Origin of the sequence: Collinsella sp. wc0583 (assembly GCF_046116915.1) — a bacterium.
Lineage (GTDB): Bacteria > Actinomycetota > Coriobacteriia > Coriobacteriales > Coriobacteriaceae > Collinsella.
On the sequence record NZ_JBJXBN010000006.1, the window covers coordinates 1 to 57,671 of the forward strand.

38 protein-coding genes (1 of these 38 running past the window's edge) are annotated in these 57,671 nt (G+C 61.3%); 13 read left to right on the forward strand and 25 right to left on the reverse strand.

All coding sequences use genetic code 11. The features are described 5' to 3' along the window. Window positions 1-214: 214 nt before the first annotated feature. The 3 genes from queA to ACKUUJ_RS06290 all read right to left on the reverse strand — a co-directional run bounded on the left by queA (window position 215) and on the right by ACKUUJ_RS06290 (window position 2,703). A complete protein-coding gene (gene queA / locus ACKUUJ_RS06280) occupies window positions 215-1,426 on the reverse strand; it encodes a tRNA preQ1(34) S-adenosylmethionine ribosyltransferase-isomerase QueA (protein ID WP_409065136.1) in 1,212 nt (403 codons plus the stop codon). 70 nt (window positions 1,427-1,496) lie between these two features. Next, window positions 1,497-2,072, reverse strand: coding sequence for an epoxyqueuosine reductase QueH (locus ACKUUJ_RS06285; RefSeq protein WP_409065031.1), 576 nt, complete (start codon window positions 2,070-2,072; stop codon window positions 1,497-1,499). A 61-nt stretch (window positions 2,073-2,133) separates the two neighbouring features. Continuing rightward, window positions 2,134-2,703: a DUF3267 domain-containing protein gene (locus tag ACKUUJ_RS06290; RefSeq protein ID WP_409065032.1), complete on the reverse strand. Its 570-nt coding sequence runs from the start codon at window positions 2,701-2,703 to the stop codon at window positions 2,134-2,136. 132 nt (window positions 2,704-2,835) lie between these two features. On the opposite strand from ACKUUJ_RS06290, the gene ACKUUJ_RS06295 reads away from it, so the two are divergent. Next, complete coding sequence (locus tag ACKUUJ_RS06295; protein WP_409065033.1) at window positions 2,836-4,986, forward strand: class I tRNA ligase family protein; 2,151 nt, start codon at window positions 2,836-2,838, stop codon at window positions 4,984-4,986. Window positions 4,987-5,137: 151 nt separating this feature from the next. Continuing rightward, window positions 5,138-6,241, forward strand: coding sequence for an RsmB/NOP family class I SAM-dependent RNA methyltransferase (locus ACKUUJ_RS06300; RefSeq protein ID WP_409065034.1), 1,104 nt, complete (start codon window positions 5,138-5,140; stop codon window positions 6,239-6,241). A gap of 24 nt (window positions 6,242-6,265) precedes the next feature. On the opposite strand, the gene ACKUUJ_RS06305 is transcribed toward ACKUUJ_RS06300, so the two are convergent. Then, a complete protein-coding gene (locus ACKUUJ_RS06305; RefSeq protein WP_409065035.1) occupies window positions 6,266-6,436 on the reverse strand; it encodes a hypothetical protein in 171 nt (56 codons plus the stop codon). Window positions 6,437-6,628: 192 nt separating this feature from the next. On the opposite strand from ACKUUJ_RS06305, the gene ACKUUJ_RS06310 reads away from it, so the two are divergent. Beyond that, window positions 6,629-7,720, forward strand: a complete 1,092-nt coding sequence (locus ACKUUJ_RS06310) for a hypothetical protein (RefSeq protein ID WP_409065036.1) — start codon at window positions 6,629-6,631, stop codon at window positions 7,718-7,720. Between the two features lie 107 nt (window positions 7,721-7,827). Here the strand turns inward: ACKUUJ_RS06310 and ACKUUJ_RS06315 are convergent, their stop codons facing one another. Then, window positions 7,828-8,718 carry a DegV family protein gene (locus tag ACKUUJ_RS06315; protein WP_409065037.1) on the reverse strand — a complete coding sequence of 297 codons (891 nt, stop codon included), beginning with the start codon at window positions 8,716-8,718 and terminating at the stop codon, window positions 7,828-7,830. 318 nt (window positions 8,719-9,036) lie between these two features. On the opposite strand from ACKUUJ_RS06315, the gene ACKUUJ_RS06320 reads away from it, so the two are divergent. The 3 genes from ACKUUJ_RS06320 (at window position 9,037) to ACKUUJ_RS06330 (ending at window position 12,055) form a co-directional block, all read left to right on the forward strand. Next, window positions 9,037-10,953, forward strand: coding sequence for a fructose-1,6-bisphosphatase (locus ACKUUJ_RS06320; RefSeq protein WP_409065038.1), 1,917 nt, complete (start codon window positions 9,037-9,039; stop codon window positions 10,951-10,953). A 78-nt stretch (window positions 10,954-11,031) separates the two neighbouring features. Continuing rightward, window positions 11,032-11,427, forward strand: a complete 396-nt coding sequence (locus ACKUUJ_RS06325; RefSeq protein WP_195535654.1) for a GtrA family protein — start codon at window positions 11,032-11,034, stop codon at window positions 11,425-11,427. A gap of 220 nt (window positions 11,428-11,647) precedes the next feature. Continuing rightward, the gene (locus ACKUUJ_RS06330) at window positions 11,648-12,055 is read left to right on the forward strand and encodes a GtrA family protein (RefSeq protein WP_409065039.1); all 408 of its coding nucleotides are present in this window, start codon (window positions 11,648-11,650) and stop codon (window positions 12,053-12,055) included. 178 nt (window positions 12,056-12,233) lie between these two features. Here the strand turns inward: ACKUUJ_RS06330 and ACKUUJ_RS06335 are convergent, their stop codons facing one another. The 7 genes from ACKUUJ_RS06335 to ACKUUJ_RS06365 form a co-directional block, all read right to left on the reverse strand. After that, window positions 12,234-13,094, reverse strand: a complete 861-nt coding sequence (locus ACKUUJ_RS06335; RefSeq protein ID WP_409065040.1) for a DUF4430 domain-containing protein — start codon at window positions 13,092-13,094, stop codon at window positions 12,234-12,236. A 9-nt stretch (window positions 13,095-13,103) separates the two neighbouring features. Further along, a complete protein-coding gene (locus ACKUUJ_RS06340) occupies window positions 13,104-20,243 on the reverse strand; it encodes a DUF4430 domain-containing protein (protein ID WP_409065041.1) in 7,140 nt (2,379 codons plus the stop codon). Between the two features lie 467 nt (window positions 20,244-20,710). Further along, on the reverse strand, window positions 20,711-22,474 hold the full coding sequence (locus ACKUUJ_RS06345) for an AarF/ABC1/UbiB kinase family protein (RefSeq protein WP_270225611.1): 1,764 nt from the start codon (window positions 22,472-22,474) through the stop codon (window positions 20,711-20,713). A gap of 8 nt (window positions 22,475-22,482) precedes the next feature. After that, the gene (locus tag ACKUUJ_RS06350) at window positions 22,483-22,893 is read right to left on the reverse strand and encodes a hypothetical protein (RefSeq protein ID WP_409065042.1); all 411 of its coding nucleotides are present in this window, start codon (window positions 22,891-22,893) and stop codon (window positions 22,483-22,485) included. A gap of 154 nt (window positions 22,894-23,047) precedes the next feature. Beyond that, window positions 23,048-24,571, reverse strand: a complete 1,524-nt coding sequence (locus tag ACKUUJ_RS06355) for a C69 family dipeptidase (protein WP_409065043.1) — start codon at window positions 24,569-24,571, stop codon at window positions 23,048-23,050. 101 nt (window positions 24,572-24,672) lie between these two features. Then, window positions 24,673-25,527 carry a bifunctional 5,10-methylenetetrahydrofolate dehydrogenase/5,10-methenyltetrahydrofolate cyclohydrolase gene (locus ACKUUJ_RS06360; protein ID WP_409065044.1) on the reverse strand — a complete coding sequence of 285 codons (855 nt, stop codon included), beginning with the start codon at window positions 25,525-25,527 and terminating at the stop codon, window positions 24,673-24,675. Between the two features lie 2 nt (window positions 25,528-25,529). Then, on the reverse strand, window positions 25,530-26,162 hold the full coding sequence (locus tag ACKUUJ_RS06365) for a cyclodeaminase/cyclohydrolase family protein (RefSeq protein WP_409065045.1): 633 nt from the start codon (window positions 26,160-26,162) through the stop codon (window positions 25,530-25,532). Window positions 26,163-26,539: 377 nt separating this feature from the next. On the opposite strand from ACKUUJ_RS06365, the gene ACKUUJ_RS06370 reads away from it, so the two are divergent. The 3 genes from ACKUUJ_RS06370 (at window position 26,540) to ACKUUJ_RS06380 (ending at window position 30,760) form a co-directional block, all read left to right on the forward strand. Continuing rightward, on the forward strand, window positions 26,540-27,145 hold the full coding sequence (locus tag ACKUUJ_RS06370; protein ID WP_409065046.1) for a hypothetical protein: 606 nt from the start codon (window positions 26,540-26,542) through the stop codon (window positions 27,143-27,145). 226 nt (window positions 27,146-27,371) lie between these two features. Continuing rightward, entirely contained in the window at window positions 27,372-27,965 is a 594-nt protein-coding gene (locus ACKUUJ_RS06375) for a hypothetical protein (RefSeq protein WP_409065047.1), read from the forward strand. 305 nt (window positions 27,966-28,270) lie between these two features. After that, window positions 28,271-30,760, forward strand: a complete 2,490-nt coding sequence (locus tag ACKUUJ_RS06380) for a phosphatidylinositol-specific phospholipase C (RefSeq protein WP_409065048.1) — start codon at window positions 28,271-28,273, stop codon at window positions 30,758-30,760. A 92-nt stretch (window positions 30,761-30,852) separates the two neighbouring features. Here the strand turns inward: ACKUUJ_RS06380 and ACKUUJ_RS06385 are convergent, their stop codons facing one another. Further along, window positions 30,853-31,122, reverse strand: a complete 270-nt coding sequence (locus tag ACKUUJ_RS06385) for a hypothetical protein (RefSeq protein ID WP_409065049.1) — start codon at window positions 31,120-31,122, stop codon at window positions 30,853-30,855. 378 nt (window positions 31,123-31,500) lie between these two features. Here ACKUUJ_RS06385 and ACKUUJ_RS06390 point away from each other — a divergent pair, with 378 nt between their 5' ends. The 3 genes from ACKUUJ_RS06390 to ACKUUJ_RS06400 all read left to right on the forward strand — a co-directional run bounded on the left by ACKUUJ_RS06390 (window position 31,501) and on the right by ACKUUJ_RS06400 (window position 33,097). Then, on the forward strand, window positions 31,501-31,779 hold the full coding sequence (locus ACKUUJ_RS06390) for a helix-turn-helix domain-containing protein (RefSeq protein WP_409065050.1): 279 nt from the start codon (window positions 31,501-31,503) through the stop codon (window positions 31,777-31,779). Between the two features lie 143 nt (window positions 31,780-31,922). Continuing rightward, the gene (locus tag ACKUUJ_RS06395; protein ID WP_409065051.1) at window positions 31,923-32,840 is read left to right on the forward strand and encodes an ADP-ribosylglycohydrolase family protein; all 918 of its coding nucleotides are present in this window, start codon (window positions 31,923-31,925) and stop codon (window positions 32,838-32,840) included. Between the two features lie 71 nt (window positions 32,841-32,911). Continuing rightward, a complete protein-coding gene (locus tag ACKUUJ_RS06400) occupies window positions 32,912-33,097 on the forward strand; it encodes a hypothetical protein (RefSeq protein WP_270225603.1) in 186 nt (61 codons plus the stop codon). 504 nt (window positions 33,098-33,601) lie between these two features. Here ACKUUJ_RS06400 and ACKUUJ_RS06405 read toward each other — a convergent pair. After that, on the reverse strand, window positions 33,602-34,939 hold the full coding sequence (locus ACKUUJ_RS06405; protein ID WP_409065052.1) for a hypothetical protein: 1,338 nt from the start codon (window positions 34,937-34,939) through the stop codon (window positions 33,602-33,604). 218 nt (window positions 34,940-35,157) lie between these two features. Here ACKUUJ_RS06405 and ACKUUJ_RS06410 point away from each other — a divergent pair, with 218 nt between their 5' ends. Further along, on the forward strand, window positions 35,158-36,339 hold the full coding sequence (locus ACKUUJ_RS06410; RefSeq protein ID WP_409065053.1) for a cation diffusion facilitator family transporter: 1,182 nt from the start codon (window positions 35,158-35,160) through the stop codon (window positions 36,337-36,339). Between the two features lie 110 nt (window positions 36,340-36,449). On the opposite strand, the gene ACKUUJ_RS06415 is transcribed toward ACKUUJ_RS06410, so the two are convergent. From ACKUUJ_RS06415 to ACKUUJ_RS06465, 11 genes are all read right to left on the reverse strand, one after another. After that, window positions 36,450-37,433, reverse strand: a complete 984-nt coding sequence (locus ACKUUJ_RS06415) for a hypothetical protein (RefSeq protein ID WP_409065054.1) — start codon at window positions 37,431-37,433, stop codon at window positions 36,450-36,452. Window positions 37,434-37,613: 180 nt separating this feature from the next. After that, a complete protein-coding gene (locus ACKUUJ_RS06420; RefSeq protein WP_409065055.1) occupies window positions 37,614-39,281 on the reverse strand; it encodes a formate--tetrahydrofolate ligase in 1,668 nt (555 codons plus the stop codon). A gap of 146 nt (window positions 39,282-39,427) precedes the next feature. Then, window positions 39,428-40,495: a Holliday junction branch migration DNA helicase RuvB gene (gene ruvB / locus ACKUUJ_RS06425; protein WP_409065056.1), complete on the reverse strand. Its 1,068-nt coding sequence runs from the start codon at window positions 40,493-40,495 to the stop codon at window positions 39,428-39,430. Beyond that, entirely contained in the window at window positions 40,495-41,115 is a 621-nt protein-coding gene (gene ruvA, locus ACKUUJ_RS06430) for a Holliday junction branch migration protein RuvA (RefSeq protein WP_118079535.1), read from the reverse strand. The genes ruvB and ruvA overlap by 1 nt, the downstream gene beginning before the upstream one ends. Continuing rightward, the gene (gene ruvC / locus ACKUUJ_RS06435; RefSeq protein WP_035137351.1) at window positions 41,115-41,636 is read right to left on the reverse strand and encodes a crossover junction endodeoxyribonuclease RuvC; all 522 of its coding nucleotides are present in this window, start codon (window positions 41,634-41,636) and stop codon (window positions 41,115-41,117) included. The genes ruvA and ruvC overlap by 1 nt, the downstream gene beginning before the upstream one ends. Before the next feature lie 137 nt (window positions 41,637-41,773). Next, window positions 41,774-43,759 (reverse strand): hypothetical protein, encoded by a 1,986-nt coding sequence (locus ACKUUJ_RS06440; protein WP_409065057.1) that lies wholly within the window; start codon window positions 43,757-43,759, stop codon window positions 41,774-41,776. A 117-nt stretch (window positions 43,760-43,876) separates the two neighbouring features. Then, on the reverse strand, window positions 43,877-44,239 hold the full coding sequence (locus tag ACKUUJ_RS06445; protein ID WP_409065058.1) for a desulfoferrodoxin family protein: 363 nt from the start codon (window positions 44,237-44,239) through the stop codon (window positions 43,877-43,879). 152 nt (window positions 44,240-44,391) lie between these two features. Beyond that, window positions 44,392-47,865, reverse strand: coding sequence for an SNF2-related protein (locus ACKUUJ_RS06450; protein WP_409065059.1), 3,474 nt, complete (start codon window positions 47,863-47,865; stop codon window positions 44,392-44,394). A 164-nt stretch (window positions 47,866-48,029) separates the two neighbouring features. Continuing rightward, window positions 48,030-51,833, reverse strand: a complete 3,804-nt coding sequence (dnaE, locus tag ACKUUJ_RS06455) for a DNA polymerase III subunit alpha (RefSeq protein WP_409065060.1) — start codon at window positions 51,831-51,833, stop codon at window positions 48,030-48,032. Between the two features lie 175 nt (window positions 51,834-52,008). Next, entirely contained in the window at window positions 52,009-55,635 is a 3,627-nt protein-coding gene (locus tag ACKUUJ_RS06460) for a UvrD-helicase domain-containing protein (protein ID WP_409065061.1), read from the reverse strand. Between the two features lie 3 nt (window positions 55,636-55,638). Then, a protein-coding gene (locus ACKUUJ_RS06465; RefSeq protein ID WP_409065062.1) for a PD-(D/E)XK nuclease family protein crosses the window boundary here: on the reverse strand, window positions 55,639-57,671 show its 3' portion. It continues 1,120 nt past the right edge of the window; 2,033 of the gene's 3,153 nt are visible here — the last part of the coding sequence; its start codon lies beyond the right edge, outside the window; it ends in the stop codon at window positions 55,639-55,641.

Sequence of the window (57,671 nt, forward strand, 5' to 3'; positions counted from 1 at the left end):
AGGCCCCGCCGACCGATTGCAAGCGGTCGGCGGGGCCATTGTGGCTCTTGACAGCGGATTGGGTCATATGAGCGAAAACCCGCCAGAGCGAGCAAGGTGCCTTGAAACAAGGCGGCATTGACCTTCTGGTCATGCCGCCGAAGTTGAAAGGCAGATTGCCGCTCTGGTGGGTTTGCAGCGTCAAGTGGTTACGCGGTTCGTAGAACCGCGTAACTTAAAGAATGAGCATGGCGTCGCCGAAGCTGAAGAAGCGGTAACGTTCTTCGATAGCAGCGGCGTAGGCATCCATGATCTGGTCGCGGGAGGCAAGCGCGCTCACGAGCATCATGAGCGTAGAGCGCGGCACGTGGAAGTTCGTGATCAGTGCGTCAACCACGTGATAGGTCGAGCCGGGCATGAGGTAGAGCTGCGTCGTGGCGTTCTCGCGCACCACGATGTCACCGCGGCCGAGCGTGTCGGCCCCGTCCTCGCGGCCTTCAAAATAGCGCGCCGTCACGGCCGGATCGGACACCGGGGCATCCACGTCAAACGCGCTCTCGAGCGAGCGCACTGCGGTGGTGCCGACGGCGATCACGCGATGCCCCTCGGCCTTCGCCTTATGCACGGCATCGACAACCTCCTGAGACACGTGGTAGCGCTCGGTGTGCATCACGTGCTGCGTAGGGTCGTCCTCCTCCACCAAGCGGAAGGTATCGATGCCCACCTCGAGCTCGACGGCGGCAAACTTCGCGCCCTTGGCCTCGATAGCGGCCATGAGCTCGGGAGTAAAGTGCAGACCCGCCGTGGGAGCGGCAGCCGAGTGCTCCTCCTTCATGGCGTAGACGGTCTGGTATTTCTCGGGATCGCCCTCGTAATCGGTAATGTAGGGCGGCAGCGGCACGTGGCCGGCAGCGTGGATGGCCTCGTCGAGTGTGCGTGGGTCGCCGGCTGCGTTGCAGCCCGCCGGCTCAAAACGCACCAGGCGGCCGCCGCGGCTATCGGTGACAAAGTCGACAACCTCGGCCGTCAGTACCACAGGAGCCCCCTCGGGCGCATGGGCGCCACCTGCGCGATACTCAATCTGAGCACCGGGCTTCAGACGCTTACCCGGCTTGACCAGGCACTCCCAAACATGGCCCAGCGGATCCACGTCCTCGCGGCGCTTGAGCAGCAGCGTCTCGACCACGCCACCCGAGCCGGCTTTGCGACCGATCAGGCGGGCCGGCATCACGCGCGTCTTGTTGATGACGAGCACATCGCCCGGCTCGATATAGTCGATGATATCGCGGAAGATACGGTGCTCAACGGTACCGCCGTGCTCCAGCGGCGTTCCCGCCTGGGAGCCCTTGCGATCCACCACCAGCAGACGGCAGGAGTCACGCGGCTCGGCAGGCGCCTGGGCGATCAGTTCCTCAGGAAGGTTGTAGTCAAAATCATCGGTACGCATAGACACGTCGGATTCTCCTTATATAGCTAAAGTCCGCTCTACATCCTAGCAGGCTGACGTCCCAAATGAACTACTTTTTGGCGGCTTTGCGCTCGTCGCGGATGCGGGCTCGATCCATGGCCGCCTCGACGGCCGAGAACCGGCAGCCGCAGTAATTCTGTCGATACATGCCAAGCTCGCGCGAACGACGCGTGGCCTCGGGGTAATACGGGCGAAAATCGCGAATGACCGGGGTGAGCCCATGTGCCGCCGCCAAGCGCTCAAGCACGTCATTGCAGGTTTTGAACAACTGATACGGCGAGACGGCGAGCGTCGTGCCCACAAACTCAAACCCACGCTCCTGAGCCACACGGCATGCCTCGGCCAGACGCAAGGCATAGCACGCGCGACAGCGACGGGGTCGATCGGCGCCCAGCGGGGCCACGCCGACCTCCCAGCGCTCACGGTCCTCCCCCGCCTCGATGAGCTCGATGTCGCCATCGGCACACCACCGGCGCAGCTCGTCCAAACGCCGCTGCCATTCATCACGCGGTTGAATATTGGGGTTTGTCCAGCAGATTGTGGGCTCAAACCCTTCCTCGCGCAGCAGGCGAACCGGCTCCAGCGAGCACGGCGCGCAGCAAGCATGCAGCAGCAACGGCTTCATGGACATCTCCTCTCCCACAATGATTTTTTAATCCCCGTCCCAGAAAAATCATCCCAAAAGACTACCTTGCGAAAAAGCGGACGCCAAAGGACGTGTCCTCGCAGGCGACAATGCGGCGGTCGCGCAGGATGGTCCGCACGTAATACCAGTCGCCCACACAGCCCGACAAATGCAAGCCGGCCGCCAGGTAGCACATCAGCGGATAGCCCGAAAACGCAAACCCCAGGGCAAACGCCGCCGTCACAACAACCGTCGGCGCCAGGCAAACTGCCACGTACCGCCGGCGCGAATAGACCACGCCCTCGGCGCAGGCATAGATCATCGCCGTCTCGCGATTCGCCCCAAAGGTCACCTTCGCGCCCGCAGGCGCCAGAAGCTTAAATAACACACCGTGCACCAGCTCGTGCACGGCAAATGACGCCGCCGAAACCGCAGCCAAGCCGACTATCCAGCCCAAAACCGCCGTCCAGCCGCCCGCGTCCGCCACATCCAAGTCTGCGGGCCCGCCCAGCAGCATAAACACCGGCACCAGGCACACGGCAAACACCACAAGCACGGCCATCCCCCACACAAAGCAGGCGTGCAGAAATTCCTCGTCCTCAAACGCATGTATGTTGGAAATCTCATTCATAGCATCTTAGGATAGCGCCCCTGCCACGTACCCGTCCGCATGTGCGATAATGTCGAACGATATGCACGAATTGACCACCGCGTCGTCAGGCCTTGCGCCCGGCCGCGCCATCACCATATGCGAAGGAGTCCCATGGCATCCAAATACTCCATGAACGACCGTCCCAGCTGGCCTCGCCGCGCCATCGTTACCGCCGGCGAGCCCTACGGCAACAAGGGCCTTCACTTTGGCCACGTTGGTGGCGTCTTTGTCCCGGCCGACTTCTTCGCCCGCTTCCTGCGCGACCGTCTGGGCCGCGAAAATGTCATCTTCACCTCGGGCACCGACTGCTATGGCTCGCCCATCATGGAGAGCTACCGCAAGCTCAAGGAGAACGAAGGCTACGACAAGTCCATCGGCGAGTACGTCGAGTCCAATCACTCCCGCCAGGCCGCGACCCTCAACAACTACGACATCAGCTGCGATATCTACGGCGGCTCGGGCCTTGAGCCGGCTGCGCAGATTCACAACGAAGTGACCGCCGAGATTATCGAGCGCCTGCACGAGCAGGGCACCATCTCCAAGCGCTCCACGCTGCAGTTCTACGACGCCAAGGCCGGCACGTTCCTCAACGGCCGTCAGGTGATCGGCCGCTGCCCCATTCAGGGCTGCAAGTCCGAGAAGGCGTACGCGGACGAGTGCGACCTGGGTCACCAGTTTGAGCCCGAGGAGCTCATCGCGCCCAAGAGCCAGCTCACCGGCGAGGTGCCCGAGCTGCGCCCGGTCGACAACCTCTACTTCGACCTGCCGGCCTACCTCGACTTTATGAAGACCTACACCGCCAAGCTCGCCCAGAACCCGCAGGTTCGCTCCGTGGTCTCCAAGACCATGGAAGAGTGGCTGCTGCCGGCTCAGCTCTACATTCAGAACAAGTTCCGCGAGGCCTTCGACGCCGTCGAGGACCAGCTCCCCGAGCACACCGTGCTGGAACCCGAGGGCAACAAGAGCAGCTTTACCGTCACCTTCCCCAGCTGGAAGGAGCGCGACGACGCCCACGCGGTGCTCGCCAACGGCGGTGTGCGCTTCCGCAGCGGCAAGGCGCTCGTGCCCTTCCGCATCACCGGTAACATCGACTGGGGCGTTCCGGTGCCCGAGGTCGACGGCGTGAACGACGTCACCTGCTGGTGCTGGCCCGAGAGCCTGTGGGCGCCCATCAGCTATACGCGCACCGTGCTCGCACGCGATGCCAAGGCCGCCGGCGTAACTGAGGGTGTCGCCGCCCAGGACGCCGCCCTCATGGGCGAGGCCGACGCCGATTCCACGCAGGTCCCCGCGCCCACCTATCAGCACAGCTCACTCGACTGGCGCGACTGGTGGTGCTCGGACGACGCGCAGATCTACCAGTTCATCGGTCAGGACAACATCTACTTCTACTGCATCGCGCAGACCGCCATGTGGGAGGCCCTGGGCTGGGACCTTACGCAGAGCACCGTCAGCGCTTGCTACCACCTGCTCTACATGGGCAAAAAGGCCAGCTCGTCCTCGCAGACGCCTCCCCCGCCGGCAGACGACCTGCTCAACCACTACACCTGCGAGCAGATGCGCGCGCATTGGCTGTCGCTCGGCCTGTCCGAGAAGCCGGTGAGCTTTAGCCCCAAGGCATATGACACGCGTGTGACCGGCAAGGACAAGGACGGCAACGAGGTGCGCGCCTGCGACGACAAGCGCGTCATCGATCCGGCCCTTAAGGAGAGCGCCCTTTTGACCGGCGTGTTCAACCGCCTGGCCCGCAGCTGCTTCTACGGCGTCGCCGTCAAGGAGGGCGACGAGAGCCCGTACCGCAACGGCTGCATTCCGGCCGGCGCAGCCTCTGCCGCCGTGGTCGAGGCTGCCGAGCAGGCCGCCCTTGCCTTTGAACAGGCCATGTACAAGTTCGAGACGCACCGCGCGCTCGCCGTGTGCGACGACTACCTGCGCGCCGCCAACAAGCGTTGGAGCGATGCCTCCAAGGCCGCCAACAAGCTCGAGGGCGAGCCGGCCAACGCCGCCATGAAGCAGGCCCTGGTCGATGCCTTTACCGAGCTGCGCGTAGCGACCGTTCTGATGCACGGCATCGTCCCGGCCGGCTGCGAGCTCATCTGCGAGTACTTCGACGTCGACCCGGTCGCCTTCTTTAGCTGGGACAACATCTTTGCCTCCACGGACGAGTTTGTGGAGAGCCTGGGTGAGAAGCCCGGCGAGCACCGCGTGAAGCCGCTGCCCCCGCGCTTCGACTTCTTTAGCAAGCACGAGAGCCAGTACTAGGCAACCGCAACGCGCCCGGGAATGATTATTCTGGGACGGGGATTAAAAAATCATTCCCGGGCGCCACAGTACAGTCTTTTTGGGACGGGGATCATTAAATGATTTTTTAATCCCCGTCCCAGAATAATCATTTAGGTGGAAGGAAAGACGGATGTCCAAGCCGCGTCGTCGTAACCAGAAAAAGCAGGTTAAGCCCGAGCTCAAGCTTAGGCAGTTTGCCGCCACCGAGCTTTCCGACCAGCTTGCCGCCCAACACTCCGCCGCCGACCTGCCGCGCTTTATGGTCGACACGGTTGCTGGCGCCTATACGCCTGCCGATGCCGAGCTCGTGATCGAAGGCTTTGGCGCCGCGGCCACACGCCCGGTCACGCTGCGCGCCAACACGCTCAAGGCGACCGCCGAGGACATCGCTGCGGCGCTCGATGCCGCCGGCATCGCCCACAACCCCGTTGCCTGGTACCCAGAAGCCTTTATCCTGCCCGAGGCCCAGGTTTCCGATCTGTGGGATCTCGACATCTACCGCGACGGCAAGATCTACTTGCAAAGTCTGTCGTCCATGATGCCTCCTTTGGTGCTGGGCGCGCAGGCCGGCGAGGATATCTTGGACATGTGCGCGGCCCCCGGCGGCAAGACGACGCAGATCGCCGCCCTCACCCAGGGCCAGGCGCACCTCACCGCCTGCGAGATGAGCATTCCCCGCGCCGAAAAGCTCGAGGCCAACTTGGGCCGCCAGGGCGCCAAAAACGTGCCCGTCATGCGTATTGACGCGCGCGAGCTTGACGAGTTCTTCCGCTTTGACCGTATCCTGCTCGACGCCCCCTGTACCGGTACGGGCACCGTCATCAGCGGCAACGAGAAAAGTCTGCGCGGCCTCACCGAGCAGCTGCTCGTCAAGTGCGCCCGCTCGCAGCGAGCACTTCTGGACCGCGCCATGGGGGCCCTCAAACCGGGCGGCACGCTGGTCTATTCGACCTGTTCGATCTTGCCGCAGGAAAACGAGGACGCCCTGCAAGAGGCCCTCGACAAGCATATGGACTGCGAGCTCATCCCCCTCGACGGCACGCCAAGCGAAAGCGAAGCGCGTCGCACACAGGATACCGGCGACAAGCCGCATATCGAGTGCAACGCCCTTACCGAAGCCATTGCCGCGGGTCACGTCTCGGCCATTGCCAACGGCATGCCAGGCACGCTGACCATTCCGCCCAGTCGCGACTTTGAGGGCTTCTATATCGCCCTGGTCCGAAAACGCAGCTAGCGCACGGATTCAAAACTCAACAAGCTATCGCCGTGCGCGGCTGTCCTGCTGGTCCTTATGCCGCGCAAGCGCTTCACGCTCCTTGCGCTCGGCCTTTTTGCCCTTAATGGCCGTGACCGCAAAGTAGATGACCGCGGCGGCAGCGATTGCGCCCACGCATAGGCCAATCGAGCCTAACATTGCCGAAAATTCCATACCGCGTCACCTCTCTTTTGCATACGGGACATTCAAGATAGCACCTCGATTCCCGCCACCACAGCTCCTTCACGTTCGCCGGTCCTTCAGTCTAACGGATGGCGCGGCGGGGAAAAATCAACTCGTCAAACGATTTAGCACTCGCAACGCCGGTCGTACACTGCCGACCGCAGAACATAGAAACGGACCGCCATGGATTCTCTCAACGATTTAAACGAGCGCGTCGACGCCTTTGTCGGCACCAGCTCCTTCGATACGCCTGCCGCGACGAACGACCAAGCCCCCATCGATGTTCCCGCCGAGGTTCACGAGGACATCGTCGCCTCGGTCGACTTCTCCGAGGTAGAGCTTGCAGACGAATTTACCGAGCCCCAGGTGGCCGTAACTCCCAACGGCCTTTTGCCCATGGAGCCGCTGCCCATCGACGGGCGCCTGCGCAAGGCGGCCCTCCGCATGCCCGATGAGATCGAGGAGGCCAGCGGCTTTACGCTCTTTGGCCGCCGCATCAAATCGCTCATCTACACCACCGACGTGGCGGTCATCCGCAACTCCAATGCCGACGCTGTGTTTGCCGTCTACCCCTTCACGCCGCAGCCCGCCATTACGCAGGCGCTGCTGACTGTTGCCGAGTGCCCGGTCTTTGTGGGCGTTGGCGGCGGCACCACCACCGGTAAGCGTTCCGTGCAGATGGCGGCCGTATCCGAGATGCAGGGCGCGGCGGGCTGCGTGGTCAACTCCCCCGCTACCGCCGAGATGGTCGAGCACATCACCAACATCGCCGATATCCCCGTCATCGCCACGGTCGTTCGCTGCGACGACGATGCGCATGCCAAGGTGCGCGCCGGAGCCAAGATCCTCAACATCGCGGCCGGCAAGAACACGCCGCAGGTCCTGCGTGAACTGCGCGAGCACTATCCCAACCTGCCGCTCATCGCACCGGGCGGCAAAACGCCCGAGAGCATCCGTGAGACCATCGCCGCCGGCGCCAACGCCATCATCTGGACGCCGCCATCGGCCCAGCAACTGCAGACCGACATGATGCAGCGCTATCGCAAGATGAAGGAAGACGCCACACCTGTCATCTCGCACGACGATGTGCCCATTATCGACCAGGTCGCCGCCGCCGAGGTTAGCCAGGTCGAGAACATGAATCCCGATGTGCCGATCCCCGACGAAGTCATCGAACGCGTCGCTTCGATCCACGATCATATCGAGGAACGTCGCGCCAACCGCGGACTCAAGCCCTCGCTGCACGGCTTCTTCTTCCGCGGAAAGAAACGCTAGTCGCAACAGCAAGGCCCGCCCCGCAAACAACGGGACGGGCCTTTTTCTGTTATCGAATGTCAGGAGAACTGGCGTAGCCGTTAAAACCGTCAGCCAGCCCACAAACGTTAGTCCACGCGCTTGTCACCCATAAAGAAGACGGCCACCGTGCCGGGGCCGGTATGCGAGCCAATCAGAGCACCGATGCTATTGATCTCAATCTTGCCTTTGAGCTGCGGAACCTGTTCCTCTATCAGTGCTGCAACGGCCTCGGCGTCCTCGCGGCACGCCGAGTGCGACATGATGCACTTGCCCGAATAGTTCGCGCCGTCCTGCACATGCGCCATCACGGTCTTGGCCATCTCGGAGATCGCGCGCTTCTTGGTGCGAATCTTCTCGCGTGGCGCCAGCTCACCTTCGCAATCGACCGTCATAAGCGGGCAAATCTTGAGCGCCGTGCCGATGATCGCGCTCGCGGCCGAAATGCGACCGCCGCGCAGGTAGCTCGACAAATCGGTCGAGAAGAACCAGTGGTGCAGGTTGAGTTTATGCTCCTCAATCCAAGCGGCCGTCTCGTCGAGCGAAGCGCCGCTATCGCGAACGTCGGCGGCACATTCCGCCAGCAGGCCAAAGCCCGAAGACGCCGCCAGCGAGTCGATGACGCGTACCTTGCCGCCCTGGGGATAGCGATCCGCAAGCATCTGCGCCGCAACGCAGGCCGATCCATACGTGCCCGAAATACCCGACGACAACGCCAGGTGCAGCACGTCTTTACCCTCGGCAACAAACGGCTCCCAAAACTCCTCGTACTCACCCACGCTCACCTGAGACGTCTTGGGCATGGCGCCCGCGGCAATCTGGGCAAAAAACTCGTCCGGCGCAATCGACTGATACAGATCGTCCGTATAGACAACATCGTCGATCTCGTAATGAAAACACACGACAGAAATATTGCGCGACGCAAAGAACTCACGGGTTCGATCGGCGGCGGATTCACAGGTCAGGACAAAATCACTCATATGAGGCTCCTTACTCATTGCTGCGTAAATTATTGCACAGCAAGCGTGAATACGGTACAAATGTCCACTATTTACCAAATTGAACCAAAGATAGTGAACATCTTTACCGTCATCATCTCTATCGATCCCGGAGGCATGCGTCTGCAAAAACGACCCTGCGTCTCCACTCAACCGCCATATCTACCTCAACTAAATCGATTTACCAAACCGTTCGGCCAACAATTCGACCTCCCATCCCCATTCGAAACAAAAGCGGCGCATACTGATAAACGTTTGACGCTGTTTGTCAGTTTTACCAACCACATCGGAAGGTGCTTCATGGTCGCATTCGATCGCAATCCGCAAGACTTCAAGTATCTGCGCCTGCTGTCGAGACAGTTCCCCACCGAGCAATCCGCATTCACCGAGATCATCAACCTCTCGGCCATCCTCAACCTGCCCAAGGGCACCGAGCATTTTATGAGCGATGTGCATGGCGAGTACGAAGCCTTTATGCACATCCTCAACAACTGCTCGGGCGTCGTGCGCGAGCATGTCGACGAGATCTTTGGCGACACGCTCTCCTTTGACGAAAAGGGCGAGCTGTGCACGCTCATCTACTATCCGCGCGAGAAGATCGATCTTGTCCGCAGCCGGCGCGAGGACTCGCCCACCTGGTATAAGACCATGCTCGACCAACTCATTGTGGTTGCCCGCTCGCTTTCGAGCCGTTATACCCGCTCCAAGGTGCGCAAAGCCATCCCGCGCGATTACGCCTACATCATCGACGAGTTGCTGCACACGCATCCGGACGAGAACAACTACCGTGTGCGTTATCACGAGCGCATTATCGAATCCATCTTGGAGACCGCCAGCGCCGACGACTTTATCGAGTCGCTCGCCTCGCTCATCAAGCGCCTCGCCGTCGACCACCTGCATTTGGTGGGCGACATCTTCGACCGCGGCGGCGGCGCGGCCAAGATTATGGACCGCCTGCTCACCTATCATTCGCTCGACATTCAGTGGGGCAACCACGACCTGCTGTGGATGGGCGCCGCTGCCGGCGAGCCCGCCTGCATCGCCACGGTGCTGCGCAACAACCTGCGCTACGACAACTACGAGATTCTCGAGAACGACTATGGTATCTCGCTGCGCGAGCTTGTCGCCTTCGCCGACGCCACCTATACCGCCGGCGAGTCCGTCAGCCCGCTGATCAAAGCCATTAACGTCCTGCTTTTTAAGCTCGAGGGCCAGATTATCCAGCGCCACCCCGAGTTCGATATGGCCGACCGCCTGCTGCTCGACAAGATCGATCACGATGCTGGCACAGTCACGCTTGCCGACGGCAGCGTGCGGCCGCTCACGACCAACGACTTCCCCACCGTCGATCCGGCAGACCCCTACACGCTCACGCCCGAGGAGCAGCACATCATCGACAAGCTCGTATCCGAGTTTGTCACCGCCGAACACCTGCATCGCCACATCGATTTCCTCTATACCCACGGCTCCATGTATAAGGTCGCCAACGGCAACCTGCTGTTCCACGGCTGCGTGCCGCTCAACGAAGACGGCACCTTTAGCAGCATGAACTGCCTGGGCACCTGGCACGCCGGCCGCGATTATTTTGATTTCTGCGACCATATCGCGCGCCGCGCCTGGCGCGTCGGCGACCGCGATGCCCTCGACTGGATGTGGTACCTGTGGATCGGCTTTAACTCACCCGCCAGCGGACGCGTGGTGCGCACCTTCGAGCGCGCCTACATCGCCGACAAGAGCACGTGGGTCGAGCCAATGGACCCGTACTATACGCTCACCACCTCCTCGTCCGTTTGCGACGATATCATGCGCGAGTTTGGCGTCGCACCCATGGCCTGCTCGCCGACGGGCCACATCATCAACGGCCACACCCCGGTCAAAACCACCAAGGGCGAGCAGCCCATCCGCGCCAACGGTAAGTTGCTGGTCATCGATGGCGGTTTCTGTCGCGCCTACCATCCCAAAACAGGCATCGCCGGCTACACGCTCATCTCGAGCTCGCGCGGATGCCGCCTCAAGTCGCACCAGGCCTTTACAACGGTTGCCGAAGCGCTCACCCGCAACATCGACATCGAAAGCGAGACCAACCGCTTTGACGAGGCCGACCGGCGCCGCATGGTGAGCGACACCGATACCGGCGTCAAGATTCGCAGCCAGATCCAGGACCTGCGCCAACTGCTCGATGCATATAGAAACGGTGCTATAGAGGAGCGCGCCTAGCCCCGCCTGCGCGGATTGGCTAAACTTGCTGAGTTTGTCATCCCCACGGCGCCCCGGCGCCACCCTAAGGCAGGTACCATGCAAAAGCTCCTTGCGCAGATCATGAAGTTTGGCGTCGTCGGCGTCATTGCCACCGTCATCGACTTTGGCATCATGAATCTGCTCCACTACGGCCTGGGCCTCAATATCCTGATCGCCAACACCAGTGGCTTTATCGTCTCGCTCATCTTTAACTACGTCGCGAGCATGAAGTACGTATTTGCACACAAGGAGGGCATGAGCCGCCGCCGCGAGTTCATCATCTTTGTCGTGTTGTCCGTTATTGGCTTGGCACTCAACGACGGTATCGTGCTGGCGCTCAACGCCGGCCTGGGGCTCGAGGCCAATATCGCCAAGATTTGCGCCACCGCGCTTGTTATGGTCTACAACTTTGTGACCCGAAAGATCTTCCTGGAGGGCGACGAGACCAAGTAGCCCGGCCTCCTCGTTGCACTACGGGGCCCACGGACGACGCGCGTCGAGCGCTGCGTTGTTCGTGGGCCTTGCTCGTTTACGGCAAGATTTGCAACGTTTGCGGATTGCCTCTTGAATATTTGGCGAGTTCGTATAGTTCTTGCCAAAGACCTTACGTTTCCCATGCAAAAGCTCTAAAGTATCTCGTTGCTCGATTCGTCAACGCATTGGATGTGATTACGTGCGCAAGGCACTGGCACAACCTCATACCAAGCAATTCCTCAAGTTCGCTGTCGTGGGTCTTATCTCCTTTGGCATCGACTGGGGTATGCTCATTGCGCTCGTCGAGCTGTTCCACCTCGACTTTTTGATGAGCACCACGATCTCGTTTACCACGTCCGTCGTGGTCAACTACTGGCTCAGCATGAAGTACGTGTTCGACCACCGTGAGGGCATGAGCCGCAAGCGCGAGTTCACGATCTTCACCATCCTGTCCGTGATCGGTTTGGGCCTCAACGACCTGTACATGTTTGTGGGCGTCACGTTTTTGAGCATCGGCTACCAGGCCATGAAGGCAATCGCAACGTTCTTGGTCACCTGGTACAACTACTTTAGCCGTCGCTTATTCCTCGAGGGCGCACAGTCGTAGTTTGTTCGACATTTGCTTGAAGGTATAACCGGTTGGAACTCTCGTTCCAACCGGTTTTTTTGTTTGCCGAGTCTGCCGAGGAAGGCGTACGAGACGAGAAACTGCGTCCCGTTCGCATAAAGACGGGCGGCTCGGATGTTTGTCCGAACCGCCCGTTTAGCGTGTTATGTCGAGGCATTTAGCCCGTTACGTAATACCAGACGACACTGTCACCGTTGTGTAGGACGTAGTTGCTGCACGCTGTGTTGGGCGCCACGCCGTTGACGGAGTACATCCAGCCACTCGTGCCGCCGTGCTCCTTCTCGGCCAAACCGCCAATGGCGGCGACATACGTGCCGTACGACGAGCCATGCGCATTCACGGAAAGGCCCAGGGCGCACAGGGCATCGTAGGCAGTTGCGCCCTCGTTAAAGGTGAAGGTGCCACCAGAAGACACGGGATTGCCCACAGCGCTCGATGTGACCGCAACCGTCACCGTGACGTAACCAGGCTGCTGCGAGCCGCCCTGATTGCCCGCAGAGGCGTTGCAACCGTTGGATGCAGACCCACCGCCAGACACCGAGCCGCCGCCCGAAGAAGAGCCGTCAGAAGAACTCGATCCACCGGCGGATTCAGAGCCCTGTCCAGCAGACGCGTTGTTGGACGTCTTGCCGTCCTTGCTTTCGGACTTCTTCTCCTTCGAATCCTTTTTTGAGTCCTTCGACCCGTCCTTCGCATTGTCCGAAGATTTGGAGTCCTTGGGCGCAGCCTTGCCCGAAGCGGTAATCGAGCCGGAAACCGACGCATCCTTGGCAACGACGCTCTCCCCTGTCACAGCCTGAGCGATCCAATCGATGGACCATGCACCGCTGGAAGAAGGTTGGACAAAACCCAGCGACACAACGATCAAGACGATGCAGACGGCCGTCAGAGCGCCAAGCAGCGTCCTGCGCCGAGGGGCGGACGCCGCCGAGGCGGCGCCCTTTTTCTTTGCATCGTCGAGTTGAATGAACGACGAGTCGGGCTGCTTGGAGTCGGCGTCCTGAGGTTTATTGGACACAGTCCTCACCTACCGACGCTTGGTGAATACGAACACACCGATGACGGCAAGACCGATCACGCCGGCCGCCACACCAGCGATGGCGAGCGGATTGAAGCCAGACTGCTGCACAGGAGCCTCAGCGGACTTCTTATCAGACTTCTTGCTGTCCTTCTTGTCGGACTTGTCGGAATCCTTCTTGGAATCCTTGCCGTCCTTGGTTTTGGTCTTGGTCGTGGTCGACGACACAGGCTTCTGCCCAGGCGAAACGGCACCGCCGCTCTGCTGGCCGTTTGTGCCGTTACCGGGGTCAGAACCAGCACCGGCATTACCCGAGCCGCCATTAGAGCCAGAGCCACCGCTACCGCCAGGGTTAACGGCATTCTTGGTCCACTTGGCATAGAGCGTCATATCGGCCGTCACGACGTCCTTGGCGAAGTCCCACTTCTCGCCTTCGGCGGTGTACCAGCCGAGGAACGTATATCCGTCGCGGGTTGGGGCAGCCGGCTCGGAAACCATCTTGTTCTTGGCAACATAACGCGGTGCGACGTACGAACCGCCCTGTACATCGAACGCAACTCTCCAGGACTCGGCACCCGCTAGCTTAAAGAGGCGTCCCGAGTCATTGGCGTAGTACAGGTTGCCCTTCTCATCACAGATGATAGAAGCGGTGCAGTATTCACGATACTTTGCGTCGGGCGTGAATATCATTTGCGCCGCATCGTCGCCCAGTTTATAAGCGTAAACGCCACCGGGCAGAGCGTTGCAGGTGAAGTACACGTACGTGTCGTTACCTTGAACCGAGACGAGCGGGGTGCTCTTGGACTCGCCCTTGTCTGCGCGGATGCTCTTTTTAACGCTCATAGTGCTCAGATCGATGACAGAGAGCGTTCCGTAACCCTCGATGTCCATGCCGCAGACATACGCCAGGCCGTTGCTCACTGCCGGCGTAGAGGTGGAGATGGCCGCGAAGGCAACGGGCTTGCCCTCGAGGGTCAGCTTGTCCCCGCTGCGACGAATCTTGTAGAGCGTTCCGTTATCGCGGGATACCGCGAGATACGTGCCGTCGCCGTTCTCGCCAACCTCGACGGCAATGATGCCGGAGCGAACGGGCGTGCCTACGCTTACGCTCGAGAGCTCTTTGCCGTTGGAGCCATCAATGAGGGCAACCTTACCGGACTCGTTACCGATGATGATGTCGTCACCGGAGGCCGCAGCGCCCGCCCAGTAGTAGCCCTCGTTCTCGTTGGTCTCGGACTTCTTTTTGTCTGTTGTCCAGTCCACTTTGCCTGAAGCCAGGTCAACGCACACGAGCGCACCTTCTGAACCGTCGACAACAGTGAAGCCTGCGTAGGCCTTGCCGCCGGAGATGGTCACGGACGTGAGAGCTTGGGTATCTTTGATCCCGAGCGAAGGGGTCTTGTATCGACAGGCTATCGAGTACTGCCCATCCTTCTTGTCCAGAACAAAAATGCCGAGCGAGCCGTCCTCAAAAGGAACAACCAGATAGCCGTCTTTATAGGCGGGACGGCAGAAGTAGCCAATGTTCGCGCCAATAGAGCAGCTCGCAAGCTCCTTCTTTCCGGTTTCAGAATCTATGAGCACAATGCGGTTGCCCTTAACCGCGCAAATATTACCGTCGATAATGAGCAAGTCCGAAACGCCTTTTGCATCGCCCTTGATATCCGCGGGCTCATCCCACGCAGATTCAGCCGCACCAGACGGAGTCGGCACTTCGGCAACCGAGCCATTGACTTTGCCGCCGGCAAACGCAGGCCAGGCAGAGTCGAAGTTAGACTTAGGCGCGTTGGGGTCGGTCGTGAGGGCATCGGGGTCAGGCAGCTTGTCGCCAGCCGTATAGACCCAGGCGATAGACTTCGCGTCCTTCAGCTGGACGCTGCCCGCGCCCAAATCGGAAGGCTTGCCATCGATAAAGAGCTTCCAGTAAGCCCCAGTCGTGGAGTCCCATGCGAGCGTTCGCTCATCAAACGGCGATGTAATTGAGTTGAGGAACCAGCCCCATGTACCCGTACCATAATCCGCAGAGATGCCACTCTGCTTGAAGGCAAGTTCAGTCGCATCAGCCACGGTCGCGGTATCAACCATGGTGTAGTCAGCTGCAGGCGCCCACGTCTGAACATTACCGCCGCTGTCAACACCGATAATCTGCAGGGAAGCCTTTGTCTGCCCAGGCATAGTACCGTCAGAGCCGTAGACCCAGGAAACTTTGTCACCGGCCTTGAGCGTGTAGTTACCGGCGCCCACATTTGCGAGCTTGCCGTTGACAAAGAACTGCCAGTAATTCCAAGTGGAAGCGTCAACCTTTTCGGTCGAGAGCTTTACGTCCTCATCAAACGGAGAGGTGAGCGAGTTGAGGTACCAGCCGTAGGAGCCCGTCCCGGTGTCGGCGCCAATGCCAGCCTGCTTGAACACCTGCTCAGAGAGCTCAGCCGCGGTCGAGCCCTCCTTCACTTGGATAGTCGTGGGCTGAGCCCAGGTCTGCTGGCTACCGTCCTTAGCCTGGCCAACAACCTCGCAGCTCACGGAGAGCTGGTCGGTGGGCGCCGGGCCGCCGTACTTGGAGTAGCACCAGACGACCGAGTCGCCGGCCTCGAGCACATAGCCGCCCGCACCAACCGATGCGGCCGTGCCGTTGATGAAGAGCTGCCAGTACGCTCCGGTCTGCGAATCATAGCCAAGCGTTCGGCCCGCGTCGACAGGCGAGGTGATGGAATTGAGGTACCAGCCCCAGGTTCCCATGCCGTAATCGGCGGTGAGGCCGTGCTTCTTGAAGAGCGCCTCAGAGAGGTCGGCGGCGGTAGACCCCGTTTTTAACGTGTACGGCTCGGCGGCGGTCCAGGTCTGCTGGTTGCCATCGGCATCGATGCCGATAACCGAGCATGTTGCTGTAACCTCAGGAGCGACCTGACCACTCGTTCCAAGCACGGTCACTGTCGCAGAGACGTCCTGGTTGGCGAGCTTTGCGTACGTGGCATTATCCGGATAGCGCTTGGCGTAACGCGCGTACTTCTCACTGGAAAGGCGAGAAGTAATGGTGACCTTGGTGTTGTACTCAGGCTGCGTGACAAGAAGGTTCTCCGCAGAGACGACACCAGTGTCGCTCGACTTGAAGAGGCGCCACTGCTGGCCGCTCATGTCGTCGTAGCCCTCGAGCTCAACCGGGACGATGCCCGAGCCCGCAGCGTCGGTAGACGCCTTGTCGTAGCTCCACGCGAGCTTACCATCGGCGTCGAGATACGCCTTCTGGAAGGCATGCATATTTGCGGTCACGCCGGCGGCGTCCTGGCCGTCGAGGATGGCCTCGGCGTAGCCCGCCTTGGCGGCCTCCATGAGCTTAAGCTCATTGTCGAGGTCGGCCTGATCCTGCGGCGCAACCGTGAAGTCAAGCGTCTTTGTGGCAGTGACCTCAGCGTTGTTCTTATCCGTAACCGTGCAGGTGAGTTTCGTGGAGACGGCGCTCTTACCGGCCTCGGGACGGAAGACCGTGCCCTTATAGCCGTTGAAGGTCACGTCATCGGTGCTCGCGGAGTACTCGACCTTATAGTATTTTCCGTCGACGCCGAGCGTGCTCGTGCGCGGCATCTGGAGGTCATCGGTCAGGCCGTCCTTATTGGCGACCGCATCGGTACCGGAGTACTTGATGTTGTTGTAAATAAACGCCGCGTCGACCTTCTCCTGCAGCGCCTTCTTGTCGGCAGCAACCTTCTCGGGGTCGCCCTTGACGGTCACCGTGAAGTCGTGCGCGCCCTTAACGTCAGACGGGCCACCGCTCACAAACGAAACGGTCGCGGTCAGCGTTACGGTGCGATCGCTCGAAACGCGCGTCACCTTGCCGGTGTAGTCGTCCCAGCCATAACCGGACGGCCAAATGACATCGCCGTCGGAGCTCTTCCAGCTAACCTCAAACTTGCTCTTGGAGCCTGCGCGGTACGGAAGCGTGAGGTTGGACGTAACGGACTCGGCCGAATCGCCCGCAGCGTAACCGATGGCAACCTGCTCGGCGGCATCGTCGAGCATCTGCTGCACACGAGCCTCGTCCCAAGCAACCTGCACCGACTTACTGGGCTGGTAATACTCGGTCTTGCCATCGCGCGACAGCTCAAACACGACGTCGGCGCTACGCAGACCGTCAATGTTGTAACCGGTGTAGTTGTTGGGGTCGATGTAGAAGAACGTCACATCGCCGTTGGTCTTACCCTGGGCGTCGGAGATACCGACCGTTGCCTTGTCATCCTCTGCATTAAAGGCAACGCCGCCCTCGGAGACCTTGACGTCAATATCGGTAAATCCCAGATCGGCAAGCTGCGCCTTCAGCGCGTCATTGACGTTGCCGCCCTTAGCGCTGTAATCAACGGCAATCTGTTTATTGGCATCGTTGAGCTTTTGGACTGCAGCCTCAAGCGAGCCTGCGGCGATAACCTTGTTGGTGGAGACGAGCTCGACCGTCGAGCTTCCGCTCGTGGCGACAGCCTTCAGATACTTGCCAGCAGCAGATGCCGAGACCGTCGCCTCGGCGCCCGACATATCGGACAGCAGCGTCCAGTCGGCCGCGGGAGCCTTCGCGTCGTCGGCCGCATACCAAGCAACAGTCGCCTGACCGGTGACGTCGATACCGTTAGTGGCCGAACCGTCGGCGCGCTTGGCCTGCGCCGTCGCCTTAACGCTATCGCCCGCGACGAGATGGGTCGAATCGCTATTGATCTGCGGCGCAGTGGTCACACGCAGCAGGTTATACTCCCCCGCCGCGGTAACGCTATCGGGCGAAACCCACTCAACGGTGTTATCGAGCGCGCTCGCGGTGACCTTGATCTTCTTGCCGACAAGCGCATCCGTAATAGTCAGGCTGCCATCAGTCGTATCGACGCCGTCGGTGAGCTCGGCCCAATCGGTACCGTTCTCGCTCGCGTACCACGCCATGGTGAGGTCGGCATCATCGGGCACGTCCTTGGTCGAGCCCGACCAAGGACCCGGAACCTGCACGCTCGGTGTGATCTTTGAACCCACGCTCAGCGTAACGTTCTTATCGGCAAGCTCAATGCCCGCCAGCTTGTACTGGCCCTTAAGCGTCACGGGGCCAAGCGGAGCAACAGACTGCGTGCCGCCGTATGAGCTCTTCTTCTGCGTGCTGGAAACGGTATTTTCGCTCGTCACCTTCACGCGCAGATACTTGCCGGCATAGGCAGCGTCAACGGTATAGGTCGCCTCGGTGGCACCGGGGATATCGGTGTAAGCGGAGTCGAAGCTCGAGCTACTATTTGCATACTGCCACTGGTAGGTCACATTATCGGTGCGGTCGATATAGCTGTACTTCGAGCCGTCCTTTTTGCGCACCTTGGTCTTGAGCTTATCGCCCACGTGCACGCCGTTGGTGGCAGGAGAACCCTCAAACTGCACGTCGTAAAGCTCAACCTGACCCGCAACCGAGACAGGACCTGCCGCATAGTAGGGCTTCTCCTCGCCATAGCCGCCATTGGCCTTAGCCACGACGTAGTAGCCCTTAAGGGCGGCGGTCACCGTCAGGGTGTTACCGGTCTCACCCTCGATAGGCGTGTTGCACGAGCTCGCGTATTTCGCGGTGCCCTTATACCACTGCCACGTGACATGCGAATCGGTGGTAACGTCGGTGGAACCCGCCTTGGCGGTCGCCGTAATCGTGGAGCCAACCTCGACTTTGCCCGAAGTCGGGCTCATAGTCACGCTCGAGACATTAATTGAACCGGCGGCTGCAACGAGAGCGCCCGTCGAGTTGGTCATGCTCGAAGAGCCGATCTTCGAAGACACCTTGCACTTGAGGTACTTGCCGCCCAAAGCATCGGTTAGCTCGAGGGTCTCACCCGTAGCACCCGCAATGTCGGTATACTTGCCACTCTTGGTGCCAGAGCACTGCCACTGGAAGTTGAGCTTGTTCGCGTCGATAAACGTCGAGGCGCCCTTTTCCTTGGCGCGCACCTGAGCGGTATCGCCCACCGCAAACACGGAATTATTATTCTTGGGATTGATAAGCGATACGGCATAGATGTCCACCGCACCGGCCTGTTTGACCTTGCTGGAAGTGGTCTTGTTCACCGTGTTGACGCCAGCGTTGGCCTCGACCCTGATGTACTTGCCCTCAAGGTCGTCGCCCACCACGAGCGTAGCGCCCGTCTCGCCCTCGATCTTGGTAAATCCCGAGTACTGCGAGGTGGATGCGGACCACGTGTAGGTGACCTTGGCATCGGCGGGGGCTTGCTGATAATAGCTTATGTACGGAGTCGCCGTCAGGGTATCGCCTATGCTCGGCGTGTCGCTATTCAGCTTGACGCTGTTAAGCTCCATCTGACCGGCGCCCAGCACGGGACCGGGGATGTAATTAGCGTTGATGCCCGAGCCGTACGCAGCGGGACCATAGTAGTCCTTGCCGTCTGCCGTAACCTTGCAGATGAAGTACTTGCCCACCATAGCGTCGGTAACGGTGAGCGACTGCTCGTGGCCTACGACCTCGGTGTAGTCGGCGATGTTGCTGCTGGCCCTGGTCGTGCCGGCGAGCCAGGTGTAGGTCCAGGTGCCGGGATTGGTAACGGACTCAGTCGAAGTGCCGTACCAGTCGTCCTCGACCTCATCGTACATATTTGCCCAGAGCGTATCACCCGCATTGAGCGCGCCGGACTTCGTGGAATACGAGCTGTCTTTATCCTTGGCGTCCTGAATGAAGACCTTTGCCTCACCGGAAAGCGTTGTGGCGGATGCGGCGGCAACGGCGTTCTTCTGCTCCGAAGCAGCAGGCGCCGCCGCAGAGTTCTCGGACTCAGTTGCGTTGTCTGCGGCGGTGTCAGCACCATTCGCGGCACTCGCAGTTGCGCCCTGACCTGCGTCGGCGCCATCGGCAGCAGCGTCACTGGCACCCGCGCCGTCCTCCGCAGCAGCACCGTTCGCACCGGCATCGGCGGCAGCAGCGCTATCGTCGGCTGCCGCGCCCTCGCCGCCCGTCGTAGCCTGAGCCACGGCCTCGGCAATGCCCTCGGCGCCCTCGGCCCAAAGTTGCGCCGGCGTGGTGCCAAAAGCCATGGCAAAAGCCAGGAACGCCACCAGACCGCGCTTGGCTACGCCACGGGCAATCGCTCCATGACGACGCCACGAGGCGCGCTGGCACTCGTCCTCAAACATATCCATTTGTCTCCTACTGTCTGCACTGGGAGCATTGCCCAGCGGCTGCCCCACATCATCGCGCATATTGCGCTTGAGTACCCCCATCGGGGTCCCCCTTCCCTCCAGAGCCCAACGCGTACCGGCGGCATGCGCCGCGCCCGCGTGCAAGATGGGAGGCGATCCGACTTAACCTTACCGACCCGGGCGCGTCGTCCGATCTGCGACGCGAACATCCCGGGCCAAGAGGAATTACGGTTACTGGTACAGCCGGGGACTTGCACCCCGATTCTCCCAAACGCGCAGGAAAACCGCGCATTCGTGCGTCTCCGCACCACCATCTAGGCCATCGATTATTACTGTCGATATGGTAGCACGTAAAAGGGCCCCGCACACAGGCGAAGCCCAAGGTAAAAGCTATGGTTTGCGATAGAAAAGGGTGAGGATGGAATGCCGAGCAAAAGGATCCGTCTTCCTCTGATCCCGCGAAATCGTTACCGCTTGCCGCCGTGACTGTTGCGCCAAATCTCGCGGCCCAGCATCAGCGCCAGCACCAGCGCGCTCACGTAGCCCATAAAGCCAATGACCGGGATACCGAACACAACCGGCTCGATGCGCGCGTAGTACACCACCGACGAGCCGATAAACAGGCCGGCAATCACAATTGCCATCGACATGCGGTCGATAATTCCACCCAGCTGTCGCAGCGCCTTATCGCTGCTCATGATCTGCGTGTTTACCTTAAGCTGACCGCGCGTGAGCATACGCGACGCCAAGCCCAGATACTCGGCCGCCTCGAGCGAGCCTTTTGCCGCGCGATAGCTGCTCGCGGCAAGATCGCGCCCCATTTCGCGGACGCGCGCATAGGCGCTCTTCTCGTTTTTGATGTGCGCTTGGATGATCTGGATCATGTTGACGTTGGGCATGTACTCGGTCAGCAGACCCTCGAGCGTCACCATGCCGCGGGCGAACATCGTCACCACGCTCGGCAGCTCAACGTCGTTTTTGCGCGCCAGGTTTAGCAACGAGGTCAAAAACTCGCCGATATCCAGGTCCTTAAGATCGAGTCCTGCAAAGTCGGCTACGATAAAGTCCAAATCGGACAAAAAGGCCGAATGATCGAGCTCGGCCGAATCACCGCGCGTCACGGCAAAACGCATGAGCGAATCCTTGAGCTTGGGCACATCGCCCTCGGCCACGGCGAAAATCATATCCTTGACGATACCGCGGTCGTGGCTCGACATGCGCCCGACCATGCCCAGGTCAATAAAGTAGACAATGCCGTCTTTGAGGATGATGTTTCCCGCATGCGGGTCGGCATGGAAAAAGCCGTCGTCGAGCACCTGCGTCGAATAGTCCTCGACGATCGCCGAGCCGATCTTTTCCAGGTCATAGCCCTCGGCCACCAGGCGCTCGGGATCGGCAATGGAGATGCCGTCGATGTAGTCCATGACCACGACGTGTTCGGTGCAAAGGTCCAGGTAGGATTTGGGACACGAAACGCCGTGCACGCTTTTGTGGAAGTCATAGAAATCGTTGAGGTTTTTGGCCTCGGCCAAAAAGTTGGTCTCCTCGCGAAATGAGGTCCACAGCTCTTCGACCACACCGTGCAGGTCAACAAACTGATCGGTGTTGACGAACTTGGAAACGATGCGCACCACCGAACGGATGATGTCGATGTCCTGCGCCATGACCTGTTGCGCGCCGGGGCGCTGCACCTTAACGGCTACGTCCTCGCCGGTCACCAGACGGGCGCGGTGCACCTGCGCGAGCGACGCGCTTCCGAGCGGGTTGGGGTCGATCGCGTCGAACATCTGCCCCAGGCGCTGGCCGTATTCCTCTTCCAGACAGCGGAGCACTACCTCATATGGCACCGGCTCTACGTCGGAGCGCAGGCGACGGAGCTCGTCGCAAAACCGCTGCGGCAAAATCTCGGAGCGGTTAGCCAGAATCTGCCCCATCTTGACGAACATGGGACCGAGCTCTTCGAGCAGACGACGCAGACGCACCGGCGTGAGGTTATCCCATACGCGGTACTTTTTGATCAGGCGAACGATCTGCCCAATGCGCTCACGACGACCTGCCGGTGTGAGCTGATACTCCTCGTCCGGCGCCATCGCGTCGGGCTCCTCGGGGACCATATCGACAGCGCGTGGCTTCTTACGAGCGCCCGAGACGGCGGCCTCAACCTCATCGACAACCGCCGTCTCGTCACCCAAGGGATCTAGATTGTTGTAATCGGTGGTGGAATCTGCCATCTGCGCTGCTACTCGGCCTCTTCGGTGTCCTCTGCATCGTCGGGCTCAACGGACTCGACGGGCACCGAAGTCACGTTGTCCTCGACCGAGTCGACGATGTCGCGCACATGGGCCAAAAAGGCCGTGCGCTCGGGGGCGGTCATAACCCGGACGCGAGCCAGGATGAGCTCGTCGAGCACGCGCTGCGCCGCAGTCTCGCCCTGCATGCCCAGGCGCTCGGTCAGGTCGGAAATGGTGCCGCCGGCCTGCTCGAACATATCGGACACGCTGCGGGCGATATCGGGGGTGCCGGCGTCCTTGCGGACCTGCTCGCCCTTAGTATTGAGGTCGTCAAGGACCTTCTTGCCGCCCTCAACGGCAACGGCAGCGGCGCCGAAGCCCACGTTGATGGCACCGTTAACAAGCTGATCGAATTTCATAACCATGGTTGGCTCCAATCATGAACAACTGCATTGGCGTTCTTGTACCCAAGATTGGGTGAACGACACAAAATCGTTTTATCACCAAGATAGAAATCGAGCGGGGCGAAGCCTTTGACGGCGTTTGTCCCGCTCGTTCGCCGCAAGGCCGTCTTTACCTTACGTTGTCATTCATCGCGAAGGAGTTCTTCATGGCACAGCTCGTGGTGTAGAGCACCTTGCCCAACAGAGCATCGGTCTCCACGCGCACGAGCTCGGCAAAGGCCTCGTTGGCGCGCGCGAGCTCGGCGGGCACCTCGGCCTCGGGCAGGGCGGCAACGGCAGCGTCAACGTCATGAATCTGCTTGTGGCCCATGCCGCCGACCTTCTCCTGATAGTCCTCGACCGCGCGACCGCACTCGTGGAAGCGAACATCGGCCAAGGCACCGATCAGGCGATTTGCCCAATAGAAATTCTCCGACGTCACGCGGGCCTGCGTGTCGGCATAGTACTCGGGCATGGTCTCGACATTGGCGTACAGCGGCACGAGCGCGTTAAACGAGTTGGAGCCAAACGCCATCCACTGCACGGCGCGATACGCCGGCTGTACATAGGGACGCAGCTGCAGCACGGCGAGCTGGCCGTTGCGGTTGATGCCGATGGGACGATAGGCGCCGCGCGTGGCGGGCGTGCCCTTGCTGCCGTAGCAGTCGTACTCCGTGCCCTGGTAGTGGCTCGAAAGCACGTACTTGATGTCCTCGATGGTCACCTTGCGCTCGGGCACGCGGCTCCAGGGGATATCGTCGCTCTCGGGCGTGTAGTCGGCATCGGGACCGTCCCACACATCGCTGGGGTTGAGGCAGCGCTGCATGTACCAGGCGCGCGGCGTGTTGTAAACGTGGTCGCTGTCACTGTGCGAGCCAAAGGCCTCGCGCGGGTTGAAGACTGTCGCCGGACCGTCGCCCTCGACGCCCAGCGTCAGATCCAGATGCCACTCGGCCATCCAGGAGCGCAGGTCGGCGGAGCACATGTGGTCGGCCTGGGCGCCCTCGGCATCGTCCAGGTCAAAGCTATCGATACCCAGCTGGTTGGGCATGGTCACATAGGCGTCATCGGGCACGCGCTTGGCGATCCAGTGGTGGCCGCCGATGGTCTCGAGCCACCAGATCTCGTCAACATCACTAAAGGCGATGCCGTTGTTCTCGTAGGTGCCGTAGCGCTCGAGCAGGTCGCCCAGGATGCGCACACCGTCGCGGGCGGACTTGGCGTACGGCAGCACCAGGGTCACCATATCCTCCTCGCCCAAACCACCGGGCTGCGCCGGAACATAGCCGTCCTCGCCCTCGTTGCCCTTGGCGGGCACGTAGTCCACGAGAGGATCGGCGCCGCGGACGCGCTCGTTGGTGGTGAGCGTCTCGGTTGCGGACATGCCAACATTGAGCTCATTGAAGCCGGCCTCGGCCCAAATGCCATGACCCGGGACAACGTCGGGGACGCTTGTGTAACGCATGGGATTGTCGGGCAGCTCAACGGTCAGGTGGCTCAAGACGCTCGTGTAGACACGCGGCTGCTCGTCGGGGTGCACAACACGCATGCGCTTGGGCTCAAACACCCCGTTGGACGAGTCCTCGTTGCGGGCAACCAGCGTCGACCCGTCGTAGCTCGCGTTCTTACCAACCAAAATCGTTGTGCACGGCATGCGCATCCTCCTTGAGCGAAGAAATCAAACGGCAACAGTGTATCGCTTCGGCGCAAAAAGGGCGAAACAGCCGCCCCGGCAACCCCTGTGGTCAAAAACGACTATTTCGATGCGCGCTCCGCCGACTCGATCACGTGCTTGGCGAGAATCGCCGTCGTTACAGCCCCCACGCCGCCCGGCACGGGAGTAATTGCGCCAACAATCGGTTCCGCAGCATCAAAATCCACGTCCCCGACCAGCTTGCAAGCGGCCTCGTCCCAATTAATGCCAACATCGATGATCGTCTGACCCCCACGAACCGCATCCGCGCCAATCGTGCGCGCACGTCCAACCGCGGCAACAACAATATCAGCCGCACGACACTCGGCAGCCAAGTCACGCGTATGCGTATGGCACGTCGTCACCGTGGCATTGCGAGCCGTAAGCATGGCGGCAACGGGACGGCCAATCACCAGCGACCGACCGACGACCGCAACCTTGGCCCCATCCAACTCAACGCCGTAATGGTCCAGCAACGCCAACACGGCCTCAGCCGTGCAAGGAGCAAAGCCCTCGCCTCGCCCCGAAAGCGTGGTGAGCAGCGAGGCCGGCGTCATGGAGTCGACGTCCTTGGCGGGATCGAGTGCCGCGGCAACTGCATCCTCGTCAAGCCCAGCGGGCAACGGGCGAAACATCAGGCAGCCATGAACAGCGGGGTCGGCATTGATGTCCTTAATAGCCGCCAACAGCTCGTCCTGCGAAACATCGGCGGGAAGCAAAACGCGGCGAGCCTCGATGCCAACCTTCTCGCAGCGCTTGAGGGCGCCGCGCTCGTAGGATAGATCGTCCTCGCGCTCGCCCACACGAACGATGGCCAGCGTCGGCACGATGCCCTGTTCGCGCAGGGCGGCGCAGCGAGCAGCAAGCTCCTCGGTCAAGGCACGGGCAACGGGAGCCCCTTTGAGCAGCTCTGCCATGGCTACCCCCTCTTCCTGGCGGCGTCGGCGGCGCGGCGCGCCAGCGCATCGGCGCGCGGCAGCCACGTATCTAGCAGCTCATCGCACGCCGCCTCAAGCTCCTCGGCGCGCGCCCGGTCTTTCATAGATGTGGTGTTGGCAAAGAGCGTCAGGCTCGCGCCTTGCATGGCGGCGCGGCAGAACACGGCGCCGCATGCCACGTCGGACAGCAACTGGCGCGAACCCTTGTCGGCCATGTCCTCGAGCAGCGCCAGTGCGCGCCCGCAGGCATCCATGATCCGGTACGGCGGCATGGCCGCCACGCGCAACGCGTCCTGAATCGCCGCGGGTCGAGCCGGGTCATCACGAGGAATACCGTATGCCGCAGACACCTGGCCGTATGCACGAACATCCTCGGCAACCAGACCCACTAGTTCCTGCGCCAACTCGTCTGCCTGGGCAAATGCACGCGTAAGATCGTCCGCCCGATCGCTAAGCGCGGGATTGGTCGCCCCGTAGCGAGCGACCATCCCGCAAAGCGAGGCGCCCAGCGCGCCCACAAAGGCGCTCGCGCTACCGCCGCCGGGAACCGGCTCGCGCGCGGCCAGCGCCTCGGCAAACCCACGGCAGGTCTTGTCCATCATCTCTTGGCTCATACGTATGCACCTTCAAGTCATATAGATCGGTCGGGCGGCAACCGCCGACCAACCGCATCAAACACGTAATGATGCTAAGTCTAGCCCATAAGCACATGAGCGTCAGCACATCTGGCCATCGCGGATTTCTATGACGAACGATAGGCGTCAGCGCCGCAAACATGGGACACATGGCCCACCTTTCGAGACTCCCGAATGGCACAAACTGGGGCATATCTATAAGTAAGGAACCCGTTGGGGCACGGCCGCGCAACGGCCACAAGCGATGAACGGAGGCATAAGCCGCACAGTACACAGAGACATCCGCCGCCAGCGCAATCAGTACCCCAACAGCATGCGGCGCCGTGATGTCATCGGCAGACAAGGAGGACGCCACCATGAAGAAAAAGACCCTATCGATCCTTTCCCTTTGCATCGCCCTCTTTGCCGCGTTTGCCCTTGTCGGCTGCGGCGGGAGCGCATCGGGCGGGGGCGGCAGCGCCGCTAAGAGCGAGAGCAAAGAAAAGGCCCCCGTTGCCAAGAAGACTGACTTCATTTGGTTTAAGGTCGAGATGCCCGAGGGCGTTGGCGTAAGCGACTCCGCTGGCAAGAATGCCGACAGGGTCCAGCTCACCTTCCCCGAAGACGAGAACGGTTCGGCCGATCGCTTTATCCCCGTTTGGAAAAAAGCGCTGACGGCAGAGGAATCCCACGCCGACCAGGCAGAAAAGAAAGGTGATACGTTCCAGTGGAAGGATGGCGGGTCCGTCGAGTATAACGGCAGGACGTGGCTCGTCGGAACGTACGAGGACAACAGCGGCGTCTCAACCCTTCTCTTTACCGACGTTGAGCCGGGAAGCGTCTACGTCCTCATCTCGAACTTCGATCTGCATAAGAAAGAAGCCGAGGCGCTCCTCAACTCCATCGAGTTTCCCGATGACATGGCGAAGGCAGTTGCCGAGGCACGCGAAGTCGAGATTTCGAGCATCGAGATCAAGCATTAGGGGCTCGCACGCAGCATCGCGTGCGCATTCATTAAATGATCGGACGCCCAGCCAGGGGAGGATTGGATCGGCCGACCCTCCCCTCTTTTACGCCCGAGCATATTGCCACTTGTCGGCGCAAATCAGGCCCCCAGAATGGGACACATGGCCCACCTGAACGAGCCGCCCGCGCGTACAGTAAAGGCAGGTAATCCATGGGCGGTTACAGATCGAGGAGGACACGACCATGAAAAAGAAGGCCTTTGCGATTCTCACCCTCTGCATCAGTCTCTTTGCCGCAGTTGCCCTGGTGGGCTGCGGTGGCAGCGGCGGCGCTACCGGAAGTGGCGGTGGCGGCGGAGCAGAAAAACCAGCCGTGGATATGAGGACCGACTTCATTTGGTTTAAGGCCGAAGTCCCCGAGGGCGTCGAAATCACGGACGTCGCAGGCGATACCGCCGACAGGGCCCAGTTTAAGTTCACCGAGAGCGAGCATGCCAGCGACCGCTTCATCCCCGTCTTCGATCCTGACAAGAACGCCGATGAACTGTTTGACTACGAGGCAAAGTGGAAGGCCAACTCCGGATGGACCGAGAGCGATCCCGTTAAGTACAACGGCAAGACCTGGCGCAGCGCCTACTTTACGCACTCGGGCGGCGTGACGACCGAGTACTTCACTGACGTTGACGGCGGCAGTGTGTACGTACGTATCGACAATGTCGAGGAGCACAAGGACGCCGTCGAGACCATGATGAAGTCTCTGGAGTTTGCCGACGACATCGCCAAGGCCAAGACCGAGGCCATGGACGTCAAGCTCGAGGATATCGAGATCAAGCGCTAAGCGACTGGCGAGCACAACGGGAAACACGGACGCAGTGCAAACAAGCGACGGTATCCCAGCGCTTCGTACCCAGGGAGGGCCGGTAAGCCGACCCTCCCCATTCTTATGCCGGTAGCCGACGAACGCAGGATGCTGGGCTCCAAAACCATCCCAGACGTGATAACAGCACAAATAGACAAGTGCCCCAACACGTCCGCCCGCCGATTTATAGCGCCGCGCAGGCAATTTAAACCGGCGTCTTTAAACATCTGGGCAGTATAGTGACCAAAACAAGTGCATAACCGCACCCTGCGAACGGAGGAGATATGACCGAACACCATGCCATCAGCCGCCGAGCGTTTACGCTGGGCCTAGGGCTTGCGGCGTTGTCACCACTTGCAAGCCTGCCTGAAACCGCAGCGCCGGGCATTCCCCTGCGAACGGCATTTGCAGACAACACACCCGCACCGTCGGACAGCCTCGACAATTTCGTCATTCGCCTTCGCCCCGCGGGCTATTTTCGCACCGCGAGCGTCAACCAAGACGGCAACGTTCGCGGCAACGTCTGCCACCTGTTTAACGACGGCACGTCCAGCAAGCTCATCCTTGAGAACGTAACGACCAAGAATGACGATACAAACTGGTATGCTATCCGCACCTTGCTCAATTTCGAAGAGCATAAAAAGACGGGCTACAGCATTTGGTCGGTCGACGACGACTCGGACAAAGATGGAAAGGTCATCCACGTATGGGGCGGCGAGTATGACAACAAGCCCAGCCGCGCTTTTGCGTTCGAACGTCAATCAAACGGAACCTATATCATTCGAGACCGCACGGTCGAGAAAGAAACCGAGAAAAAAGACATTAAGTACCTGGCAATAGAATCGGACGGCAAAGACCAGGACAACAATAAGATCTGCCATAAGAGTAAGAGCATTCCGTGGGAGCTAGAACTTGTCGGTTACGACATGGGCAAGATCAATACCACAGTTAGAAGTATCGACTGGACCACGTATAGCAGCTACGTCGACGGACCATGCTGGATGAAATACGTCGACGACAACAAGTACCTCGACGAGCTGAGTATCCCGGGCACGCATGATTCGGGCACCTGCAGCGTGGACAACGACACCGAGCCCCAATCCTCACAAGCAAAGTGCCAGCAGGATTACATCCCGACGCAGTTGCTCGAAGGCATTCGCTATTTTGATATCCGACTCGGAAGGAACGACGAGAACGGCGACCCCGGTATCGACCATGGAAGATGCTACCTGCTCAAAAAAGACGGGGGCTTTATGCATCTCTCCGATGTCATCGGTTACTTCAAAACATTTTTGAACGAAAACCCGTCAGAAGCGCTCATCATGCTTGCGTCACGAGGCAACGACGAGGCTACCGACGAAAGCGTTACGACGGCTTTCGCCAAGGTTATGCACGATAATCCCGATCTGTTCTACACGTCGAGCCGAATCCCCACACTGAACGAGGTGCGCGGAAAGATCGTCCTGCTGCGTCGATTTGTACTCGCCGGCAACAGCGTAAGCAGCCACACGTGGGGCCTCGATCTCACCCAATGGGACGACAAAATCAAGGCGCATTCCGGGCAGTCGATGTGCCTCGTCCAAGACGCGCGAGGCTTTGAGACTACGGGCAATGCGGGCGACAAAGAGCCCTATTGCACCAAGGTATACGCCCAGGACCATTTTGAATGCACCGGAACCGACAAGATTAGCTGGGTCGATATGGCGCTGCGAGAGACGACCAATCTCACGCGCAACAAGGTGGACGTCGAGGACAATGATGGCGCCAAGGTACAAGTCCTGGAACGCTGCTGGTCTATCAACTACACCAGTTGCACGAATTACAAACAAGGAAGCAATCCTTTTACCGCGGCGCGAGTGGTCAACGAGCATCTGTACAAGAGCCAGTACATCAATCCCAGCGGCAGCGATAAAACAAAGTCAGATTGCCTCAAGCACGTTGGCATTATCGCGTCCGACTTTGTCGATTCGGCACTGGCCCGGAGCATCTACCAACGCAATTACGACGCGAAGCACAAGCCAACAGTTTCATGCTGCCTCCCGGACCGCATGCACATGACGTATGGAGACTCGCTGAGCGATGCCTCGCTCCAAGATGGCAAGACCGTTGGCGAGGGCCATTTCCGCCTTGTCGACAGCAGCAACGTACTCAACGTGGCCGCTTCTGGCAGCGCGTTTGCCATCGAATACGTGGATGTCGACGCCCTGGGCAACGAGACCGTTACGGAGCTGCGGGGCTCCGTGCCCATCGATATCAATCCACGCGCGCTGACGCCCCATTTTGAGGGACTCGAAGGCCTTAAGGCCGGCGAAGACGTGCGCGCCAAGATTGCGGCATCACTCGAGGGCAAGCTCGAAACCGATGCCTGCACGGCCCAGCTCGAGTTTGTGCACGACGCGAACGGCGCTCCGGGAACGGCGATGGCCGAGGGCGAGGCATTTGCCGCGGGGACGTATTGGGTGCGTGCGAAAGGCCTGTTGGGCGACGCGGCGCAAAACTACACGCTTGCCACCGACGGAGCCGCAAGCTTTACCGTAGCGGCCTCGGGCAGTGTAGGCGGCACCGGCACCGACAGCGGCCCGGGCTCCAACGCAGGCAGCGCTGATAAGAATGGCAAGGGCAACAAGGGCAAGAGCTCGGGCGGAAAACTCGCCGGCACGGGCGACGGCTCCGGCATCGCCGCCGGGCTCGCCGCTGCCGCCGTGGCGACGACGGTCGCCGGCGCAGCAATGCTTGCCAGCGACCGCGAAAACAACGAAGGCGCTAGCAAATAGGCAAGCCGGCCTTTTGGGCGCATTAACTCAATCGGGGCGCAGAATACCGTTCTGCGCCCCGATTTTTACCTTAGCCCGAACACCGTTATCGGCTACATCACCATGTTCAGCGCATTCACGAACTCCTGAGCTTGGGAGCGGCTGCTCAGACTAAAGACACAGGCAGTCAACAGCCTGTTACGTAGGAAAACGTCGCGACCCTTGATCCTGCTGACCCCCGTGATGTCCTTAAGGTAGACAATCTCGGTGTGCTTGCCGCCAAAAATGCCCTTCTTGAGTACCTCAATGCGGTTAGGGTAGATCTTGACGTCTTTAAACCTACCCGAACCTTTGTCCTGGAACAGCAGCGTGTTGTTGTCCATACGCGTCACTGCCGTGGGGTTCGCTAAAACTGTCTCTATGGTCACATTTTAGTCACTTCGGGAATCCTGCACGAAGGCGCTAAGCGACATTGAAATTCGAGTCCGCGCGAGGCTTTAAGATAGGCATGATTAGCCGCATCGATGCGACTGGCAATGCTTCTAGGAGTACGCCTCGTATTATTCGCCATTAGAGGAGGTCTTTCCTGGTTTACGCATGGGAATTCGAGTTCTTTGATTCGGACGGCGTTATCAACGCTGTGCCATGTGGCTCGCTGAGCGGAGGTGGAACGTTCGGATCCGACCTAAACGACGCCGTCGAAAGCGCCGCTGATTTTCTCGCATGCATGGTCGATGACCACCTAATGGGCGGCGTTGACCATGCATGCGCCGAACTTTGGCCACGAGCCGCAGCGCGGTGGCAAGATTATCGCCGTGGCCGTCAGTCGCGAACTCAACGATATCCCCTCCGTCCACGCAGCGGATGCTGCGCGCATGCTTGGCGTTAGCTCGGCAAGAGTATCGCAACTTATAAATGCTGAACTGTTGGATTCATGGAAGGATGGCACCAAGCGCATGGTGTCCAAATCTTCCATCGAGGCACGACTCGCCGACGCTCCAAAGGCAGGGCGCCCAAAAGAGGTCCCTATTGCTGTATAAAGCAATAGCGTTGCGGGTTTTTTCATTTGTCAGATTAGCTGACAAGCTCTCCCAATTCGGGACTCACTGCGTCCCGAATTGGGCTGAACACATTGCCGCAGGTAGCCACGCATCCTCAATCCAAAGTACGAGAGGTGTTTCCCATGGCAGACATCAATCAGGCCATCACCGAAAGCGCACCTAAAGTGCGTTCTGCCGAGGACATGGCCGCACGACGCAAGAGCGATTCAGAGGGATTTCGGCTCATCTCGCCAGCGCCCCCTACAACGAAACGTGGGCATACGTCGAAACCAGCGCTACGCGGCTGCATTTACGGGCTTGCCGTCGGCGACGCGCTGGGCGTTCCTTACGAGTTTAGGCCCCGCGGCACGTTCAAATGCACGGACATGATCGGCTACGGCACGCATGGGCAGCCCGCCGGCACCTGGAGCGATGACACGTCCATGACGCTTGCTACCTGTGACTCGATTAGGGAGCTCGGGCACATCGACACCGCAGACATGCGCGACAAGTTCGTACGCTGGATTGCCCGTGGCGAGTATACGATCGACGGCGTTTTCGATTACGGCGGCACGACCGCCCGCGCTTTGCACACCGGCAAAGGAGGCTCCGGCGAGCGCGACAACGGCAACGGATCGCTCATGCGCATCGCTCCCCTAGCGTTCACCGATGCGACGGACAACGAGATCCGCGAGGTCTCGGCAATCACGCACGCCCACAGAACATCAACCGATGCATGCATCATATTTGTTGAGCTGATGAGGAATGTGATGAACGGCGCGCTCCCCTCGCGGGCACTCCATCTGAAAGGCGTGCCTGAGCAGGAAATCAGGTCAGGTGGCTTCGTGCGCGACACGCTTAAGGCAGCCACCTGGTGCTTCGTCAACACTACCAGCTACGAAGATTGCGTGCTTGTCGCCGTCAACCTGGGCGACGACACCGATACCACCGCAGCCGTTGCCGGCGCCCTCGCCGGCACGGTATACGGCATCGACGCAATTCCGCAGGAGTGGACCGACGCCTTGCGCGGTAAAGAGCTGATAGAGCAGTGTTTGTTTTAGGGCGCACTTACGATAGAAACTGACCAGGAGGCACCACGGAAAGAAAGATCGCAAATATAGACGAGTTCCAAGTGGACGAAAACGGGATTCCGCTATTTCCAGCAGGACTGAAGGAAGAAGCCAACCTCTATGTTCTCCCCGACGGGCGTTACCTCCCCTGCGGGGTCTACCGAACCGAAGATGGCGGCTCACTCATTTATGAGCCATCCGGGCTCAGCTTCTTCGGGCAGATGCTTGCTCAATTCAAAGAGTGCTAGGGGTTTGATTGCCCGTTAGATCGACACTGTTCCAAACCATGGAATGGGCAGGATGTCTCCCACCGCGGCCTGTGAGGTAAAATCTTGACTGCCGCGGAATCCGCCTGCGGGCAACGCTCCGATCTCCGATTGGGGTGAAGCCTATGAACTTGTTTCTTGAAATCCTGCGCCTCTCGATGTATGTGACCGGCATTGCCCGGAACCTCTACTCGATCTGGCGGGTATATAAGCAGTAACGGATAGCGAAGGGAGTCATAAAAAGGGCCGGTTGCAGCCGGCCCTTTAGACGATAATACCTGCGTTGCCCGCGCTTCCGAAGTGTGACTAGCTGAGGAGCGGGTTCCGCGGCACATCCTGATTTTACCCAGCGAGACGGCTCTTTTGCAGCCGCTCCACCGATTATTTACATCTGGCACCCTCAAACAATCAGACGACAGTCCGCACTCCTGCGAGCTGCCCCGTTCCTCTAGCTATCGGATCGCAGCGCCGACCGGCACTACTCCCCTACTTCCCAAAGATCGCAGCGAGCAAGCCCTTGCGTTTGGGCTTTTCTTCTCGGTAGGAACCCTCGGCAACCGCTGCCACCTGGCGCGGTTGCTCGCCGCCTCCCTTACGCACGATCTGGTAGAGGAAGGGCGATTTAACGTATTTGACCTCGACGGGCGTGGCGTGCACGGTGCTCTCACCGGACAGATGCAGACTCGGGCTGAGCGGCGCCACAATATGCGTCTCGCGCTTGTCGCTAAACACCACCGCGGCCGCGCGGCCCGTCTGGCCGTTTACGGCAATGCGCACCTGCTCGCCATCGCGGCTGTCCGTCGCTGGGCGATCGACAAAGTAGACCGGTACCATCACCAGGCCGTCCTTGTGCTTGCGGGCCTTGCGCGCCCAGGTGCGGATGCTCTTTTTATTGAGCCCCAGTACAGCCTCGGCGTCGTTGCCCGCAACGTCGAGCGCCAGCTTATCAATGACCACCTGGTCCTTGGTAGACGCATCGACGGAGACGACGCGAAAGTCGCCTTCCTGCATGGCGGGATCGAACGGACCGACCTTGGCAAAGTCCCACGGCTCCAAAATGCCCAGGAGGCGAACGTCCAGGTAGTTTGCCCTGGGATACGCCCAGTCGAGCACCTCGTAGTACACCAGGGTCTCCTTGCTCAGGCCCTTGACCGGGAAGGACGCCATCATGCGCAGGTCCGCCAGCGCCATGGGGAAATAGAAGAGCATCATGTCGTTTTGGATCGCATCTTCCACGTCGTGCCCGGCAAAGGCGTCGGGGTACTGGCGCACCAGCTGCAGTGCGTTGGCACGTGCCTGCTGCGGCGAGATTTCGCAGGGAATGCCCTGCTCCGGCACATACTCTGCACCCACGCCCATGGTCAGACGCTTGCTGAAGGTACCGGGCTTGAGTAGGTCGGCAATGCCGATCTTGTTGCCGCAGGACGGGCACTCAAACACACGCTGCGTTGACTCGCCCTCAAAGGACGCTCCGCAGAAGGGGCAAGGAATGCTCACATGCGTAGCCTCTTGGAACTCTTGCGCCGTGCCGCGATCCTCCCACAGCAGATGTTCCAGGACCGACTGATTGCGCCAGTGCGAATTGAAGAAATACCAGTCCGGGTCCTCCGGGCGCTCGAGTTGCGACACATGCGTGAGCTTGAGCAGTCCATCCACCACCGTCAACGGCGTATGGCGAATGCCCAAAGCGCTCTTGGGCTCTCCGGCGTCCGCCTGCCACGGAATGACCGCACCGCAATAAGCGCACTCAAAGCTGCGCTTAGCTTGGTGTGTGTACATAGGGCCGCCGCAGTTTTGACATTTAATGGCAAACATCTCGTCCATGGAAACGTCCTCCTTTGCACAGGGGCTGTCGGCATTAAGTATGTCGATCAAACAGGCACATGCCCATACCCATGTGGCCCAAAATGGACCACCCAGGCAGACGAGAAGGCTCGCTCGTTAGCACCGGCAGACTATTGCTGCATTTTCTGAGCATCGGCGCACGACGCCCCCGCGCGAGCTACACTATCCCCTTAAACATGATTGTGAGGACGACCGCTATGCTATTTGTTAATCGGCTGGTACATACACTTGTTCCCGGCAGCGAGGGCGAGCCGGTCGATACAACTTGTCGCACCAACGCGGGCTTTGCCGCAAGCCTCATCTGCATTGGCCTCAACATTACCCTGTGCCTAGCCAAGGGCATCGCGGGCCTGCTCGCCGGCTCCGTCTCGCTCATCGCCGACGCCTTCAACAACCTCTCCGACGCCTCGAGCAACATCGTGAGCCTGCTCGGATTCCGCCTTGCCAGTCGCCCGGCGGACGAAGGTCACCCCTATGGACACGGCCGCTACGAATACCTCGCCGGTCTGGTTGTCGCCGTCCTCGTTTGTGCTGTCGGCATCAACCTGATCCTGGAGTCGGTTACCAAGATCATCAAGCCCTCCCCCACCGCCTACACGCTCGTTTCACTTGCGGCACTGGCTACATCCATGCTCGTTAAGCTCTGGATGGCCGCGTTCAACCGCACGCTGGGCAACCGCATCGACTCGGAGACGCTCATCGCCACGGCGCAGGACTCCAAAAACGATGTCATCACCTCGGGCTCGGTCTTGGCGGCGGCGCTTATTTCGCAAACGACAGGCTTTGATCTCGACGGCTGGGCGGGCCTGGGCGTAGGCATCTTCATTTGCATCAGCGGCATGGGCCTGGTGCGCGACGCCATCAGCCCGCTGCTGGGGCAAGCGCCCGACCCCAAGCTCGTTCAAGCGATTCGCGACAGGATTATGTCGTACCCCCAGGTCCTGGGCACGCACGACCTGATGGTGCACGACTACGGCCCCGGCCGCCAGTTTGCCAGCGCACACGTGGAAATGCCCGGCGAGGGCGATGCCTTTGAGCACCACGAGATCCTGGACACCATCGAACACGACATCAAACGCCAGATGGGCATCGACATTACACTGCACTGCGACCCCATCGCAACGACCGGTGACGACCTGCGCGGCTGGGTCAAGCGCGGCGTAGCGCAGATCGACCCCACGCTTTCCATCCACGACCTGCACGAACACGATGGCTTTGTGTCATTTGACCTGGTGCGTCCCGACGGCTTTGACATATCCGACGAGGAGCTGCTGGAGCTCGTCACGCGCATCGTGCACGAGCGCAGGCCCGATGCATCATGCGTCGTCACATTTGACTCGGGCTTTAGCTCGCCCGACCGTCCGGCAGAGCAGCTGTAATCGACAGCAAAACGGGACGCAGGACCGCCGACCAACGCGCCTATGCGCCCGGTCACGCGATCCTGCGTCCCGTTTTTGTTTGCACTGCTAAGGCTCTAGCCGCTCGGCCGCTAGTTTCCCTGTGCGCCCGAAATGCCGTTTTGTAGGGCGTTCCAGGCATCCGTCGCCATGTCTCCCAAGTTCTGCGCGGTATCACCCAGGTTTTGTGCCGTATCGCCCAGCTCTTGCGCCTTATCTCCCAACTCCTGCGCCTTGTTGCTCAAGTCCTCCAGCGTATTGGAGCTCGAGCTGTCGGTACCGCTTTGGCCGCCGGACGAGTTGCCATAGCTGTTCTTGTGCGTGAGCTGAATCTCCAGGTTGCCGTTGTCGTTATAGTAGGCATTCGTAACAACCCAGTTGGAATCGATGACGGGCGTTGAGCCATCGTCGGTCAGAATCACGGCGTTCGAAAGGTCGGCTCCGCGCGACTTGAGGAGCTTCTTGGCGTTGGACCAGTACTGTCCCGGGATATCGGTCAGCTCTACTGCACCTGTCTGGTCGACCTCTGTCTGCTCGGCCGTCGTGCTGGTTGTAGCACCTCGCTTGTTGAGCATGCCCGTCACGATGGCAAACACAACCGACAGCGCAAAAAAGATCGCCAACACAATGAGGATCTTCTTGATCACGCTCGACGAACGCGACGGCGTCTCTTCCTCGTCCTCACCATACTGCGGAATCGATTTGGGATACTCGCGATAGGGCTGGCGCGCATACGGATCGCGCGACTCATAACGAGGCTGGGCCTGCGCCGTGCGCGGCATATACGTCGTCTGCTGAGGCTGCGGAATGGGATTTTGCGGCAGGTTGTCATAAGCGCCTGCCGCCGCATTGTCATACGGGTCCGGCGCCGCATTGCCATACGGATCCTGCGGTGCATAATCAAACGGATCCCGCGGTGTATCGCCATAGCCCATAACTCGTGTGGGTTCGGCGGACGCCTGCGTCGTATCGGGGGCAGCATTGCCGGGGTTCGACACAATGCGGGTCGCATCGGCGCTGCCGCCAGCCTGTGCGGAGCCATATCCGCCCATCACGGTCGTCTTGTCCTGGTCCATGCAACGTTTCCTTTCCGTCGCCTGCAAGCATCAAGTTATCCATGCATTCTACCCGCGCAAAAGCCTATGATGGGCAAAGCCCGCCGGTATCTACAAGACATGCGCGGGCCTAAGGATCAAAAAGCCCCGCCGGGCCTTGGTAGGCGCGGCGGGGCGGGCAAGCGGCTATGAGTAGCAGGCTTAAAACAGGCCGGTGATGTTGCCGTCGTTATCGACGTCGATGTTTTCGGCCGCGGGGACCTTGGGCAGGCCCGGCATGGTCAGAACGCTGCCGGTCAGCGCGACCACAAAGTGGGCACCGGCGGAAACCTTGAGCTCGCGCACGGTGATGCGGAAGCCCTCGGGAGCGCCCAGCGCCTTGGCGTTGTCGCTAAAGCTGTACTGCGTCTTGGCGACGCACACCGGCAGGTTGCCAAAGCCGTTCTCGCGCAGCTCGGCAAGCTGACGCTTGGCAGCCGGCGTAAAGTCGACGCCGTCGGCGCGGTAGACCTTAGTGGCAACGGCCTCAAGAGCATCGGCAACATCGGCACCGTCCTCGTAGGCAAACTTGAGCTCGCTCGGCTGCTCAATCAGCCGCATAACCTCATCGGCCAGGTCGAGCGCGCCCTCGCCGCCCTTGGCCCAAACCTCGGACAGCTTAACGTTGACGCCGAGCTTCTGGCACTCGGACTCGATGAGCTCGAGTTCGGCCTTGGTGTCCGTCGGGAAGCGGTTGATGGCGACCACGCAGGGCAGACCGTAGACATTCTGAATGTTGTCGACGTGGCGCAGCAGGTTGGGCATGCCGGCCTTGAGGGCATCGAGGTTCTCGTCATTAAGGTCGGCCTTGGCAACGCCGCCGTTGTACTTAAGCGCACGGGCAGTGGCGACAATCACGACGGCGCTGGGGCGAACGCCCGTCATGCGACACTTAATGTCGAGGAACTTCTCAGCACCCAGATCGGCGCCAAAGCCTGCCTCGGTAATGGCGACATCGCCAAAGCGCATGGCCATACGCGTGGCCATGATGGAGTTGCAGCCGTGGGCGATATTGGCGAAGGGGCCGCCGTGGACAAACGCGGGCGTGCCCTCGAGCGTCTGCACAAGGTTGGGCTTGAGCGCATCCTTAAGCAGCGCAGCCATGGCGCCCTGAGCCTTGAGGTCGCGGGCGCGAACGGGCTCGCCGGCATAGCTGTAGCCGACGACGATCTCGCCCAGGCGCTCCTTGAGGTCGTTGATACTCGTGGACAGGCACAAGATCGCCATGACTTCGGAGGCAACAGTGATGTCGAAGCCATCCTCGCGCGGCACACCCTGGGCCTTGCCGCCAATGCCGTCAATAACGTGGCGCAGCTGGCGGTCGTTCATGTCGACAACGCGCTTCCAGGTGATGCGCTTAACGTCGATACCGAGCTGGTTGCCCTGCTGAATATGGTTGTCAAGCATGGCGGCCAGCAGGTTATTGGCGGCACCGATAGCGTGGAAGTCGCCGGTAAAGTGCAGGTTGATATCCTCCATGGGGATGACCTGGGCCCAACCGCCGCCGGCGGCACCGCCCTTTACGCCAAAGACGGGGCCGAGCGAAGGCTCGCGCAGGGCCACAGCGCTCTTGACGCCGCGACGACGCAGGCCGTCGGCCAGACCGATGGTCGTGGTGGTCTTGCCTTCGCCAGCGGGCGTGGGGTTGATGGCGGTCACGAGGACGAGCTTGGCCTGGTGATTGGTCGGCTCGTTAAGCAGCGAATAGTCGACCTTAGCCTTGTCGAAGCCGTACGGAATCAGGTGCTTTACGTCGACGCCGGCGTTCTTAGCCACCTCGGTAATGGGCAGCGGCGTGACGGAACGTGCGATTTCGATGTCAGTAGGCATGGGCGGTCCTTTCGTTACCGGATGAGAAAAAGACCAATTCAGCATAGCACGGGCGCGCAATAGTAAAACACCCGTAACCGATGAATGGCGATATGTTTATCCAATGCTCAGCGATAGCCTACAGACCAGCCAAAACAAACCCGTCTCTAAACGGCTGGCTCGATGCCCAAGTGTTCAAAGGTGCGAAGCGTTGCCTGGCGGCCCTGGGGCGTGCGAATCATCAAGCCGCACTGCAGCAGATAGGGCTCATAGACATCCTCGAGCGTACCCGGGTCCTCGCCCACCGCGCTGGCAAGGGTCGTCAGGCCCACGGCACGGCCGGAGAACGTCTTGGCAAGCGTCTCCAAGATGCGAATATCCATCCAGTCCAGACCAAGCTCATCAATCTCGAAGAACTCGAGCGCCTGACGGCAAATATCAAGCTCAATAGGACCGTTGCCGCGCACCTGCGCATAGTCGCGCACACGCTTGAGCAGACGGTTGGCCAAGCGCGGCGTGCCACGCGAGCGCGAGCCGATCTCAAGCGCGCTCGGATGGTCTATCGTCACGCCCAAGATGGTCGCCGAGCGCGTCACGATCTGGGCGAGCTCCTCGACCGTGTAGTAGTCCAGGCGATACGAAATGCCAAAGCGATCGCGCAGCGGGCCGGTCAGCATACCCGAGCGGGTCGTTGCCGCTACCAGCGTAAACTTGGGGATATCCAGGCGAATCGAGCGAGCGGCCGGGCCTTTACCGATAACGATATCGAGCGCAAAGTCTTCCATAGCGGGATACAGGACCTCCTCGACCGAGCGGTTAAGGCGGTGGATCTCGTCGATAAACAGCACGTCACCTGGCTGCAAGTTGGTAAGGATAGCCGCCAGGTCACCCGTACGCGCGATGGCCGGGCCGCTCGTCGTCTTGATCTGAGCGCCCAGCTCGTTGGCGATAACCGTGGCCAGCGTGGTCTTGCCCAGACCCGGAGGGCCCGAGAAAATCACGTGGTCGAGCGTCTCGCCACGGCTCTGCGCCGCCTCGATCAGCACGCGAAGGCTCTGCTTGATATGCTCCTGACCGCAGTAGTCGTCCAGGCGCTGGGGACGCAGGGTACGGTCGACATCGAGATCCTCGGCCGTCAGTTCCGAACCCACCATACGCTCACCGTGCGCCATGGATGCCGCCGGCGAGTTGGCGGGCGTCGCCCACAGGTCCTGAGAGTCATCGGCTTCCCACATCACGCATCCATTCCGAGTCGCTTAAGCGCCGCGCCGAGCAGATCCTCGACACGCATATCCTGCCCATCATACCCGCTCAGGGCAACCTCGGTCTCCTGCGGGCTAAAGCCCATGGAGAGGAGCGCCGCGCGGGCGTCGTCGATCGCCGAGGGAGCGGCGGCAGGGACCGGCATCGCAACCTGGCCGGGAATCACGTCGACCGGAACAAAGCCCTTGTCCTTGGCAAAGGTACTTTTGAGCTCCAAGATGAGGCGCTGAGCGGTCTTTTTGCCCACACCAGGCACCTTGGCCATGCCCTTGTCATCCTCGGCCATTACCAGGGAATACAGCTGTCCCACGGTATAGGTGGAAAGCACGGCAAGCGCCAGACGCGGGCCAACACCCGACACGGACACGAGTCGGTCAAACATCGTGCGCTCGTCCTTGGAGGCAAAGCCAAAGAGCGTCATGGCGTCCTCGCGCACCTGCATGCGGGTATAGAGGCGAACCTCACCGCCGGGCGTAGGCAGCGTGGCGGCAGTGCTGCCCGAAATACCGAGCTCAAAGCCCACGCCCGACACATCGACGACAGCAGAGCTCATCGTGGCCTCGACAAGCGTTCCATGGAGCTGGGAGATCATCAGTATCCGGTTCCTCTCTGTTGATAGAACTCGCCGCCGGTAAGCGCCCGGGTGCGGCTTAGGTTAACGTGACAGATGGCGCAGGCCAGCGCATCGGCGGCATGGTCTGGGTGAGGGTCGTGATCGAGCTGCGTGAGCGTACGCACCATGTAGGCAACCTGCCGTTTATCTGCAGCGCCCGTGCCCACCACGGCCTGCTTGATCTGCATGGGCGTGTATTCGCCAATCTCGAGCGCGCATTCCGAAAGCGCCACGAGCGCGGCACCGCGGGCATGCGCCGTGGGGATGGCCGAGCGGACGTTAGCGCCAAAGTAGATGCTCTCGATAGCCGCGGTATCGGGACGGTAGCGTTCGACGACGCCCTTGAGGTCGCGGGCGATATGCGACAGGCGCACCGCGAGCGGGCTGCCCGCGCTGGTCTCGATACAACCGTAGGCACGGCAGCGAACCTCGCCACGTCGCTCCTCGATAATCCCCCAGCCCGTATGGGCCAAACCGGGGTCGATACCCAAAATGACCAAGCCGACCTCCCCTCGTCACAAGCACAGCGCAAGGCAAGGCCCCGCGCATCATTCACGAACGTCTGTTCTAGAATAACACAACGGGGCCAAGACGCTTAGTTGAAGTATCGGGGTTGGAAGCGAATCCCATCCCATAGTTAGTTTTGGCTGAAGAATGGGAACTGCCTCGGGTCAACCGGCGGATGCGGCATCGGCGTGCCCTGGGGCCCACCCTGTGGTCCGCCCTGGCCGCCCATCATCTTGTCGATGGCGTCCTGGACCTCGCCCTCGAACTTTTTCATTCCCTCGTGCAAACGACGCTGACCGTCCTCGGAGCGCAGCTCCTCCATCTGCTCGGGCGAAATACCCAGCAGCTCGCCCAGTATGCCCATCATCTCGCCGCGCATACGGTCACTCGTGTCGTCGTCGGCAAAGCGGCGCACCTCGGCGCGTGCCAGCGAATCAACCGTCATGCGCTCCTTACCGTTGAGCCCCAGATCGGACCACGCGAGCATGTACGGCCAGGAGCGCTCGACAAATGAACGGGCCGAGACGATCGGCGCCGTCGGTAGCATGCGGCGGGCGGCCTCGCCCTGGCGCACGAGCATCAGCAGCAGCGAGCAGACCTCGGGCTTGGTGGCGGCCATCGGGATGTCGTCGAAAGGTCGATTGCGGTCTACGTGCGACTCAAGCGCACCATCGACCTCGCCCGGCTCAAGCCCGCCAAGCAGCTGTGCCGCACGATCGAGCATGTCAACCGGACCGGCGAGCGTCGAGAGCGCCTGCGCCAGCACGCGATCCATGCAATCCTCTACCGCGTTGAGCGTCACGAGCTCTTGGGGCACCACGGCCGAGGCGCGGTTGCGCACGCGTGCCACAAACTCGAGCGTCGACAGATACACATCGCCAAAGGGCGCATAATCGCCCTGGTAGCCACCGCAAAGCGCGGGCGCCGCCAGCGCGTACTCGGTCTTGGAAAGCGGGCTCAGCGCCATAGCGCCCAGCTCGAGCGCCGTATCCTCGAGCATCAGGCCCAGCGCACGCGAACGCAGGCGTTCGGCATCGCCCGCCGACACGTCGCGATCGAGCACGCGCGCCGCATCCGGCGCATCGCGCTCGACAGTGCGAATGTGCAAGCGCTCGGCGATTGAGCGAACAGCGGAACAACGGGCGGCCTCGGCCTCCTCCTGCGCCGGCGTAAAGATGCGATTGCGCCCCAGCACCAGGCCAATCACATTACGCGAACCCAAGGCATCGACGGCAAGTGCCGCCAACAGGGACGACGGCAAATCGCCCTCGAGCGCCACCACGGCACGCGACGCACCGCGGGCGCGGGCATTGTCGCGCACGGCAAGCACCAGCGCCTGCCACAGCCACTCCTCGGAGCGAAACTGGGGCAGCTCATGGTCCTCCAGGGCATCGAGCATCACGCCGCGCTGAATCTCCTGAACCAGCAGGCTCTCCTCAAAACACGGCGCCTGGGCCACCACGCGACCGCAGTCGTCGAGCACAAACGAACCGCCGGTATACACCGACTCGTCATAGGCACCGATCGGCGCCATGCAGGCAAACCATACGCTGCGCTTGGACGCGATCTTGCGGTAGGCACCGCTGCGCACGGCGGCGACGCCAGCTGTCTCGCGGTCGGTCATGTCAAACGCGTTGAACTGGAAATAGGCAATGAGGTCGACACCGGTCGGCAGCATTTCGAGCTCGCGGTCCAGGTCAAACACCACGGCGATGCGCACGCCGTCCACGTCAAACACCGGAGGCGCCCAACGCGCGTCGTTGCTCTCGCCACGCTGCAGGGCGATGCTTGTGCGCGCGGGCACCACGCGACCGTCTTTGAGCATCATATAGTCAAGCAGGGGCTGGCCCTCAAACAAAACCGCAGCGGGCACGATGCAGATCATGTCGAGCTCTTGGATGCGCTCGGCAACGCCCGTCAGACCCGTCAGCATATCGTGCTCAAAATCGGCAGCGCCCACCAGGCCACCGGGCATGGCGCCCATAAAGAGTGGAGCCGGAACGCACAGCATGCGCGCGCCGCGCTCATGAGTCAGGCGAGCCTGGTCCTCGATGCGGCCGCAGATGCCCTCAATATCACCCAGGCGCATATCGATCTGTGCAAGTGCGAGCTTCATGGCCCAGCCCTTTCCGTCGTAAATCGTCGTTGTCGTAGTAAAAGCGCCGGCCGCATAATGCAGCCGGCGCTCGCATGTGCATATGCTAGCTATGATACCCCGAGCGGGGGCGCGCTCCTAGAACGTCGCGGACCACAGCCCATGCAGGTTGCAGTAGGCATAGACGGTACCGGTCTTGGAACCGCCAGCGAAAAACGTCGTGGGCTTCATGCCGGGCTCAAGGTAATGGATCTCCAGGCGGCCCTCGGCCTCAAGCGCGATCCACTCGATGTAGTGCTCGGGCAGCATGGGGTGCTCCGTCGAGCCCACGCGCGCACGAATAACGTGGCCGTCGCGCTCGATCTCGACAACAGGCACGTGCTTCTCGTGCGCCGCATCCTCGGTGTTTGCCGTCAGCTCCGTGCAGCCGGCAGGGGTCGCAACGCCGTCGCCAAGGGCGGCAATGAGCTTGCCGTCGGAGTCCTTAAAGAATTTCGCCATGATGTTCTCCTTTGCTGATGTGCCGATGTTCTCGATGGTTCTTATGCCCAAAGGCAGGCAAACCATCCACGGCATGGCAAATGAACACATAACGGGCGGGAACGGTGGGGCGGCGCGTACTATCCGCCCCGGCAACCTCATCCCGCGCGCAGCTAGCGACCGTCGCCACCGAGCAGCGCCAGAACATCTTCGCGCGTGAACAGCGCCGACGAGATACCATCGCCGCCGAGCACGCTGTTGACCAGATCGCGTTTGGACTCTTGCATCTGCATAATGCGTTCCTCGATCGTGTCCTTGGCGATGAGCTTGTACACGGTCACGGTGTGCTGTTGGCCAATGCGGTGGGCGCGGTCGGTCGCCTGGTCCTGCGCCGCCACGTTCCACCATGGGTCGTAGTGGATGACCACGTCGGCAGCCGTCAAATTAAGGCCCACGCCGCCCGCCTTGAGCGAAATCAAGAACACCGGTACCTCGCCCGCCTGGAACTGAGCAACCATCTTGGCGCGGCTCTCCTTGGACGATGCGCCCGTGAGCTTAAGAAAGGCGATATCCTCCTTGGCCAGACGCTTGCCGATGATATCGAGCATGCCCGTAAACTGGCTGAACAGCAAGATGCGATGACCGCCGTCGAGCGCGCCGTGGACGAGCTCCATACACGTATCGAGCTTGGCGCTTCCCGCCTTGTAGTCCGCATAGTGCAGATGCGGGTCGCAACAGATCTGGCGCAGCTTGGTGAGCTCGGCAAGCACCTTGAGCTTGTCTTTCTTAAACTCCCCCGCCTCGCGGTGCTGCACCTGCTGGGCGATGCGGTCCTGATTTGCCAGGTAGAGCTTGCGCTGCTCGCCGGTAAGCTGCGCCATCACCGTATCCTCGATCTTCTCGGGCAGATCGGCCACCACATCTTCCTTGACGCGACGCAGCACAAACGGCGACACGAGCGCCTGCAGACGAGCGGCGCTGTCACCCTCGGCATGTTCGACGGGACCCTCAAAGCGCTTGGCAAATGAGTCGCGCGTGCCCAGAAGGCCCGGCATCAAAAAGTCGAAGATGCTCCAGAGCTCGGACAGACGGTTTTCGATGGGCGTGCCCGTCAAGGCAAAGCGCACGCCGGCCGGCAGGCGCTTGGCAGCGCGGGCCACCTGGGTGAGCGGGTTTTTAATGTACTGGGCCTCGTCGAGCACCACGCGGGCAAAGTCCTGCTCGACGTATTCGTCGATGTCGCGGCGCATAAGGTCATACGACGTTACCACCACGTTATGCTCGGCCACGCCGGCAATTTGCACGCGGCGTTGAGCCTTGGCACCCACAATGGCGCACACATCAAGCGACGGGGCAAAGCGCTCCAGCTCGGCGGTCCAGTTGTATACAAGCGACGCAGGGCACACCACAAGCGTGGGCTTGGTGTCCCCCGCCTCCACGCGCGCCAGAATGTGCGCGATCATCTGCAGTGTTTTACCCAGGCCCATATCGTCGGCCAAGATGCCGCCAAGGCCCAAATGCTCAAGCGAGCCGAGCCACTGGTAGCCGTCGACCTGGTAGCCACGCAGCGTAGCCTTGAGCGAGGCGGGCACCGTAAAGTCCATCTTGCCGAGCGTGTCCAGGCGCTCGACAGTGCGGCGAAACGCCGCGTCGCGATCGGCCTCGAGCGCGGGCGTGCGCGCGAGCATGCTGTCGACAAACAGGGTACTCGACGCGGGAAGCGACACGCCGTCGAGCAGGTCGACAGCATCGACCCCCAGGTCCTCGGCAAGGCCAAACGCAGCGCGGGCACCTTCATCCAGGCGAACGATGTCACCGGACGTAAGGCGCGCAAACGTCTGGTGACGCTTATACGAATCGAGATAGACAGCAAGGTCAGCCGCCGAAAGCCCGCTCGCACCCAGCTCGACGTCGAGCAAGTTGCTCTTGACGGTGGCGCGCACCGAGAGCTTAGGCGCAGGGCGTACCGAGATCTGGCGCAGGCGGTCGCTGAGCATGACCTCGCCCAACTCGGACAGGGCAGACAGGCCCTCGGTCAGCAAGTGGAACAGGCTCTCGTCATCGCGCTCCTCAAATGCCAGGCCGCCCTCGTAGAAATCGAAGTACAGGGCAGCCGTGTCCATAACGCGAAACTCCGCCACCGTATCGCGGGGCGGAACGCCGGGGCGTTGTTCTTCGAAGGGACTGCCCGGAGCACCAAGACTAAAGAGATCTGCCGACCAATCGCCGTAGGTCACCGTAATCTTGCAGGTCACAAGACCATCGTCGACGCCGATCGCCATGGCAAAGCTCGGCTCGGGCGCCACGGCGTCGAGCGCGGCGGGAGCGGTCAGGTCGGTGTAGTCGCGCAAGATAGGCAGCGCCATGCGGCAGAACTCGCCCACCTGGTCGGCGGCGATATGGACCGGCGTGCGGCAGGGCAACAAGTGCGAAAGGAACGGCGCCGCATGTTGGGCAAACGCCGTGTCGGTACGGCGCGCGCGGCGCGTATCGACCAGATAGGCTGCGTCGCTCGAGACAAAGCAATGCGTATCGGCCGGAAGGCGCAAGTCGTAGCTGCCTCCCGCCGCCGGTGCAATCTTGGCGGCAAGAAGCGGCGGGCGCTTAGCCGGGACTTCGCCCTCCCCCTGCGGCGACGGCTCGACTTCCACCTCGTAGGAGCGATGCGTCGTCGTCCCCCGCGACCAAGCGGGCTCAAAGGACATGGACCTGCCACACAGCAGGTCCAGCACGGACACGACGGAATACTCGGATACCGGCAACTGACGCTCGGCGACAAAGCCGCTGCGGGCAAAGTCATACGATGCCGAGCGCGAGCTCGTAATATCGCCTAGGTAGGCGACCGTCATTGCGATAAAGTCGAGCAGCTTTGTCGACACGTCATCGAAAGCCTCGGGCACATGGGCAAACGTAAGCTTCTTGCCATAGGAGAACGTACCGCCGCGCACATAGGCATCGGCCATGCCGTCGATATCCTTAACCACGTAGGACACCGAACCGCAGCGAATGCGAAACTCGAGCGCCCAGTTAAAGCGATCGGCAAACAGCGGATTGTAGTACGGCACCAGCGAGGGCTCCAGCACCGCTTTGGGCGCATCGGGGTCGATGGTGCCGGCGAGCTTGCGGCGCATGGCCGCGAGCTCGTCCATGCGCGCGTCCGAAAGATCGGAAAGCGCCGCCACAAGGCTCGGGCTCGTGGGGACGGGCGCCGGGAAGGGAAAGTTGGGGTTGACCGCAGATGCGGTGGGCGCGGGGCGCGTGGGCTGCTTGGACTGTGCGGGCGGTACCGTAAACGTGCGGACCGGCGTACGCAAGCCCTCGACGGGCTCGGCGCCACTGGCATCCAGATACGCCAGCGCCGTGGCGATAACGTGCTTGCACATGCCGGAATAGCGGAAGGCGGCGGGACAATCGCAGTCGTAGTCGATAACCTCGTGCTCGTCCATATCGAGCGCCACGTGCGTCTTGTACAGGTCGCCGCGCGAGCCGCGCACCGAGCCCTCGATGTTCACGCTTTTGGAGAAGCGCGAGCCGGAGTCCTCAAACGACAGCACGGCGCCGTTGAGCATGAGCGAGCGCCCCTTCATAAAGGTACTGCTGAGCGCCGCCTCCTTACGAAGCGCCTGCACAAACGTCCCCTGCGCCATCACTTCCTCCAATCTCGCACCAGGTAGCTAATTTGGGACGGGGCTATTTTAGCTACCCCCACATGTCGGTTGAGAATTATTCAAATCCCAGCCAAATCGCCGTCAGCCAAAGGGTAGCTAAAAAAGCCCCGTCCCAAATTAGCTACCCCTCAGCAACGCCGTCCCTAGATCACCGTCACTCTGCCTTGGTTACCCACGATGGCCTTGGCCTCGGCTAGCAGCGGAATCGAGCGTGCGTTGACCTTGGCCGGCACCTCGGCACGCAGTACGCGCCCGTCCACCTGCTCGATAAAGATCTCCACGCGGTCGCCGCCCGGGTTGGCGGTAAGCACCGTGGCAAGACGCGCCATATTGCCCTGGCTAAAGCGGCTGTTGGGCACCATGACCTCAAACACCTTGGGCTTGTTGCTCTCCTCGTTAAGCTCAAGCGGCACGATCTCCTGCGCGATGATCTGGTCGCCGCGGTCCGAGCGCTCGAGCTTGCCCTTAATGCGCACAAACGCATCGGACAGCTGTGCACCGGTCTCGGGATCGACCTCGCCGTATAGATACCCCTCGGCTTCCTTGTAGGTCTTGGGGAACACCACGACGGTGGCCTCGCCTTCCATGTCCTCGAGCTGCACGATGCCCATGGGGTCGCCGTTTTTGGTCACGCGCTTGGACACGCTCGAGACCATACCGGCCCACCACAGCGCCTTGCCCTCGGGAATCTCCTGGTTGATGGTACCGCCCGTGGGGTTTTGCACCTCGTAGCCGGTGTCGATCTGCGAGAACGAGAAGTCGCGCGCTTTGCTAAGTGCATACTCAAACGGGCGCAGCGGGTGGTCCGAGACATAGATGCCCAGAACCTCCTTCTCCTGGCTCAGCTTAAGGTGGCGGTCCCACTCCTGGCCATCCGGATCGGGCACGCTCACCTCAAACCCCGAGCCCTCAACGTCGCCAAACATATCGAAGAACGACGTCTGGCCGCTCGCGCGATCCTTCTGGCGCTTTACCGCGGCGTCGATGATGTTCTCGGGGTTGTTCTTGTCCACAAAGTGCATCATCTGGCGGCGTGGATAGCCCGTGGAGTCGAAGGCGCCTGCCTTGATGAGCGATTCGATCACGCGACGGTTGGCCTGGCTCGAGTCCACGCGCTCGACAAAGTCGTGCAGCGTCTTAAACGGACCGCCTGCCTCGCGCTCAGCGATAATCGCCTGCGCCACGCCGGTACCCACGCCTCGAATGCCGGCCAGACCAAAGCGCACGCCCTCCTTGGTAGCCGTGAACTCGGTGCCGGACTCGTTGACATCTGGCGACAGCACGGGGATGCCGTCGTGACGGCACGCCGAGACGTAATGCACGATCTTGTCGGTCTTGCCCGTGTAGGACGTCAGAACGGCCGCCATGTACTCGTGCGGATAGTGCGCCTTGAGCCACGCCGTCTGCATAACCAGGATGGCGTAGCCAGCGGAGTGCGACTTGTTAAAGGCGTAAGATGCGAACTCGAGAACATCGTCCCAAATCTTCTGGGCGACCTCGCGCGTGTAGTTGTTCTTGATAGCGCCGTTCATCCAGTGGTCGTAGGTGGTCTCGTCCGAGCCATCCTCCCAGTGGAGCACCGTCGACGTGAGCAGCTTGATCTTTTTCTTAGCCACGGGCTTACGGATACGCGAGTCCGATTCGCCCTTGGAGAAGCCGCACATCTCGACGGAGATGAGCATAACCTGCTCCTGGTAGACCATAGTGCCGTAGGTTTCGCCCAGGATGTCGTCCAGGCGGTCGTCGTAGGAGACGGCCGGCTCCTTGCCGTTCATACGGTTGATGTAGGACGAAACCATGCCGGCGCCCAGCGGGCCCGGGCGGTACAGGGCGATCAATGCCACGACGTGCTTGTACTCGGTGGGCTTCATATTCTTGATCGTGGCCGTCATGCCGGCGGACTCGACCTGGAAGACGCCGGCGGTGTGGCCGGAACCCATGAGCTTAAAGATCTCGGGATCGTCAAAGGGGATCTCTTCCTCTTTGATGTCGATGCCGAAGTTCTTTTTGATGTTTGCCTTGGCCTTGGAGATAACCGTCAGCGTGCGCAGGCCCAAGAAGTCCATCTTGAGCAGGCCCATGTCGGCAACGGTATGGCCCTCGTACTGGGTAATCTCGACGCCGCCCTTGGTGTCGAGCTTGGTGGGCACATGCTCGTTGACGGGGTCGCGGCAGATCAGAACGGCGCACGCGTGCACGCCCTCGCCACGGGTGAGACCCTCGATCGAGAGCGCCGTGTCGATGATGCGGCGGGCGTCGTCGTCCTTTTTATAGGCCTCGGCAAAGTCGGGGTTAAACAGATCCTCTTTGCCGGGTTGTTTTTCGAGTACCTGCTTGAGCTTGACCTTGGGGTCGCTCGAGACCATCTTGGACAGGCGCTGGCCCATGTAGACGGGGTAGTCCAGAACGCGCGCGGCGTCGTTGATGGCCTGCTTGGCCTTGATGGTCGAGTAGGTGATAACGTGGGTGACCTTCTCGGGGCCGTAGAGCTGGCGAACGTGCTCCACGACCTCGAGGCGCCGCTCATCGTCGAAGTCCATATCGATATCGGGCATCTCGGTACGCTGCGGAGACAGGAACCTCTCGAACATCAGGCCGTTCTCGAGCGGGTCGAACGCGGTAATGTTCATGGCGTAGGCGACGATAGCGCCGGCGGCCGAGCCACGGCCGGGGCCGACGCCGATGCCGTTGTCCTTGGCCCATTGCACGTACTCGGCAACGATCAAAAAGTAGGCGGCAAAGCCCTTGTCGCAGATGACCTTGTATTCGTACTCAAAGCGCTCTTTGATGTTGACGCCACAGATTTCGCGCGTGGCCCAGTCGTCACCGTAGTGTTGGCGCAGGCCCTTCTCGCACTCGCGGCGGAACTGGCTCTCGTGCGTCTCGCCGGGATCGAGCAACGGGAAGCGCGGCAGGATGATGGAGTCCCAGTCCAGCTCCACGTAGCACTTGTCGGCGATCTCGAGTGTGTTGTCGCAGGCCTCGGGGCAATACGGGAACATCGCCCGCATCTCCTCCTCGGTCTTCATATAAAACTCCGAGCCGGTCATGCGCATGCGGTTGGGGTCATCGACCTTGGCGTTCATGCCAATGCACATGATGACGTCCTGCACGGGCGCATCCTCGCGGCGCAGGTAGTGAAAGTCGTTGGTAGCGATGACCTTGACGCCCACCTGTTTGGCGATATCGATGAGCGTGCGGTCCATCTGCTCGTCGGTCAGGCCGTTATCGGTGGTAATGCCGTGTTCCTGAATCTCGATGTAAAAGTCGCCGGGGTCAAAGGTGTCACGGAAAGTCTCGGCCCACTTGATGGCGCCTTCCATGTCGCCGCGGTCGATGTATTTGGGGATGATGCCCGCGATGCAGGCGCTCGTGCAGATCATGCCCTTGGCGTGGCGGCGCAGGTTGTCGAGCGTCACGCGCGGCTTGTAGTAAAAGCCCTGCACGGCGGCCTCGGAAACCGTCTGCATCAGGTTGACGTAGCCCTCCTGGTCCTTGGCCAGAAGGATCATGTGGTAGAGCTCGGGCTTATGGTCGCGGGCGAGCGTCTCGTCCGGCGTAAAGTAGACCTCGCAGCCAAAGATGGGCTTGATGACCAGGGGCGGCTTGAGCTCGTCGATGTTGCCCTTCTCGTCCCACATGGCCATGTCCTTCACATACTGGGCATGCTCGCGCGGGTTTGCCTCGGGGTCGGGCTCCACCAGCTCGTCGCGGCGATCCTTTTCCAAGAAGGCCTTGTCGTGGCTCCATGTCTTGTACTCGGGCGTGTTGTGGTTGACGGCGTCGCAGGCCAGCGCCAGGTCGGGCACGCCGTACATGTAGCCGTGGTCGGTAATGGCCACGGCGGGCATGCCAAGCTCAACGGCACGATTGACCATATCCTGGATACGGGTTGCGCCGTCGAGCATGGAGAAGACAGTGTGGTTGTGCAGATGGACGAATGCCATATGATGAGCTCCGATGCGGGTTCGTGTTCTGACTGAACGATTTTACCGCACGGCGCGGACGGCACCCGAACCTAGCCAAACCCACACGGCTCCTCTTGAGTTGTGGTGAAATGCGGACTGTTTGGCGGCTTTTTTGGCCAAAACAGTCCGTATTCCACCGCAAGTTATCTGAGGATTAGAAGTTATAGGTGACCACTTGAGGTTCGGCGGGTTCGACGAAGATGGTTGGATTCGCCTGCTCCACGCGAACGAACTTGACGGTCACGGCCTCAAAGCCCGCCTTATGCAGAACATCAGCGTAGACGCGCGCCTGCAGGGCGTGCTTCTCCTGCAGCTGCTCCGGCGTCTCGTCCGGCGTGCCGCCCGTCTTGTAGTCGATGACCAGTGCGCGCGACGGATCGGCCGGGTCGGTGGCCAGTGCATCGATGGCGCCCTCGGCATATGCACCGTAGCGGGCAATGTCCTCGTCCTCGCAACCCAGCGAGAAGAACGGTACCTCGGCACGAACGCACGGCCAGGCAAGCAGCTCGGCACGGACCGCCGACTTGAGCCAGCGATTCAGGGCGGCATCGAAGCGCCCGCGCTGCTCCGGCGTCAGGCGCCACAGACGCGCCAGCGCATCGGCGCGCGCAGCGGGCAGCGCATCGGCACCCATCTCGATGAGCCACTGGCAGGCGGCGTGGAACGCCGAGCCCAGCGCCATAGGGTTGCCGGCGGGCTCAACGGCGGCCACGTCTGCATCCGTCATCTCGGAACCATCCGACTCCGCATCATCGCCGGACTCGTCCATGGGAACACGCGCCTCGGCGGCACGGTCTTCCGTCTCGGCATGGAGTGCCGCGGCGATTGATGAGTAGCTATACGAGTCACGCATCGGATACGGGCAGATGCCCATGCGCACGCCCACTGCCTGGGGATACACAAGCTCAAACGAATCGGGATCGGGGTCGGCGGGACCGGGCACAGTTGAGTGCGCAGCATTATCGGCGGCATCGGCATCGCCACGAACAAGCCTGCCCTCGACATCCAGCGAAGCGTTGGCCTCAAACGCCTGCTCGCCAAACGTAAAGTCCGCCAGCGAAATGAGCTCGTAGTCGCCCGGTTGGGAGTTGTCGAACACCAGGCGGTCGCTATCGAGCTGCGGCATGTCCAGACTGTCGGTCGGCAGGATGCGGCGCAGGACGTCGTAGGTCAGGTCCGTCTCGACATCGAAGGTCGGCGCCGTCACCTTGCCACGGCTCACGCCGGCGTCCATCGCCAAGATCACCAGCTCGCCCGCACGCGTCATGGCAACGTAGAGCAAGCGGGCCCGTTCCTCGAGCGAAAGCTGCAGGTCGTCGTTGCGCAGGCGGGCAAATGCCTCGGCGGGAGAGCCCGTCGCGCATACGTCCTCCATAAGCTCTGGCGGCAGCCACAGCGACGTGCCCTTGCCCTTAAACGCGTGTTCAAACTGCTTTTTGACGTCATCGCCCTTCACGAAGGTCCCGTCGGCAAGCTTAACGCCATCGAAGCGCGCCGGCAGCGCCACGACTTGCGCCCCACCGCCGACGCGACCCATCTGTGCCGCACCGGACGATTTGCGCACGCCAAAACACTCGGCAACCGCTACGACCGGATACTCCAGACCCTTGGACGCATGCACGGTCATGATGCGCACCGCGCCGTCGCCCTCCTCGTTGAGGGCGCCCGGGGCCTCCTTGCCCGCCAAGAAGCGGTCGAAGGCGAGCGCGATGGAGCGCGGAGAATTGCCGAGCTCGGCCTCTGCCTCGGTCACGGCGTCGAGCGCCTTGAGCACGTTGGCGGCAATGGCCTTCCCCTCGGGGCCGCGCTGCGCCAGACGCACGAACCAGCCGGAGGCATTGACCGCGTCGCGCGCGATGGCGGCGAACGAATCGCGTCCCACGCGACGAAGCGCGTAGCGCAGTACCTCGCGGGCACGCGTCACGAGCGGCAGGTTCTGCAAACCCGGCACATCGGAATCGCTCATGATGCCCACATCGATATTGCGGCGCGACGTCTCGCCCGTCCGCTCGTCGAGCTTGGTCGCCAGCGCCAGGAACTCCTGGACGCCGAGTGCAAACATCGGCGAGGCCAGCAACGGCATAAGACCTTGGGCCGTATCAGCCGGATTGGCGAGCGCGCAGACCAGGGCACGCACCGTCTGCACCTCGGCTGCCTGGGCAAAGACCGAGCCGCCCGCGATAACGCAGTCGAGTCCCTGGTCGCGGAAAGCCTGCGCGTAGACGTCGGCATTAGTCATACGGCCCAGCAACAACACCATGCTGCCCTGGGGCTGGCCCGCTTTAACGAGCGCTTGGAACCGCTCCGCAATCGCACGGGCTTTCGCCTGCGTTCGTTCCTGGGTGCTGCCGCCGGCAACGAGCAGCGCCTGGCGGCGCGAAGCCTTTGCCTTGAGCTTGTCCTCGCGATCGTCACTCGGCTCAAGATCCAAGAACCCCTGCATCAAACCACCGGTATCGCCGTCGAAGACGCGTGCTACGTAGCGCAGCACCTCGTCATGGCTGCGGAAGTTGCGCACGAGTTTAACGAGCTCGCCAGCAGGGGCGTCGGCCACGGCAGTCGCCTCGGGCGCAGCAGAGGAGCCCACCTTGCGCTCTTGGCGACGGAACACCTCGACCTCGGCGCCTCGGAAACGGTAGATCGACTGCTGTGCATCGCCCACGGTGCACAGCGCGCGCTCGCCCGCACCCGTCAGATAGCGAATCAGATCGACCTGCATCTGGTCGGTATCCTGGAACTCGTCGATCATGACCATCTTAAAGCGGCCCTCATAGGCAGCTCGAATAGCCGGGTAGTCGCGCAGCGCCTCGTATGCCATGCGCAACAGATCGTTATTGTCGAGCGCGGACTGGTCGGCCTTGAGCGCACGGTACTCCGCCTCCACAGCACGGGCAAGCCCCACCAGCGCATCGAGCGCCGGGCCGCCGCAGGCAAGCACGATATTGATAAACGCATCGGCTGCCTCGGCCTTGAGTAGCTCCACCTGCTCCTTAGGAAACGCCTTGCTCGCGCGTGGCATGCTGCACGACATCATGAGTCTCGCCGCATCCTCCATGGTTTTGCCGCTCGCCTCAAACGCGTCGATGGCGTCGAGTGCCGCCTGCGCTTTCTCGGTCGTGGCCTTGCTTGCGCCCAGCGCCGCACGATAGGCATCGGCAAGCGCCGAGGTGTCGGCCTGGCCGCGCGCCACGCACACATCGTCCATGCCGCCCGGCAGCTGGCTCGATAGCTCCAACAGGTCGCGCACCAGGCCTTTGATGGTGGTACCGGCGCCAAACGGCCCGCCCTCGCCCGCCATGGGATACCAAGCGTAGAGGGCCTTAAGCGAGGCGGCGAGCTCGGGCGCGGCATCGGGCACCGTCGCGCGCCCCAGCACATGCTCGACAGCCTGATCCATAAGCTCATCGGTATCGGTGAGCACCGTGAACTCAGGATCGATGCCCAGCTCCAGCGCATGCGCGCGCAGGATACGCGAGCACATGCCGTGAATAGTCGAGATCCAAGCGTCGTCGACGGTCAGGGCCTCCTCGTCCATACCCTCTTCGATAAGCGCACGGCGCACGCGGTCGCGAATCTCGGCCGCGGCGTCTTTGGTAAAGGTAATGGCGAGCACCTGGTCCAGATGCTCGACAAACGGACCGGATTCGGGCGAGAGCGCATAGACGATGCGGCGCGTGAGGGTAAAGGTCTTGCCCGAGCCGGCACCTGCCGAGACAAACAGCGGGCGGTCGAGCGTTTTGACGACTTGCAGCTGTTGCGGCATCAAGGTCGAAAGATCCATGGTCTACACGTCCCTCCTTACAAACGTTCCTTCGTGGTTATACAAGCAGCGCGCATGCGCGGCCTGAGCCGACGTCGGGTCGACAGCGGCGACGATGCCCGCCTCGAGCTCGCGCAGGCGCTCGGCAATGCCGGTCTCCACGCGGTCGAGCAGCGCATCGAAGTCCATGTTGCCGCCCTCGCCCGGAAAGCCCTTCTTAAGGCCCGGAATGCGGCCGTCGCCGCGCTCTTCCTCGAGCAACTCGGCACTTGCGGCACCACGCAGTGCGGGCTTGCCGCCCTTGGTCGAAAAATAGAGCGCCGCACGGGCATCTAGACCCAGCGCCCGGCGCATGGCCTGCGCGTAGATGAGTGTCTGGGTATGGGGCGGCAGCCAGCGCGGATCGTCGATGGGGGCCTCGCCCGACTCCTCGTCGCGCACCGTGGGGTCGGCGAGCTTAAACTCCTCGACACCCGAACGATGCTTGTAGTCAATCACCACAGCGCGGTTCTCGGCGTCCACATCCACGCGGTCGATGCGCCCGCCGAGCGGCCAGCCGGCATACTCGACCTGGAGCTCGTTGAACGCAAACTCCAGGTAGCGCGGCGCGAAGGGCGCGAGCGCCTCGGACTCGTAGGCGAGCACGCCCTCCAGTTGCGGCAAGATCTCGGCCACCTGGCGCTCCTCCACTGGAGAGAGCGGCACCAGCGGGCCCTCGGTACCGCGCTTGCCGGCGTGCTCGGCCAGGGTCTCGGCAAAGACCTCGTGCAGCAGCTCCTTCGCGCGCGGCAGATTCATGGGCGTCACGCGCTCCATGCCCTCCTGCGGAAGACGTGCATGCAAGTGCTCCAGCACGTCATGGACAAAGTTGCCCTTCTCCATGTTGCCAAAGCCCGCATCGATGGACTGAGGTTTGACGCGATACGAAACGAACCAGCACAGCGGGCAGGTGGAATAGGCCTCGATCTGCGAGGCGGACGTCAGGCGCGGCACGAGCGGCGCGTCCTCGCCCTCGCCATCGCGACGACGCAGGACCAAATACGGCACGGCCTCGGCACTCAGATGCTGAGGGGCTTCACAGGTCACGCGTTCGCGCTTGAGACCTTCGCCTGCCGCGGGATCGAAGTCCCTTACGATATCACCCTCACCCACGCACTTCGCCTTGTCGGCGTCAGCGGCCTTAGCGTTGTCAGCGGCCTTAGCGTCGTCAGCGGCCTTAGCGTTGTCAGCGGCCTCGGCATGCGCCCGCAACTCGGTCCACACGGCAGCCGGATAGCACTCGCGCGCCTGGCGATCGTGCGTCACGCGGGCAAGCGCAACCGAGCCACGTGACGCCTGCATCGCGTGGCCAAAGCGCGCGCGCAGCAAGGCCGCGGGCTCAAGCGTCACGCCCTCGCGACCAAGGCTCGCCGTCAGCGTGGCCAGCGGCCCCTCCTCGTGCGAGAGCGGATAGCTGTCCAGATCGACATCGGCAAACAGCACGGCATCGTAGCTGCCGGGGCGCAGAGCTGCCGCATCGGCAAGCGAAGCAAAACGAACCTGAGCACGTGGCGCACGGTCAACCTCGTGGGTCTCGTAATCGTAGGCGGTGCTACGCTTGTCCACCTTGGTGCGAATGCCATCGAGCACGGGTACGGTCGCGGCCTGCGACACGTCGAGCGCGCGGGCGCCATTCATAAGGATCTCGATGACGTGGCGCAGCAAGGCCACCTCCGCCTGGTGACGAGCCTGACCGTCAAGGCCTCCAAGGGCGCGATCGGGCAACGCCTCGGCAACGGCAAGCATGGCCTTGAGCGCCGTCACGGGCTTGTCACGCCACAGCGCTTGGAACACGTCCGAAACCACACACGGTACGTTCTTAAACCAGTTGTCGTCGCTCGCCGCCTTGCGCGCGCCCCTCACCTGGCCCTGAACGCTCTGCAGCAGGCTCTTAACGCTCGCGGTAGTCTTGCTACGCGAGAGACGCATATTCTTATCGAAGGTACGGGCACTGACGGCATCAGCGCCCGAAAGCGGGCTGTAGATCCAGTCGGTAAGCTCCGGCGCGGGCCACCACT

Bases quoted from the DNA above. Each gene is read 5' to 3' on its own strand.
- ACKUUJ_RS06420 (WP_409065055.1), bottom strand. From the start codon at position 39,281: ATGCCTACTGACATCGAAATCGCACGTTCCGTCACGCCGCTGCCCATT.
- ACKUUJ_RS06290 (WP_409065032.1), bottom strand. From the start codon at position 2,703: ATGAATGAGATTTCCAACATACATGCGTTTGAGGACGAGGAATTTCTG.
- ACKUUJ_RS06365 (WP_409065045.1), bottom strand. From the start codon at position 26,162: ATGAGCCAAGAGATGATGGACAAGACCTGCCGTGGGTTTGCCGAGGCG.
- ACKUUJ_RS06300 (WP_409065034.1), top strand. From the start codon at position 5,138: ATGTCCAAGCCGCGTCGTCGTAACCAGAAAAAGCAGGTTAAGCCCGAG.
- ACKUUJ_RS06390 (WP_409065050.1), top strand. From the start codon at position 31,501: ATGCATGCGCCGAACTTTGGCCACGAGCCGCAGCGCGGTGGCAAGATT.
- ACKUUJ_RS06440 (WP_409065057.1), bottom strand. From the start codon at position 43,759: ATGAAGCTCGCACTTGCACAGATCGATATGCGCCTGGGTGATATTGAG.
- ACKUUJ_RS06415 (WP_409065054.1), bottom strand. From the start codon at position 37,433: ATGGACCAGGACAAGACGACCGTGATGGGCGGATATGGCTCCGCACAG.
- ACKUUJ_RS06370 (WP_409065046.1), top strand. From the start codon at position 26,540: ATGAAGAAAAAGACCCTATCGATCCTTTCCCTTTGCATCGCCCTCTTT.
- ACKUUJ_RS06385 (WP_409065049.1), bottom strand. From the start codon at position 31,122: ATGGACAACAACACGCTGCTGTTCCAGGACAAAGGTTCGGGTAGGTTT.
- ACKUUJ_RS06460 (WP_409065061.1), bottom strand. From the start codon at position 55,635: ATGGATCTTTCGACCTTGATGCCGCAACAGCTGCAAGTCGTCAAAACG.
- ACKUUJ_RS06325 (WP_195535654.1), top strand. From the start codon at position 11,032: ATGCAAAAGCTCCTTGCGCAGATCATGAAGTTTGGCGTCGTCGGCGTC.
- ruvB (WP_409065056.1), bottom strand. From the start codon at position 40,495: ATGTGGGAAGCCGATGACTCTCAGGACCTGTGGGCGACGCCCGCCAAC.
- ACKUUJ_RS06350 (WP_409065042.1), bottom strand. From the start codon at position 22,893: ATGAAATTCGATCAGCTTGTTAACGGTGCCATCAACGTGGGCTTCGGC.
- ACKUUJ_RS06380 (WP_409065048.1), top strand. From the start codon at position 28,271: ATGACCGAACACCATGCCATCAGCCGCCGAGCGTTTACGCTGGGCCTA.
- ACKUUJ_RS06410 (WP_409065053.1), top strand. From the start codon at position 35,158: ATGCTATTTGTTAATCGGCTGGTACATACACTTGTTCCCGGCAGCGAG.
- ACKUUJ_RS06395 (WP_409065051.1), top strand. From the start codon at position 31,923: ATGGCAGACATCAATCAGGCCATCACCGAAAGCGCACCTAAAGTGCGT.
- ACKUUJ_RS06445 (WP_409065058.1), bottom strand. From the start codon at position 44,239: ATGGCGAAATTCTTTAAGGACTCCGACGGCAAGCTCATTGCCGCCCTT.
- ACKUUJ_RS06345 (WP_270225611.1), bottom strand. From the start codon at position 22,474: ATGGCAGATTCCACCACCGATTACAACAATCTAGATCCCTTGGGTGAC.
- dnaE (WP_409065060.1), bottom strand. From the start codon at position 51,833: ATGGCATTCGTCCATCTGCACAACCACACTGTCTTCTCCATGCTCGAC.
- ACKUUJ_RS06310 (WP_409065036.1), top strand. From the start codon at position 6,629: ATGGATTCTCTCAACGATTTAAACGAGCGCGTCGACGCCTTTGTCGGC.
- ACKUUJ_RS06375 (WP_409065047.1), top strand. From the start codon at position 27,372: ATGAAAAAGAAGGCCTTTGCGATTCTCACCCTCTGCATCAGTCTCTTT.
- ruvA (WP_118079535.1), bottom strand. From the start codon at position 41,115: ATGATCTCCCAGCTCCATGGAACGCTTGTCGAGGCCACGATGAGCTCT.
- ACKUUJ_RS06315 (WP_409065037.1), bottom strand. From the start codon at position 8,718: ATGAGTGATTTTGTCCTGACCTGTGAATCCGCCGCCGATCGAACCCGT.
- ACKUUJ_RS06305 (WP_409065035.1), bottom strand. From the start codon at position 6,436: ATGGAATTTTCGGCAATGTTAGGCTCGATTGGCCTATGCGTGGGCGCA.
- ACKUUJ_RS06360 (WP_409065044.1), bottom strand. From the start codon at position 25,527: ATGGCAGAGCTGCTCAAAGGGGCTCCCGTTGCCCGTGCCTTGACCGAG.
- ACKUUJ_RS06405 (WP_409065052.1), bottom strand. From the start codon at position 34,939: ATGGACGAGATGTTTGCCATTAAATGTCAAAACTGCGGCGGCCCTATG.
- queA (WP_409065136.1), bottom strand. From the start codon at position 1,426: ATGCGTACCGATGATTTTGACTACAACCTTCCTGAGGAACTGATCGCC.
- ACKUUJ_RS06320 (WP_409065038.1), top strand. From the start codon at position 9,037: ATGGTCGCATTCGATCGCAATCCGCAAGACTTCAAGTATCTGCGCCTG.
- ACKUUJ_RS06295 (WP_409065033.1), top strand. From the start codon at position 2,836: ATGGCATCCAAATACTCCATGAACGACCGTCCCAGCTGGCCTCGCCGC.
- ACKUUJ_RS06355 (WP_409065043.1), bottom strand. From the start codon at position 24,571: ATGCCGTGCACAACGATTTTGGTTGGTAAGAACGCGAGCTACGACGGG.
- ACKUUJ_RS06285 (WP_409065031.1), bottom strand. From the start codon at position 2,072: ATGAAGCCGTTGCTGCTGCATGCTTGCTGCGCGCCGTGCTCGCTGGAG.
- ACKUUJ_RS06340 (WP_409065041.1), bottom strand. From the start codon at position 20,243: ATGGATATGTTTGAGGACGAGTGCCAGCGCGCCTCGTGGCGTCGTCAT.
- ACKUUJ_RS06450 (WP_409065059.1), bottom strand. From the start codon at position 47,865: ATGGCGCAGGGGACGTTTGTGCAGGCGCTTCGTAAGGAGGCGGCGCTC.